59 protein-coding genes and 1 tRNA gene (1 of these 60 only partly in view) are annotated in these 55744 nt (G+C 64.3%); 30 read left to right on the forward strand and 30 right to left on the reverse strand.

Going from position 1 to position 55744, the window contains the following annotated elements; all coding sequences use genetic code 11:
- The 5 genes from tnpA to XI09_RS05855 form a co-directional block, all read left to right on the forward strand.
- Nucleotides 1-435: IS66-like element accessory protein TnpA (gene tnpA / locus XI09_RS05835; protein ID WP_442869535.1), on the forward strand; the 435-nt coding region annotated here is incomplete at its 5' end.
- Complete coding sequence (gene tnpB, locus XI09_RS05840; protein WP_271566023.1) at nt 432-746, forward strand: IS66 family insertion sequence element accessory protein TnpB; 315 nt, start codon at nt 432-434, stop codon at nt 744-746. The genes tnpA and tnpB, both read left to right, overlap by 4 nt.
- Before the next feature lie 122 nt (nt 747-868).
- Nucleotides 869-2347, forward strand: coding sequence for an IS66 family transposase (gene tnpC / locus XI09_RS05845; RefSeq protein WP_271566072.1), 1479 nt, complete (start codon nt 869-871; stop codon nt 2345-2347).
- Between the two features lie 88 nt (nt 2348-2435).
- Nucleotides 2436-2831 carry a hypothetical protein gene (locus XI09_RS05850; RefSeq protein ID WP_271566024.1) on the forward strand — a complete coding sequence of 132 codons (396 nt, stop codon included), beginning with the start codon at nt 2436-2438 and terminating at the stop codon, nt 2829-2831.
- The gene (locus XI09_RS05855) at nt 2828-4087 is read left to right on the forward strand and encodes a DNA-packaging protein (RefSeq protein WP_271566025.1); all 1260 of its coding nucleotides are present in this window, start codon (nt 2828-2830) and stop codon (nt 4085-4087) included. Before XI09_RS05850 ends, XI09_RS05855 begins: the two co-directional genes overlap by 4 nt.
- A 5-nt stretch (nt 4088-4092) precedes the next feature.
- Here the strand turns inward: XI09_RS05855 and XI09_RS05860 are convergent, their stop codons facing one another.
- The 3 genes from XI09_RS05860 to XI09_RS05870 are packed head-to-tail and all read right to left on the reverse strand — an operon-like array spanning nt 4093 to nt 5747.
- Entirely contained in the window at nt 4093-4542 is a 450-nt protein-coding gene (locus XI09_RS05860) for a hypothetical protein (protein WP_271566026.1), read from the reverse strand.
- Nucleotides 4543-4548: 6 nt separating this feature from the next.
- Nucleotides 4549-5001, reverse strand: coding sequence for a hypothetical protein (locus XI09_RS05865; protein ID WP_271566027.1), 453 nt, complete (start codon nt 4999-5001; stop codon nt 4549-4551).
- Nucleotides 4998-5747 (reverse strand): TIGR04255 family protein, encoded by a 750-nt coding sequence (locus XI09_RS05870; protein WP_271566028.1) that lies wholly within the window; start codon nt 5745-5747, stop codon nt 4998-5000. Before XI09_RS05870 ends, XI09_RS05865 begins: the two co-directional genes overlap by 4 nt.
- A 657-nt stretch (nt 5748-6404) precedes the next feature.
- Here XI09_RS05870 and XI09_RS05875 point away from each other — a divergent pair.
- Nucleotides 6405-6494 (forward strand) — tRNA-Ser (locus XI09_RS05875).
- Between the two features lie 904 nt (nt 6495-7398).
- On the opposite strand, the gene XI09_RS05880 is transcribed toward XI09_RS05875, so the two are convergent.
- From XI09_RS05880 to XI09_RS05890, 3 genes are all read right to left on the reverse strand, one after another.
- Nucleotides 7399-7611 (reverse strand): hypothetical protein, encoded by a 213-nt coding sequence (locus tag XI09_RS05880; RefSeq protein ID WP_271566029.1) that lies wholly within the window; start codon nt 7609-7611, stop codon nt 7399-7401.
- Between the two features lie 86 nt (nt 7612-7697).
- The gene (locus XI09_RS05885) at nt 7698-7853 is read right to left on the reverse strand and encodes a hypothetical protein (protein ID WP_442869536.1); all 156 of its coding nucleotides are present in this window, start codon (nt 7851-7853) and stop codon (nt 7698-7700) included.
- A gap of 50 nt (nt 7854-7903) precedes the next feature.
- On the reverse strand, nt 7904-8512 hold the full coding sequence (locus tag XI09_RS05890) for a hypothetical protein (protein ID WP_271566030.1): 609 nt from the start codon (nt 8510-8512) through the stop codon (nt 7904-7906).
- 572 nt (nt 8513-9084) lie between these two features.
- On the opposite strand from XI09_RS05890, the gene XI09_RS05895 reads away from it, so the two are divergent.
- Both XI09_RS05895 and XI09_RS05900 read left to right on the forward strand, forming a co-directional pair.
- The gene (locus XI09_RS05895; RefSeq protein ID WP_028174031.1) at nt 9085-9276 is read left to right on the forward strand and encodes a hypothetical protein; all 192 of its coding nucleotides are present in this window, start codon (nt 9085-9087) and stop codon (nt 9274-9276) included.
- A gap of 439 nt (nt 9277-9715) precedes the next feature.
- On the forward strand, nt 9716-10033 hold the full coding sequence (locus XI09_RS05900; protein ID WP_271566031.1) for a DUF1476 domain-containing protein: 318 nt from the start codon (nt 9716-9718) through the stop codon (nt 10031-10033).
- Nucleotides 10034-10171: 138 nt separating this feature from the next.
- Here XI09_RS05900 and XI09_RS05905 read toward each other — a convergent pair whose 3' ends face one another.
- Nucleotides 10172-10750: a TIGR00645 family protein gene (locus tag XI09_RS05905; RefSeq protein WP_271566032.1), complete on the reverse strand. Its 579-nt coding sequence runs from the start codon at nt 10748-10750 to the stop codon at nt 10172-10174.
- Between the two features lie 215 nt (nt 10751-10965).
- On the opposite strand from XI09_RS05905, the gene XI09_RS05910 reads away from it, so the two are divergent.
- Nucleotides 10966-11196: a hypothetical protein gene (locus XI09_RS05910; RefSeq protein WP_271566074.1), complete on the forward strand. Its 231-nt coding sequence runs from the start codon at nt 10966-10968 to the stop codon at nt 11194-11196.
- A 32-nt stretch (nt 11197-11228) separates the two neighbouring features.
- On the opposite strand, the gene XI09_RS05915 is transcribed toward XI09_RS05910, so the two are convergent.
- Complete coding sequence (locus tag XI09_RS05915; RefSeq protein WP_256374848.1) at nt 11229-11357, reverse strand: hypothetical protein; 129 nt, start codon at nt 11355-11357, stop codon at nt 11229-11231.
- Nucleotides 11358-12161: 804 nt separating this feature from the next.
- Between XI09_RS05915 and XI09_RS05920 the strand changes: the two genes are divergently transcribed.
- The gene (locus XI09_RS05920; RefSeq protein WP_271566033.1) at nt 12162-13088 is read left to right on the forward strand and encodes a septal ring lytic transglycosylase RlpA family protein; all 927 of its coding nucleotides are present in this window, start codon (nt 12162-12164) and stop codon (nt 13086-13088) included.
- A 42-nt stretch (nt 13089-13130) separates the two neighbouring features.
- On the opposite strand, the gene XI09_RS05925 is transcribed toward XI09_RS05920, so the two are convergent.
- Nucleotides 13131-13436: a hypothetical protein gene (locus tag XI09_RS05925; protein ID WP_271566034.1), complete on the reverse strand. Its 306-nt coding sequence runs from the start codon at nt 13434-13436 to the stop codon at nt 13131-13133.
- Here XI09_RS05925 and XI09_RS05930 point away from each other — a divergent pair.
- Nucleotides 13429-13623 (forward strand): GNAT family N-acetyltransferase, encoded by a 195-nt coding sequence (locus XI09_RS05930; protein WP_271566075.1) that lies wholly within the window; start codon nt 13429-13431, stop codon nt 13621-13623. The two genes, XI09_RS05925 and XI09_RS05930, sit on opposite strands and share 8 nt — an antisense overlap.
- On the opposite strand, the gene XI09_RS05935 is transcribed toward XI09_RS05930, so the two are convergent.
- Complete coding sequence (locus XI09_RS05935) at nt 13620-14576, reverse strand: alpha/beta fold hydrolase (protein WP_271566035.1); 957 nt, start codon at nt 14574-14576, stop codon at nt 13620-13622. The two genes, XI09_RS05930 and XI09_RS05935, sit on opposite strands and share 4 nt — an antisense overlap.
- A 152-nt stretch (nt 14577-14728) precedes the next feature.
- Between XI09_RS05935 and XI09_RS05940 the strand changes: the two genes are divergently transcribed.
- From XI09_RS05940 to XI09_RS05980, 9 genes are all read left to right on the forward strand, one after another.
- Nucleotides 14729-15991, forward strand: a complete 1263-nt coding sequence (locus tag XI09_RS05940) for a D-alanyl-D-alanine carboxypeptidase family protein (protein WP_271566036.1) — start codon at nt 14729-14731, stop codon at nt 15989-15991.
- 2 nt (nt 15992-15993) lie between these two features.
- Nucleotides 15994-16680, forward strand: coding sequence for a dTMP kinase (gene tmk / locus XI09_RS05945; RefSeq protein WP_271566037.1), 687 nt, complete (start codon nt 15994-15996; stop codon nt 16678-16680).
- Nucleotides 16677-17723, forward strand: coding sequence for a DNA polymerase III subunit delta' (locus XI09_RS05950; RefSeq protein ID WP_271566038.1), 1047 nt, complete (start codon nt 16677-16679; stop codon nt 17721-17723). Before tmk ends, XI09_RS05950 begins: the two co-directional genes overlap by 4 nt.
- 47 nt (nt 17724-17770) lie before the next feature.
- Entirely contained in the window at nt 17771-19756 is a 1986-nt protein-coding gene (gene metG, locus XI09_RS05955) for a methionine--tRNA ligase (protein WP_271566039.1), read from the forward strand.
- Nucleotides 19757-19768: 12 nt separating this feature from the next.
- On the forward strand, nt 19769-20545 hold the full coding sequence (locus tag XI09_RS05960) for a TatD family hydrolase (RefSeq protein ID WP_271566040.1): 777 nt from the start codon (nt 19769-19771) through the stop codon (nt 20543-20545).
- A gap of 13 nt (nt 20546-20558) precedes the next feature.
- Nucleotides 20559-21356 carry an MBL fold metallo-hydrolase gene (locus XI09_RS05965; RefSeq protein WP_271566041.1) on the forward strand — a complete coding sequence of 266 codons (798 nt, stop codon included), beginning with the start codon at nt 20559-20561 and terminating at the stop codon, nt 21354-21356.
- A 165-nt stretch (nt 21357-21521) separates the two neighbouring features.
- Nucleotides 21522-22109 carry a TRAP transporter small permease gene (locus tag XI09_RS05970; RefSeq protein ID WP_271566042.1) on the forward strand — a complete coding sequence of 196 codons (588 nt, stop codon included), beginning with the start codon at nt 21522-21524 and terminating at the stop codon, nt 22107-22109.
- A 2-nt stretch (nt 22110-22111) separates the two neighbouring features.
- Nucleotides 22112-23425, forward strand: a complete 1314-nt coding sequence (locus XI09_RS05975) for a TRAP transporter large permease (protein WP_271566043.1) — start codon at nt 22112-22114, stop codon at nt 23423-23425.
- A gap of 28 nt (nt 23426-23453) precedes the next feature.
- Nucleotides 23454-24431, forward strand: coding sequence for a TRAP transporter substrate-binding protein (locus XI09_RS05980; RefSeq protein WP_271566044.1), 978 nt, complete (start codon nt 23454-23456; stop codon nt 24429-24431).
- A gap of 67 nt (nt 24432-24498) precedes the next feature.
- Here XI09_RS05980 and XI09_RS05985 read toward each other — a convergent pair whose 3' ends face one another.
- The 4 genes from XI09_RS05985 to XI09_RS06000 all read right to left on the reverse strand — a co-directional run bounded on the left by XI09_RS05985 (nt 24499) and on the right by XI09_RS06000 (nt 30750).
- Complete coding sequence (locus XI09_RS05985) at nt 24499-25908, reverse strand: autotransporter outer membrane beta-barrel domain-containing protein (protein ID WP_271566045.1); 1410 nt, start codon at nt 25906-25908, stop codon at nt 24499-24501.
- 246 nt (nt 25909-26154) lie between these two features.
- Nucleotides 26155-27804: an acyl-CoA synthetase gene (locus XI09_RS05990; RefSeq protein ID WP_271566046.1), complete on the reverse strand. Its 1650-nt coding sequence runs from the start codon at nt 27802-27804 to the stop codon at nt 26155-26157.
- 21 nt (nt 27805-27825) lie between these two features.
- Nucleotides 27826-29715 carry a TRAP transporter large permease gene (locus XI09_RS05995; protein WP_271566047.1) on the reverse strand — a complete coding sequence of 630 codons (1890 nt, stop codon included), beginning with the start codon at nt 29713-29715 and terminating at the stop codon, nt 27826-27828.
- Between the two features lie 15 nt (nt 29716-29730).
- A complete protein-coding gene (locus tag XI09_RS06000) occupies nt 29731-30750 on the reverse strand; it encodes a TRAP transporter substrate-binding protein (RefSeq protein ID WP_271566048.1) in 1020 nt (339 codons plus the stop codon).
- A gap of 478 nt (nt 30751-31228) precedes the next feature.
- On the opposite strand from XI09_RS06000, the gene XI09_RS06005 reads away from it, so the two are divergent.
- Nucleotides 31229-32425, forward strand: a complete 1197-nt coding sequence (locus tag XI09_RS06005) for a M24 family metallopeptidase (RefSeq protein ID WP_271566049.1) — start codon at nt 31229-31231, stop codon at nt 32423-32425.
- A gap of 63 nt (nt 32426-32488) precedes the next feature.
- On the opposite strand, the gene XI09_RS06010 is transcribed toward XI09_RS06005, so the two are convergent.
- From XI09_RS06010 to XI09_RS06040, 7 genes are all read right to left on the reverse strand, one after another.
- A complete protein-coding gene (locus XI09_RS06010; protein ID WP_271566050.1) occupies nt 32489-33727 on the reverse strand; it encodes an efflux RND transporter periplasmic adaptor subunit in 1239 nt (412 codons plus the stop codon).
- A gap of 2 nt (nt 33728-33729) precedes the next feature.
- The gene (locus XI09_RS06015) at nt 33730-36093 is read right to left on the reverse strand and encodes an ABC transporter permease (RefSeq protein ID WP_271566051.1); all 2364 of its coding nucleotides are present in this window, start codon (nt 36091-36093) and stop codon (nt 33730-33732) included.
- Between the two features lie 4 nt (nt 36094-36097).
- Complete coding sequence (locus XI09_RS06020; protein ID WP_271566052.1) at nt 36098-36805, reverse strand: ABC transporter ATP-binding protein; 708 nt, start codon at nt 36803-36805, stop codon at nt 36098-36100.
- Nucleotides 36806-36863: 58 nt separating this feature from the next.
- Nucleotides 36864-37337 carry a hypothetical protein gene (locus XI09_RS06025; RefSeq protein WP_271566053.1) on the reverse strand — a complete coding sequence of 158 codons (474 nt, stop codon included), beginning with the start codon at nt 37335-37337 and terminating at the stop codon, nt 36864-36866.
- Nucleotides 37338-37352: 15 nt separating this feature from the next.
- Nucleotides 37353-38030, reverse strand: coding sequence for a methyltransferase family protein (locus XI09_RS06030; RefSeq protein ID WP_271566054.1), 678 nt, complete (start codon nt 38028-38030; stop codon nt 37353-37355).
- Entirely contained in the window at nt 38030-38284 is a 255-nt protein-coding gene (locus XI09_RS06035) for a DUF2933 domain-containing protein (RefSeq protein ID WP_271566055.1), read from the reverse strand. Before XI09_RS06035 ends, XI09_RS06030 begins: the two co-directional genes overlap by 1 nt.
- An 86-nt stretch (nt 38285-38370) precedes the next feature.
- On the reverse strand, nt 38371-39033 hold the full coding sequence (locus XI09_RS06040; protein WP_271566056.1) for a Spy/CpxP family protein refolding chaperone: 663 nt from the start codon (nt 39031-39033) through the stop codon (nt 38371-38373).
- Nucleotides 39034-39271: 238 nt separating this feature from the next.
- Between XI09_RS06040 and XI09_RS06045 the strand changes: the two genes are divergently transcribed.
- From XI09_RS06045 to XI09_RS06055, 3 genes are all read left to right on the forward strand, one after another.
- Nucleotides 39272-39970 carry a M24 family metallopeptidase gene (locus tag XI09_RS06045; RefSeq protein ID WP_442869537.1) on the forward strand — a complete coding sequence of 233 codons (699 nt, stop codon included), beginning with the start codon at nt 39272-39274 and terminating at the stop codon, nt 39968-39970.
- A 186-nt stretch (nt 39971-40156) separates the two neighbouring features.
- Complete coding sequence (locus tag XI09_RS06050; protein ID WP_271566057.1) at nt 40157-40405, forward strand: hypothetical protein; 249 nt, start codon at nt 40157-40159, stop codon at nt 40403-40405.
- Between the two features lie 206 nt (nt 40406-40611).
- Nucleotides 40612-40977 (forward strand): hypothetical protein, encoded by a 366-nt coding sequence (locus XI09_RS06055; RefSeq protein WP_271566058.1) that lies wholly within the window; start codon nt 40612-40614, stop codon nt 40975-40977.
- A 383-nt stretch (nt 40978-41360) separates the two neighbouring features.
- Here the strand turns inward: XI09_RS06055 and XI09_RS06060 are convergent, their stop codons facing one another.
- Both XI09_RS06060 and XI09_RS06065 read right to left on the reverse strand, forming a co-directional pair.
- Nucleotides 41361-42176, reverse strand: coding sequence for a hypothetical protein (locus XI09_RS06060; RefSeq protein WP_271566059.1), 816 nt, complete (start codon nt 42174-42176; stop codon nt 41361-41363).
- A 124-nt stretch (nt 42177-42300) separates the two neighbouring features.
- On the reverse strand, nt 42301-42519 hold the full coding sequence (locus XI09_RS06065) for a DUF6894 family protein (protein ID WP_271566077.1): 219 nt from the start codon (nt 42517-42519) through the stop codon (nt 42301-42303).
- Between the two features lie 307 nt (nt 42520-42826).
- On the opposite strand from XI09_RS06065, the gene XI09_RS06070 reads away from it, so the two are divergent.
- The gene (locus tag XI09_RS06070; RefSeq protein ID WP_271566078.1) at nt 42827-43348 is read left to right on the forward strand and encodes an Hsp20/alpha crystallin family protein; all 522 of its coding nucleotides are present in this window, start codon (nt 42827-42829) and stop codon (nt 43346-43348) included.
- 164 nt (nt 43349-43512) lie between these two features.
- Here XI09_RS06070 and fsrB read toward each other — a convergent pair whose 3' ends face one another.
- Nucleotides 43513-44802 carry a siderophore utilization protein FsrB gene (gene fsrB / locus XI09_RS06075; RefSeq protein WP_271566060.1) on the reverse strand — a complete coding sequence of 430 codons (1290 nt, stop codon included), beginning with the start codon at nt 44800-44802 and terminating at the stop codon, nt 43513-43515.
- Between the two features lie 179 nt (nt 44803-44981).
- Nucleotides 44982-46967 (reverse strand): TonB-dependent siderophore receptor, encoded by a 1986-nt coding sequence (locus XI09_RS06080; protein WP_271566061.1) that lies wholly within the window; start codon nt 46965-46967, stop codon nt 44982-44984.
- A gap of 694 nt (nt 46968-47661) precedes the next feature.
- Here XI09_RS06080 and XI09_RS06085 point away from each other — a divergent pair.
- On the forward strand, nt 47662-48231 hold the full coding sequence (locus XI09_RS06085; protein ID WP_271566062.1) for a helix-turn-helix domain-containing protein: 570 nt from the start codon (nt 47662-47664) through the stop codon (nt 48229-48231).
- A gap of 104 nt (nt 48232-48335) precedes the next feature.
- Here XI09_RS06085 and XI09_RS06090 read toward each other — a convergent pair whose 3' ends face one another.
- From XI09_RS06090 to XI09_RS06105, 4 genes are all read right to left on the reverse strand, one after another.
- Entirely contained in the window at nt 48336-49001 is a 666-nt protein-coding gene (locus XI09_RS06090) for a methionine ABC transporter permease (protein ID WP_271566063.1), read from the reverse strand.
- The gene (locus XI09_RS06095; protein WP_271566064.1) at nt 48991-50142 is read right to left on the reverse strand and encodes a methionine ABC transporter ATP-binding protein; all 1152 of its coding nucleotides are present in this window, start codon (nt 50140-50142) and stop codon (nt 48991-48993) included. Before XI09_RS06095 ends, XI09_RS06090 begins: the two co-directional genes overlap by 11 nt.
- A 242-nt stretch (nt 50143-50384) precedes the next feature.
- A complete protein-coding gene (locus XI09_RS06100) occupies nt 50385-51860 on the reverse strand; it encodes a DASS family sodium-coupled anion symporter (RefSeq protein ID WP_271566065.1) in 1476 nt (491 codons plus the stop codon).
- A gap of 144 nt (nt 51861-52004) precedes the next feature.
- Nucleotides 52005-52763, reverse strand: a complete 759-nt coding sequence (locus XI09_RS06105; RefSeq protein WP_271566066.1) for a hypothetical protein — start codon at nt 52761-52763, stop codon at nt 52005-52007.
- 62 nt (nt 52764-52825) lie between these two features.
- Between XI09_RS06105 and nthA the strand changes: the two genes are divergently transcribed.
- From nthA to XI09_RS06120, 3 genes are read left to right on the forward strand one after another with little or no spacing between them, the layout of a single operon-like run.
- Complete coding sequence (nthA, locus tag XI09_RS06110; RefSeq protein WP_271566067.1) at nt 52826-53449, forward strand: nitrile hydratase subunit alpha; 624 nt, start codon at nt 52826-52828, stop codon at nt 53447-53449.
- A complete protein-coding gene (gene nthB / locus XI09_RS06115; protein WP_271566068.1) occupies nt 53446-54105 on the forward strand; it encodes a nitrile hydratase subunit beta in 660 nt (219 codons plus the stop codon). Before nthA ends, nthB begins: the two co-directional genes overlap by 4 nt.
- Nucleotides 54105-54482, forward strand: a complete 378-nt coding sequence (locus XI09_RS06120) for a nitrile hydratase accessory protein (RefSeq protein ID WP_027542775.1) — start codon at nt 54105-54107, stop codon at nt 54480-54482. Before nthB ends, XI09_RS06120 begins: the two co-directional genes overlap by 1 nt.
- A 149-nt stretch (nt 54483-54631) precedes the next feature.
- On the opposite strand, the gene queC is transcribed toward XI09_RS06120, so the two are convergent.
- The gene (gene queC / locus XI09_RS06125) at nt 54632-55345 is read right to left on the reverse strand and encodes a 7-cyano-7-deazaguanine synthase QueC (protein ID WP_271566069.1); all 714 of its coding nucleotides are present in this window, start codon (nt 55343-55345) and stop codon (nt 54632-54634) included.
- A 127-nt stretch (nt 55346-55472) separates the two neighbouring features.
- Here queC and mazG point away from each other — a divergent pair, with 127 nt between their 5' ends.
- Nucleotides 55473-55744, forward strand: the 5' portion of a protein-coding gene (gene mazG, locus XI09_RS06130; RefSeq protein WP_271566070.1) for a nucleoside triphosphate pyrophosphohydrolase. The gene runs 589 nt beyond the window's last position; 272 of the gene's 861 nt are visible here — the first part of the coding sequence; it begins with the start codon at nt 55473-55475; its stop codon lies off the right edge, out of view.

The following is a 55744-nucleotide window of genomic DNA, read 5'->3' on the forward strand; positions in this document are numbered from 1 at the left end:
GACACAGTGCATAGTGCTATCACGGAGCCGGTGCGGCGGCTTGAGGTCTTCACCGGAGCCGGCCGTCGGCGGAAGTGGAGCGACGAGGACAAGGCGCGGATCGTTGCGGAGATCGTTGCGAGCGGCGACTCGGTCTGTTCGGTAGCGCGACGGCATGGATTGTCGCCGCAGCAGTTGTTCGGCTGGCGACGTCAGTTGCGAGAAGCAGCAGGCGGTCATTCCGAAATAGAAGAAGTACAGTTTGTGCCGGCGGTGGTGGATGCCGTGGTGCCTGCGCCCGCTCTTGGCTGTGAGCGCAAAGCGGTGCGCTGCAAGGCAAAGGCGGATTCCGGGATTGTCGAGATCGAAGTTGACGGCATCACGATTCGGGCCGGTCGTGGTGCGGACCCAACGATGATTGCGTCGATCGTCCAGGCGCTGAAGGCGCGCCGGTGATCGGTCCGTCGGGTGCGGTCCGGGTGATGGTGGCGACCAAACCGGTAGACTTCCGCAAGGGAATGGAGGGGCTTGCGACCCTGGTGCGCGAGAGCATGGGGGCTGACCCATTCTCGGGAGCTGTCTATGTGTTCAGAGCCAAGCGAGCGGATCGGATCAAGCTGGTGTTCTGGGACGGAACGGGTTTGTGTCTCCTCGCCAAGAGGCTCGAGGATGGAATCTTCCGCTGGCCGAAGATCGAGGACGGCGTCATGCGTCTGCGGCTTGTGCATGAGGCGCGGGAGACGTCGACGCCAACGCAAGCCGGATAGCTGTCGGCGGCACTGCGGCGAAGTGAATCAGGAGCGTCGGACGCGTCGCCAGATGGCGGCGAATATGCTCTGAATTGGGTGTGAGCGACGCCCTGCCTGACGATCCCGAGACGCTGAAAGCGATGCTGCTTGCCGAGCGGTGCGAGAGCGAACGGCTGCGTCAGATCATCAAGGAATTGCAGCGGCATCGGTTTGGCCGGCGGGCAGAGACGCTGCCCGAAGATCAAATGCTGCTGGGCCTGGAAGACGTCGAGCAGGTCGCCGCGTACAGCGAGACGGCACAGGACGTGAGCGCACCTGAAGGCCGTGAGGCGCGGGCCCGTAGGCGCCGCGGCAACCGTGGCGCCTTGCCGGCGCACCTGCCGCGGATCGAGGTCGTCGTCGACATCGAGAACAAGACCTGTCCCTGCTGCCAGGGCGAGTTACACCGGATCGGCGAGGATAGAAGCGAGCGGCTGGACCTGGTCCCGGTGCAGTTCCGGATCATCGTGACCCGGCGTCCCAAATACGCCTGCCGGGCTTGCGAGGACGGCGTCATGCAGGCGCCGGCCCCGGCTAGGCTGATCGAGGGCGGATTGCCGACCGAGGCCACCGTCGCCCAGGTCCTGGTGTCCAAATATGCCGATCACCTGCCGCTCTATCGGCAGGCGCAGATTTACGCCCGCCAAGGCATTGAGCTCGATCGTTCGACGTTGGCGGACTGGGTGGGACAGGCAGCCTTCCACCTGCGTCCGCTGCATGAGCGCCTCCTCGGCAAGCTCAGGCGACGGCCAAAGCTGTTCGCCGACGAGACGACGATGCCGGTGCTCGATCCCGGCCGAGGGCGTACCAAGACCGGTCAGCTCTGGGCCTATGCGGCAGACGACCGGCCATGGGGCGGCGCCGATCCGCCGGGCGTCGCCTATGTCTATGCCCCCGATCGCAAAGCCGACCGACCAATCGCCCATCTGGCAGGCTTCAAGGGGATCCTGCAGGTCGACGGCTATGCTGGCTATGGCAAGCTGGCCGAGCGTGGCGACGTTCAGCTTGCATTCTGCTGGTCGCACATGCGGCGTAACTTCTACGAACTCGCCGCCCCTGGTCCCGCGCCCATTGCGGGCGAGGCGCTCAAGCATATCGCCGAGTTTTATGCCCTCGAGAAGGACATCCGTGGCCGTAGCGCCGAGGAGCGCCGTCTCGTTCGGCAACAGAAAAGCCGACCGCTGGCGGAAGCCTTCGAGCGGTGGCTCCGCGCAAAGCTCGCGTTGATCAGCCAAAAGGGCAAGTTGGCCGACGCCATCCGCTATGCGCTCTCACGTTGGGAAGGTCTGACGCACTTTATCGATGATGGCCGCATCGAGCTCGACAACAACGTTGTCGAACGTTCGATCCGTCCGATCACGCTCAACCGGAAAAATGCGCTGTTCGCAGGATCCGACGGTGGTGCCGAGCACTGGGCCATCATCGCCTCTCTGATCGAAACCTGTAAGCTGAATGACCTCGATCCGCTTGCCTACCTGACCCACGCCCTCACCAGGATCGTCAACGGCCATCCAAACAGCGACATCGATCAGCTGCTGCCGTGGGCCTATTGCCGTCACGACCTCAAAGCCGTGGCCTGAAAAGTAAGCATCCGGTGAGGACCGCGTAGCGGTCACTCAGGCTGCTTGGTTGACTTGCTTATTTCGCTCGCGCCAATTCCAGGGCAGCGTGCTCGACCACTTCCGGGCGGTGCGCACGATGCTCATGTCGCAGCTTGCGGCGACCACCGAGGCGGGCGACGCCCGCGGCGCGGCGATCGTGGCCGCTCAGTTGGTCGGCGTGCTGGAAAAGATCGGCAAGGTAACAGGCGAGATTGCCACGATCGCGCAAGGCACGATCAACATTCAGAACAACGTTGCCATCGTGAACAGCCCGCAGTTCGCCAAGGTGCAGGCAGCCATCCTGCGAGCCCTGGCACCCCACGGAGCGGCGCGCGCGGCCGTGGTCGCGGCCCTGCACGAACTCGACGCTGAGGCTGCTGACGGAGGTCGGGCGCCCTTGGTGATCGATGCTGTAGCGCTGCCGCCGCCCTGTCCCGTACCGCTGCCGGAGCCGTCCGCATGACCAGCATAGCGGGCGCGCTCGCCGACGCATTGGAAGACGGCGGGTGGCGTGCCAAAGCCCGGGCGAGCCAGTTGCCGCCGCCCGGTGACTGGAACGGGTGGATGATCCTCGCCGGGCGTGGCTTCGGAAAGACGCGGGCGGGGGCAGGGTGGGTGCACGAGCTGGTCGAGGCGCGCCGGGCCGGCCGCATCGCCCTGGTCGCCGCTACTGCCGCGGACGCTCGCGATACGCTCGTCGAGGGCGTCTCGGGACTGCTCAACACCGCGCCGCCGTGGAACAGGCCGCAATACGAGTCGAGCAAGCGCCGGCTTACTTGGCCGAACGGAGCGATCGCGACCACCTTTTCGAGTGAGGAAGCGGATCGCCTCCGTGGCCCCGAGCACGACGCCGCGTGGGCTGACGAGTTGGCTGCGTGGACCGATGTGCAGGGCACCTGGGACATGCTCCAATTCGGTCTGCGCCTGGGCAGGCGCCCGCGCTGGTTGGTGACCACTACCCCGAGGCCGATCAAGCTGCTCAAGGAGTTGTTGGCGCGGGAAGGTAAAGACGTCGTGGTGACGCGCGGGTCGACCTTCGAGAACGAAGCCAACCTTGCACCGACCTTCCTGGCGGCTGTCCGCCAACGCTACGAAGGCACGCGCCTTGGCCGGCAAGAGCTGAACGCCGAGCTGCTCAGCGACAACCCGGGCGCGCTCTGGCAACTGGACTGGCTGGACCGCGATCGCGTGTCGGCGGCCCCCGAGCTGCGCCGCATTGTCGTGGCAATCGATCCGGCTGTTTCGAACAACGAAGGATCCGACGAAACCGGCATCATCGTTGCCGGCATCGCGCGCGATGGCACGATCTACGTTTTAGAGGATTGCTCGGGCCGTTACGCGCCGCACGAATGGGCCGCGAAGGCAATCGACGCTTACCGTCGCCACAAGGCCGACCGGATTCTAGCCGAAGTGAACAACGGCGGTGCGATGGTCGAGGCGACAATTCGCGCGCTCGATCCACGCGTCAGGTTCAAAGCTGTGCATGCCAGCCGTGGCAAGGTGGTGCGCGCCGAGCCGATCGCCGCGCTATACGAGCAGCGAAAGGTTCACCACGTTGGCGGGTTTGCGGTGCTGGAAGATCAGATGTGCGCGTTCACGTCGGATTTCGATCGCGTTCGCACCGGCTATTCGCCGGATCGCGTCGACGCGCTGGTGTGGGCGCTAACCGAACTCAGCGGGCCGGTGCATTGGGTGAAGGTCACGGAGCTGCGGATTTAGTGCGCTCAACTTGGTGGAACGATGAAGCTGTGCTTGGTTGCTAAATTGGCTAAGGCAGCCTTTAGCTTTTTAAATCGAGAACCGCTCTCAATGATTGGATTGCACTCGATCTGGCAGTGCGCCAGATTGTCGGGGACATCTTGATCATTCTCGATGGGCCTATGAACTGCGTCCACGGCGTATTCCCCGACGGGAACGCCATTTCTGATGATCGGTATTTTGCAAGAGCGACGTACGTCATCTGCTAGCACCTTCGCGACGCCGTCAGTTATGTTGATGCGAGCATCCGCAGGGTTATGTCGCAACGACGATCTGTCTACGGACGGCTTCATAAACCTGTCGTCAAAGGCGCTGGACGAGAACACCAGCTTTCCATCCTGATAGAAATATTCGTCGGTATTCGCTCGGATGGAGCGGTACAAATCCTCTGCATCATCGACAACAGTAGGATCCATGAGGCGCTACGACTGCAACCACAACCACACGTTCGAGAAAGACCAGTTGTTAAGTGGACCAGATATCATTTCGTTTTCCATATCGGGCCCCCACACCTGAATGTACTCGGCGCCATCTTCCGAAAAATAGAGTGTGAGATTGCGCGTCCCGCGCCACCACTCGAATACAACTTCACCTGCCTCAGTGGATGAGATATGCGGGCGACGCCATCCGCCGAGCTTAGTTGCTCGCTCACAGGAGGCGTAGAGCCATTCAGCGGCAAGTTCAGCGGCTGCTTGAGTCGGGATCCTCGTCGGCCCTCGCATCAATGTCGCAATCTTCGTCAAGCCTTGATCAATATCGGCCAGCGGTAATGCCCGAAGCAGTTGAACTTGCCCCACGTTTGAGAAGGTCGGGCTGCTATTGGCAAAACCTGGCGCGGCCGCATCAGGAGTCAAACGCGGGGAAACGGCATTCATGAAATCAACTCTCTGACTGTATCGGTGATACATGCCTCGAAAACATCGTTCTTGGCGTCACCCAGCCTATTCAGCGTGGAAAATACATCGTCAATCCGGGTAGGCTTCTGAATGATAAAATCGATGTCGAGCATTATCGCATGGGAGCCACCGTTTGCAGGCGGGGCGCCGTACAGCTGCAAAATCACAACCGATGATTCATCGATGTGCTTCATGGGAATTTGAAGCTGCATAGCTAAAGACTGGACGTCAGGTGGCAACGAGTCGGGAATCGTTGGGTACAAGTTTAAGCAGCTATCAAGCCGAAAGTCACCAGAAGGTAGTGGGACCCGGTTGATTATCCGAACACCAAGTCGGACTGCCCGAGTAGGATTGATTGCCCCCTTGTAAAGCTCCCAATACCGTTCGGCTTCCGTGCTGAACGTGGACCATTTCGAATACGGGGCCAAATGACTATAGGAGAGCCCATTGGATCGAAGCTGTAAGACCCGATCAGGTCGATCTAAGCGAAAGCCGAGATTTTCCTGTCGGTTCGAAAACGTGGGCGGGCCCCCGTTCGAACCGACTTCAAATCCCATCTGGAGTTGATGAAGGGGCAATCGCGTCGGAAAGTCCGACTTCAATTCTTCCGAAAGCATCAGAATCTGATCGACGGCGACCGGTTTGTCGGCCTCGATGCCGATATCGATCGTGGCCTCAACGATCGGAGCCCGGCTGTAATGCCGTCGAATCTTGGGAGCTGTCATTTGAGAATCAATCGCCGCGCAGACCAAGAACACGGTGCACAATAGGCATTTACGAGCGCTTAAGGGATATAGGGTCTGGAAGCTCAATTACCACACAGCGTTGATCGGCGGCTCCCGCAACGCGCAATCCAGCTCCTAATTTCACTAGCTGTTTCGTAGTGGCCCCAAAAGTGGCCCCGGGTACGTATGGTAAGAACCGACGCCAGTCGCGTCTTAAAAGTAACTGTAATATCAGAGTGTTACTTGGTGAGCGCGCTGGGGCTCAGGACCCCGTGATTAAAAGTCACAGTTTCGCAGTTGGCGGATATGGGTGCATAGCATTGCCGCTGCCTGGGCCTCGGTCTTGGTGTTTTACTTCAGAGTTCGTAGAACCCTACGCGGGCGCGATCGCCGGCGGAGGGGCCTCTCCATGGCGGTGCCGCCCTTCGAGCATCCACGCGGCCTCGCTGAGGCAGCAGGTGACCATCCCTATGGGGTGCAGTGACGGTTCCGGGGAGATGGATCATCGCCCGCGAGAGGAGCTTTTCCCTAGAGACAAGAAGTGGGGGGCTAGCCCAGGTGAAGAGCTGGGGAATTTTTGCACTCGGGTCCAAATTGGGTCCAGGTTCGCGTTGCGTTCGGAGAAGGCCTCGTCTAAGTGCCTGTTGCAGAAGAGATGGAAGGGTGGCCGAGTGGTTTAAGGCACCGGTCTTGAAAACCGGCGTGCCCGCAAGGGTACCGTGGGTTCGAATCCCACCCCTTCCGCCAGCATATTGCTCGCCCGTGGGAGGAGGGCGCGTGAACTGAGCGCAGCTCGCAGCCGAGCCACGCGCGCTCCTATGCCCGTCACTTTTGGGCTGGCCGCTTTGACAAAGCGAAAATCTCAGCTCTTTGCCTTTCGGCGCGTCCCACGCGGCCTTGTTCGCTTGATCGAACGCCTTCCGGGATTCGGCGAGTGCGGCACTCAGGACTGATCAGGATTCGCTGCCGGCCTGTTTCAGCTTCTGCAGACGCGCTTCTGCTTCGGAAGCATCGGATTTCAATTGCTTGAGCGCAGCCTCTGTCTCAACCGTGACAGCGCCTCGCGCGCGTTAGCGCCCAGGGCGGCGAGCAGAAGCGGCGCCCCGCTGACGGGCCTCCGTGACTAAAATCCGGCAAGGTATATCCTTCCAGAGGGGCGGAGCTTGATTCGCCATGCTGGAAGCCATTCTCCTATTGCTGGGAATTGGGGCCGCAGCTCTCCTGCTGATCGCCTTTTGGGGGCTGCATCGCCAAGTATAGGCACAAAAAACCAGCTCAGTGGGGTCAGGTGAGCTGGTGCTAGCGAGTGCCCTTGGAGAAGGGCATCGGAAAGACTTGGCAATACAACCAACGTTCCTATTCGCCAGAGGGGTTTGGGGGCCCAGCGGTTGGACCTAGCACTCCCGGCGCTCTGATCAGCAATTGAACCGGCAGCCGGGAGTCTTGGGGGCTGGAATGCAAGCCGTGCCATGTTCGCGTTCGGGCAGCAATGCGCGGAACATCGCGCTCCGGTAGTTGTACGGAATCCATTTTCGGAACGGGGTGTTCTATAGAAAGAACACCGGCGAATTTTGAGTACCGATTTTTACTTTGTCCGGGATGGCCGCAGTGGGGGCTGGAACCACCCGGCGGCTTTTCCCGTTGGGCTTAGTTAGCCGTCGCGGCACGGAACGCCGAAGTTGTCGCAGGTGAGAGCGAAGATTTCTTTCGCCTTCGCATCTTCAAAGCAGAAGCGCGTGCCGACATCGGCGTGATCGATCCACCAATCAATTTTATTGTCCTTTGCAATGCGGGAGGCTTCTCCTCGCAGCAGATCCAACTGTCTTCCAGCAACGTGGACGATCAGGCAATTTTCCTTGGTCATGAATGACGTCCTTATAATTGAAGCAACGGCTCAATTTGATTCCGACAAAAAATGAAAATCGTGTGGCGTCTACCAGAGAAAGACGATCATTGATCCCGCTTCAGCTTGCTTCGTCCCCAATGCGGTTCCTTGCTCTTGGGACTGAGCTCCGGGACGTAGGGTCGGTTCAGCGCCCGCATGACGCCGATACGGGCGAACGTGGTCGAGCCGCCGCGCTCGACCACGAGGAGCAAGGCTTCCATCGCTGCGCGCCACTCGGACGCGTCATGCTCTTTCTTCGGAAGCGAAAATGTCAGCTCTTTGGACCTTCGCCTTTCAGCGCGTCCCACGCGGCCTTGTTCGCCTGATCGAACGCCTTCCGGGATTCGGCGAGAGCGGCGCTCAGGACCGACCAGGATTCGCTGCCAGCCTGTTTCAGCTTCTGCAGACGCGCTTCTGCTTCGGAAGCATCGGATTTCATTTGCTTGAGTGCGGCATCGACATCAACGGTGCGGGCTGCGGCCACTTTGCCCGCGGCCTCGCGGAATTTGTCCGCAGCTTCGCGCCAAGCCTCGGTCTGTGCGGCCGCAACGTCCTTGAACGTGGCCTGCTGCTGCTCGAGCTGTTTGCCGGCGCCTTCGAAGTAGGTCTTCACCTGGGCCTCGAATCCAGCCCATTGCTTTTCAAGCTCCGTCTTGGCGCTTGCCCAAGCTGTTTCGCCCGCCTCGGCCTGGGTCTTGAGCAGGGCCTGAAACTCGTCACGGCGCTTCGTCAGATCGGACAGGAACTGATCAGTCTTGACCTTGGACTCAGCCTTGGCCTGGCCGACTTTGACCTCGAACGAGGCCAATGCAGCGTCCATTTCGTCGATCCGCTCCTTGGCCCAACTGAGGTAAAAATGCATGCTGCTCTGCTGTGACATGGCCGTCTCCATCTGCTTGCCAAAGTTAAGATCCCAGAGCTTGGACTTGCTCGTATTGACCTGTCTCAATGACGTCGTGTTCTGAAGCTGTCGCGAACCCTCGACGCGCCTCCTCATCCTGCGAAAGAGGAAAAGCGGTTGACGTTTCGTGCCGGCGATTTGCTTGGCGGCCCACTCGCGCGACGGCGCGCCAAGCGTCTGGTGTCGATCGCCGCGCGAATTCTTGCGGAGCTTTCAGCGGTGGACAGCAAGCCTGTCCGCGAAAGGCATTTTCGCGCTGGGGCGGTTGCGGCTGCTCCGCTGGCTGCCGCGACGCGTCGAACGCCAACCGATCCGGCTGCGGCGTGCCACGATCCGGTGCCGAAGCTCGTGGTCAACGGATTTTCCGAAGGTGGCAGGATGCCACTGTTTTGCCCGACGCGTCAAAGGGCTTTTCGTGGATTCTAAAAGTCATTGCGCCAGCAGGACTTAGCTACTGTGCATGGGGTTGTTTTTCGAGATTCTGTTTTGGGCGGCCTTTCAGGCAGGTCGGAGGGGGTGGAACCCTTGCCCCGCGTTCGCGTTGTCTTGCCATGACCGAAGACCTTTCCTTCCGACGCAAACCCCTGACCCCCGAACAGCGCCAGGCGCGCGATGCGGCACGCCGGATCGAGGCTGAAAAGGCCATGCGCGACCACGAGGAGGCGCAGAAGCAGTTCTACGCCAACAAGGAACGGCTGAGGGCCGAGCGGCTTGCACGCGAAGCGGCGACGGCAAAGGACTGATCGAACGCGGTCGTCGCACCAAGATCTCCTGGATTGATCTTCCGACGGGGCCTGACCTGGTGCCGTTGCGTCGTGCTTGAGGCGAGCTTGAGCGCCTGGACGGGTGCCTGCCATTGCGTGGCGGGCGAATGGGCTCAGGCGGACCCGTTCAATCCGTCGAAACTCCCGCAGCTCTCTGTTCACGCGTCAGCTCTCGATGTCTCCGGGCCGTGCGGCGCTGAGTCTGCCGCGGAGCTGCGGCGCTGAGTCTGCCGCGGAGCTGGTGGCTGCCGCGGAGCTGGTGGCTGCCGCGAAGGCGCCGGGCCTGCCACGAGCGGCAGGCTTGACGGCGGTTGCCTTCCGCCCGAAGATTCAAATGATCCTCAACTGGCGTGAATGACGGAGACGTTCGCTCCCAGCCAGTCCGATCCTCATCAGCGAAAACGCAATGGAGCTGACCATGACCACGTTCGACAAGCGCGAGCAGGGCTTTGAGGCCAAATTCGTCCACGACGAGGAGCTCATGTTCAGGGCCACGGCCCGGTCCAACAGGCTGCTCGGGCTCTGGGCCGCGGGCCAGCTCGGGCTCAGCGGCGATGCCGCGACGAGCTATGCGACGGCGCTGGCGACGGACCATCTGGAGAGCCGGACGATGGATGAGGTCCTGGACAAGGTGTCGGGCGATCTCGCCGCAAAGGGTGTGGCGCGCGAGCAGGTCGCCGCGAAGTTCCAGGAATGCCTGCATCAGGCGGTTCAGCAACTCGAAGCCAAAGAATGAGCGCCGAATGAGCGCCGCGCGGTCAGGTGCTCACAGCTCCATGTGAACGATCTCGATGGGCACACCGCGGAGACCGTGGGAGAACCGTGAGAGAATTGCCCTCTGCCAGGCAGGGGGCGCAGGGTGAGCGGGCGGTCCTCACTCAGCATGTCTGCGCATTCCGGAGTCGCTGAGCTTGTCGACGTAGGCGATGCCGAGCGCCGAGACGATGAAGGTGATGTGGATCAGCACCTGCCACATCACACCGGTCTCGGTGTAGCCGGCGCGGTTCGAGCCGAGATTGCTGGCCTCGATGAAGGTGCGGAGCAGCGCGATCGAGGAGATGCCGATGATGGCCATGGCGAGCTTGATCTTCAGGACGCTCGCATTGACGTGGCCGAGCCATTCCGGCTCGTCGGGATGGCCCTGGAGCTCGAGCCGCGACACGAACGTCTCGTAGCCGCCGACGATGACCATCACCAGCAGATTGGAGATCATCACGACGTCGATCAGCGCCAGCACGCTCATCATGATCTGCTGTTCGGTGAGATCGAGGGCGTGCCAGGACAGATGCCAGAGCTCCTTGAGGAACAGCACGATGTAGACGCATTGCGCCACGATCAGTCCGAGATAGAGCGGCAGTTGCAGCCAGCGCGAGCCGAAGATGATCGTCGGCAGCAGGCCGAGGCGCGGCGATGGCGGGCGGGCTTCGGTCGCGGGGGCAGGCTCAACCGACATTCAGGCAGCATCCTCGCATCGAGATGAATCTCGCTTTCATGTAGCCCGACAAGATGGCCGGCGGAAGACGGCGAGGTGTGCTTGCAGCCTTCCAGGGATCACGCCGTTTCGTGCTACCATGCCGGGCGGCCGTCGCGCGACGGCCTGGATCGCGGGAGGCGGACGTGCGGAGTGGCTTTGGCAACGGGCCAGAGAGGATCGCGCTTGTTGCGGCGATGATGCTTGGCGCCGGCGAGGTGTCGGCTACGCCGCTGACGCCGTTTCGCTACGAGGCGCAAGCGCAGCGCCATTGTCCGCGCGATCAGGTGGTCTGGCTGGATTTCAGGAAGGGCGTCTACTACGCGAGAGGCCAGAGGCGTTACGGCCAGGGTTTTGACGGCAGCTTCGTCTGCCTCGGCGAGGCCCGCGGCAGCTTCTATCGTCGCTCGCTGCTCGGCCTGCGCTGAGTGGCGCGCGACGGGAAGCGAAACGATCCAGTCTATTTCCGGTCGGGCAGCTTCACCGGGACGTGCGGTGAGGTGCTGATGACCCGGGGACTTCCGTCCGGATAGGTCCGGTCGCCGCGGATCAGCGATTCCAGGACCAGGAAGAATTTCTCGGCAAGCATGTGCGTCACCTTCGTTGGTGATGGCCTCTTGAAATAAGTCGAGGCGCCGAACGCAGAAATTCAATCAACTAAACGGGAGCAGGGCGTTTCCGGACAAACACCTGTGTTGCGGCGCAGTACGGTCGTGGTTGGAAAACGAGGAAAGGGTGTCTGCGATCAGCCGAAGGCCAGCGCGACCAGGCTCGAGCACAACAGCACCAGACCGCCCGCGGTCAATGCCAGGAAGCCATCCGATACGAGGTCATGGTTGCGCATGGGACACCTGCCGCTCTCGTCTGCGATGCTCGGTCGGATCGATTAAAATTGTCCGAACGTGCCGTCTTGAAAGAGGTGATGCTTGCCGCCCGTGCGAGTGCCCTCAGCCCCTCGTACGGTAACCTTCAAACGCATGGGCCAGGAAGATCCCCGCGCTTACCAGACCCATCAGTGCCGAAACCGTCTCGATCATCGTTAAATTCCAAATCCCGCCCTTGCGTCCGAGAGAACGCGTGCGGCCTTGCACAGTCAAAAGAATTCCAGTGAGTGGCGCGACAATGGGGGTGGAGTGAGGATTTGGCGCAACAGAATGTCCAGGAGTGGCACAGAGCAGGGGCCTGCGTTCCGTAGATCAACGGGGGAAAGCGAACGCGCCGTTTACCATCTCCGCGCGATCGCCGCAGGCTCCCCATTTCCGCCGTGTTCGGGTTGCGATATCGTCACGACGTCCGAAGCGGTGGTGGGCCGCCTCGGTGCAAAGGACCGGACAGCGCTCCCCGTCGCCAAAGCGGGTTGGGCACGCCTCCGGCAGAATGGTATTTGGGGCGAATGGGGATCCGACGGTCAGATTCGGTTTTGCGGGCCGCGCGTGGTGTTGCGGCGGCCGCGACCTGCCTCGCGCTCGCCAATTGCGCGTCCTCCAACAAATTCGCGAGCCGCGTCGATCCGAAATACGGCGTGTCATCGAGCCCCCGGGTGGTGGCTTTGGGTGATCCGGTCCCCAAGGGCGGCGGCACCTACCGCGTCGGCAAGCCCTACATCGTCGCCGGCCGGACCTACGTGCCGGAGGAGGACGTCAACTACCGCGCCGAGGGCATGGCGTCCTGGTATGGCGACGATTTCCATGGCCGCCTGACCGCCAATGGCGAGGTGTTCGACATGACCTCGCTGACGGCGGCGCATCCGACCCTGCCGATGCCGTCCTATGCGCGGGTGACCAACATCTCGAACGGCAAGTCGCTTATCGTCCGCGTCAATGACCGCGGTCCCTATCACGGCAACCGGCTCATCGACGTCTCGAACAAAGCCGCCGAACTCCTTGAATTCAAAGGCAATGGCGTCGCCAAGGTCCGCGTCGAATATGTCGGCCGGGCGCCGCTTGAAGGCTCCGATGACCGCCAGCTGATGGCGACCCTGCGCACCGGGATCCCGGCGCCGTCGCCCTCGATGGTCCGGGTCGCCTCGGCGAGGCCGTTCGTGCCGGAGCTGCCCTCGTCGAACCGCGGCGCCATCCGCGGCGAGGTTCCGATGCCGGAGGGGCGGCCCTACAATCTCGGCAATACCTCGGCCGACATGGCTTCACTCAATGCGACCTCGGAAATGTCGGCCTCGAGCCGCAGCCGGGGCCGGGCGCTCCAGAACGCGCGCGCCGTGTCCTATGACGAGGACGGCCGCTACGCCACTGAGACCGCTCCGTCGGCCTCCGACGGGGCCGCCGAGGCCCGCAGCATCCTGAGCGGCCGCGGCCTCTATTAAGCAGGTAATCTGGTCAGTGGCGCCTCGGCGCCGCGTGGCGCATCAGAACGGGATGCGCGCGCGTCCCGTGAACGTCCAGATCTGCGTGTTGCCGCCGATGCCACCGAGCTCGGCACCGAAGCCGATCGTGGTGCCGCTCGCCAGCCGCGCACCGATGCCGCCGGTGACGCGCGCCGACCAACCCTGGAGCAGTGGTGTCGAAGCCAGCGGCACGCCGCCCGCGGCGATGATCGCGGCCGCGTCGTCCCGGGTGAAGTAGTAGTCGGCATAGACGCCGGCATAGGGGGCCAGCAGCACGCTATCGAGCCACGGTATGGGATAGGAGACCCTGTTGCCGGCTGTGCGCAATCGCGGCGTCGGCTCGGAGATATTCGACGCTATCGAGGCGAGCGCACGCCGGCGGAGTGTCGGAGCGCTGACGCTCACGGTGCTCACGGGCAATCTGGCCGCGCGCCGGTTTTACCTGCGGCACCGATTTGCCGAGACGGGGCAGGCGGGCGCTGCGCACATCACGATGAGAAAGGATATCGGCTAGCGCGCCGACGCTTCGCGCAGGAATTTCAGGAGCGCCGCGTTGACCTCGTCGGGTCGTTCCTGCTGCACCCAATGGCCAGCGCCTTCGATGATCAGTTTTCGTGTGAGATTTGGCAGCACGCGCTCGAGTTCGTTGACGCGCTTGGCGCCGATCAGGCCGGTGATGACGGCGTCTTTCGAGCCGGCAATGAAGAGGGACGGCTGGTGGATCTGCGCATCCTGCCAGGGCGCCGTCAGCTCCCAGTTGCGGTCGAGGTTGCGATACCAGTTCAGCCCGCCGCGGAAGCCGGATTTGCGGAAGGTCTCGGTGAAGTAGGCGAGGTCGGCCTCGCTCAGCCAGTCCGGCAACGGCTCATCGGAAATCGCGTGGCCGAGAAATCCCTTGCCCTCCTGCACGAACATGGCCGCGGAGGGATCGGCAAGGCCGCGTCCGCCGAGCACGATGCGCATGGTGCGGGCGACATCGCGCTCGAGCTCGGCTTCGGCAACGCCTGGCGGCTGGAAATACTGCCAGTAGAAGTTGGTCACGCCGCCCTGACGCAGCAGGTCGAGCGGCTTGCCGCGGCCGCGGAATGGCGGCGGCACGCTCAGGCCCGCCACCGCCGTGAAGATGTCGGGGCGGAACAGCGCCGCGTGCCAGGCGACCGGCGCCCCCCAATCGTGGCCGACCACCATCGCCTTGCTCTCGCCAAGCGCCTGCACGAGGCCGACGACGTCACCGACCGTGTCGAAGATCGAATAGGCGCTCACGTCTGCCGGCGCCGCGCTCTGGCCGTAGCCGCGCATGTCGGGAGCGACGACGTGAAACCCGGCGGCCGCCAGCGCCGGGATCTGGTGGCGCCACGAATAGGACAATTCCGGCCAGCCGTGGCACAGCACCACCAGCGGTCCCTGGCCGGCCTCGCGGATGAACAGATCGATCCCATTGGCCTTGATCACGCGGGTGGAAGACATCGCTTTTCCGCCTTGTTTCAGGGGTTTGGTCGAGAAATATAAGGTGCCACGATAGGGGCGTGACGAGAATCGTGCAATCTCGGGTTCCGGCACCAGCCTCATGTTGTTCGCGCCGGTTCCAACTGTTAGAACGCCGCTCTCAGGGCTTGGCCATGGCATTTCGTCTCATTTCGCTCCGTCGCAGCCGCTTCACCTCCGGCATGCTGGTGCGCGCGCTTGTCGCCGGGCTGCTGCTCGCGAGCCTCGGTTGGTGCGGAGTGCTCTACGCTGCCAACCAGAGCGTCCAGGGCGCCAAGAAGGCGGAAGATTCCGGCTTTGACGGCGATGCCCCCACCGCGATCCTGATCGAGGCCTCCAGCGGCAGCGTGCTGTTCGAGAAGAACGCCGACGAGCTGCGCGCCCCCTCCAGCATGATGAAGCTGATGACGGTGGAAGTCGTCTTCAACGCCATCAAGAAGGGCGACATGAAGCTGACCGACGAATACCGGATCAGCGAGAACGCCTGGCGCAGGGGCGGGGCGCCGTCGGGCGGCTCGACCATGTTCGCCGCCATCAACAGCAAGGTCTCGGTCGACGATCTCCTGCACGGCGCGATCATCCAGAGCGGCAACGACGCCTGTATCGCGCTGGCCGAAGGCATCGCCGGCAACGAGAAGATCTTTGCCGCCGACTTCATGACCAAGCGTGCCAGCGAGCTCGGCATGACCAAGTCGACCTTCGGCAACTCCAACGGTCTGCCCGACCCGGGCAACAAGATGACGGTGCGCGAGCTCGGCATCCTCGCCCGCCACATCATCCTCGACTTTCCGGAGTTCTACAAACTGTTCGGCGAGAAGGAGTACACTTGGAACAAGATCCGACAGCCCAACCGCAATCCGCTGCTCAATTCGTTGGAAGGCGCTGACGGCCTGAAGACCGGCTACACCAAGGAGGGCGGTTATGGCATGGTCGGCTCGGCCGTGCAGAATGGCACGCGGCTGATCGTCGTCGTCAACGGGCTCGAAGACCCCGAGGATCGCGCCACGGAAGCCAAGAAGATGCTGGAATGGGGTTTTCGCAATTTCGAGACCCGCACGCTGATCGCGGCCGACCAGCAGGTCGGCTACGCCAAGGTGTTCGGCGGCGAGAGCCGTTCGGTGAAGCTGGTCGCCAAGACGCCCGTGAAGGTGATGGTGCACAAGAACGGCAGCGACAAGCTGATCGCGCGCGTCGTGTATAGTGGTCCGGTGCGGGCTCCGGTCGAAGCCGGCCAGAAGGTCGGTGTGGTCAAGGTCTGGCGCAGCGGCAACATCGCTGTGGAGACGCCGGTCTATGCCGCCGAGGCAGTCGGCACCGGCTCGACCATGCGCCGCGCGATCGACGGCGCCAGCGAGCTCGTGATCGGCATGTTCCGCGCGGGCGCCGAGAAGCTCTGATCATGAGTGAAAGCGCGGTACAGCGGCCGTCCGGACGCGGACGCTTCATCACCTTTGAAGGCGGCGAGGGGACTGGCAAGTCCACCCAGATCAAGAAGCTCGCCGACCGCCTCAAGGCAGCAAGGATGCGCACCCTTGTGACGCGCGAGCCGGGCGGCTCGCCGGGCGCCGAGATCATGCGCCATCTGGTGCTGTCGGGGATGGGCAAGCTGCTCGGCCCCGAAGCCGAGACGCTGCTGTTCGCGGCCGCGCGCGATGACCATGTCCACACCGTGATCGAGCCCACGCTCAAGCAGGGCATTTGGGTGCTGTGCGACCGCTTCGCCGACTCGACGCGCGCCTATCAGGGCAGCCTCGGCAGCGTTTCGCCCGGTCTGATCAACGCGATGCAGCGCGTCACGATCGGTGATCTCAAGCCGGACCTCACCATCATCCTCGACCTGCCGGTCGAGATCGGCCTCCAGCGCGCCGCCGCCCGCCGCGGCAGCGGCACGCCTGACAGGTTCGAGGGCGAGCAGCTCAGCTTCCACCAGGGCCTGCGCGAGGCCTATCGCAAGATCGCCGCGGACGAGCCTGCGCGCTGCGTGCTGATCGATGCCAATTCCGATCCGGATACGGTCGCAGGCCGCGTCTGGAACGCACTGCGCGATCGTCTCCTTCCGACGCCAGCCTCGGTGGTGTCGGCGTGAGCCCGCGTCAGGCCGAGCGCGAGACCGCCATTCCGCATCCGCGCGAGACGAGCCGTCTGTTTGGCCATCGCGAGGCCGAGACGGCGCTGCTGTCGGCCTATCGCAGCGGGCGCATTCCGCATGCCTGGCTGATCGGCGGGCCGCAGGGGATCGGCAAGGCGACGCTGGCCTACCGCATGGCGCGCTTCGTGCTGGCGCACGGCCAGCCGCTGGCGCCGACCGTGCAGCGCGCCGAAAGCCTGGCAGTCGACCCTGATGACGCCGTGGCGCGCCAGGTCGCCGCAGAGTCCCATGGCGGGCTGCTGACACTGGAGCGCACGGCGAACGACCGCGGCGTGATGCGCACCGTGATCACCGTGGACGAGACGCGCGAGACGATCTCGTTCTTCGGCTCGACGGCAGCAGCCGAAGGCTGGCGCGTCTGCATCGTCGACACCGTGGACGAGCTCAATCCGAATGCGGCCAACGCGCTTCTGAAGATTTTGGAGGAACCGCCGCAGCAATCGCTGTTCCTATTGGTCAGCCACGCGCCGGCGCGCGTGCTCGCCACAATTCAGTCACGCTGTCGCAAGCTGCGCCTGCGGCCACTCGGAACGGACGAGGTGATCAGTGCAGCTGCCGCAGCGGCCGGCCTCGCTCCAACCGATCTGGCGTTGCGCGAAGCGGCGGAGGCCTCGGAGGGCAGCGTCGCGCGGGCGCTGACGCTGCTCGGCGGCGATGCGCTGAAACTTCAGCAGCGCACGGCGGCGCTTTTGGCGCGACTTCCACAGGTCGATCCGCGCGAATTGCACACGCTCGGCGATTCGCTCGGCACCAGCGACCGCGTCGCGCTTGCGGCCTTCATCGACGGCATCGACCGCTGGATCGCGGAACGGCTGCACGCGGATGAGGCCAATGCCAACCTGAACCTGCCGCGCCTTGCGCGCCTAGCTGAGGTATGGGAAAAGATCGTCCGCGCCGCGCGCGACACCGAAACCTACAATCTGGAGCGAAAGCCCTTGGTTTTCTCGGTGTTCGGCTGGCTGGCGGACGCAACGCGCTAAGCGCAGGTTCGTTTCCAAATTTTGAGAAGCCGGTAAAGGAATTCGTCGTGGCAACGCGAGCAAAAAAATCCGTCAAGCGCAAGAGCGGCAAGAAGGCTGCGAAGAAGGCCACCAAAAAGGCCGTGAAGACGCTCGCGCGCAAAGCTGCCAAGAAGGTCAAGAAAAGCAAGAAGGCCGCCGCCAAGAAGGGCGTGAAGAAGAGCGCTGCGAAGACGGCAAGGAAGGCCGGCAAGAAGACTGCGAAGAAGCAGGTCGTCGCGAAGAAGGCTTCAAAGAAAAAGGCCGCCAAGAAAACGGCCAAGGCACCTGCGAACAAGGCACCTACGAACAAGGCACCTGCGAAGAAGGTGGCCAGGAAGGCGAGGGCAATTGCGCCGCCCGCGGCGCCGGCTGCTGTCGTCGCTCCGCCAAAGGCCGCCAGGCCGAAGGCGCCACGCGCGCCGAAGCCGGTTGCAGCTCCGCAAGCCGCAGCGCCCGCCGCGGCGCCTGCGCGCGACAACGTCTTCTACATCACGACCGCGATCGCCTATCCCAACGGTAACCCGCATATCGGCCACGCCTATGAGGCGATCGCCACCGATACGCTGGCACGCTTTGCTCGGCTCGACGGCAAGGACGTGTTCTTCCTGACCGGCACCGACGAGCATGGCCTGAAGATGATTCAGACCGCGCAGAACGAGGGCCTGACTCCGTCCGCGCTGGCGGCCCGCAACGCGGCCCGCTTCAAGGCGATGGACGAGCGGCTCAACGTGTCGTTCGATCGTTTCATCCGCACCACCGAAGAGCAGCACCACCGCTCCACCCAGGAGATCTGGCGGCGCATGGAAGCGAACGGCGACATCTATGCCGACACCTATGCGGGTTGGTACTCGGTGCGCGACGAAGCCTACTATGCCGAGGATGAGACGCGCCTGAACGACGACGGCGTGCGCCTCGGGCCGCAAGGCACGCCGGTCGAATGGGTCGAGGAGAAGAGCTACTTCTTCCGCCTGTCCGCCTATCAGGACAAGCTGCTCAAGCTGTACGCCGATAATCCCGATTTCATCGGCCCGGACTCGCGCCGCAACGAGGTGGTGAGCTTCGTCAAGGGCGGACTGCGCGATCTCTCGATCTCGCGCACCACCTTCGACTGGGGCGTCAAGGTGCCCGGCGACGAAGAGCACGTGATGTATGTCTGGGTCGACGCGCTCACCAACTACATCACCGGGGTCGGCTTCCCCGACGAAAGCGACAAGAACTGGCGCTATTGGCCGGCCGATGTGCACATCATCGGCAAGGACATCATCCGCTTCCATGCGGTGTACTGGCCGGCCTTCCTGATGTCGGCCGGCATTCCCGTGCAGAAGCGGGTCTATGCCCACGGCTTCCTGTTCAACAGGGGTGAGAAGATGTCGAAGTCGGTCGGCAATGTCGTCGATCCCTTCAACCTTGCCGACCAGTATGGTGTCGACCAGATGCGCTATTTCTTCCTGCGCGAGGTGCCGTTCGGCCAGGACGGCAACTACAACCACGAGGCCATCGTCGCGCGAATCAATGCCGATCTCGCCAACGATCTCGGCAACCTTGCGCAGCGCTCGCTGTCGATGATCGCCAAGCAACTCGGCGGCGTGCTGCCGGAGCCGGGTGAGTTCAGCGACAACGACAAGGCCATCCTGGCGATGGCCGACGGCATGATCGCAGCAAGCCGTGAGGCGATGGCGACGCAGCAGATCCATCACTGGCTCAACGCCGTATGGGCCGTGGTCGCGGAAGCCAACCGCTATTTCGCGGGCGAGGCGCCGTGGGCGCTCGCCAAGACCGATCCTGCCAGGCAGAAGACGGTGCTCTATGTCACCGCCGAGGTCGTGCGCCAGATCGCGATCCTGGCCCAGCCGGCGATGCCGACCGCTTCAGGATTGCTGCTCGGCAGCCTCGGGGTCCCCGAAGGCGAGCGCAATTTTGCGACGCTCGGCGGCGCCAAGCGCATCGCGCCCGGCTCGACGCTGCCTGCGCCGGCGCCGGCCTTCCCGCGCTACATCGAGCCGGCGGCCTAAGGCGTTCGCACGATGCTGGTGGACAGTCATTGTCATCTGGATTTTCCCGACTTTGCGGAAGATCTCGACGGGATCGTGTCGCGTGCGCGTGCCGCCGGAATCGGGCGCATGGTCACGATCTCGACACGGGTGCGTAAGCTCAATCAGCTTCTGGCCATCGCCGAGCGCTACGACGACGTCTACTGCTCGGTCGGCACCCATCCGCACAACGCGGATGAGGAGGACGGCATCGCGCCGGACGAGCTGATCGCATTGACGCAGCATCCCAAGGTCGTGGCGCTCGGCGAGGCCGGGCTCGACTATTTCTACGACAACGGCTCGCCGGAAGCGCAGGCGAGGGGCTTTCGCGCCCACATCGCGGCTGCACGCGCGACCGGCCTGCCGCTGGTGATCCACACCCGCGAGGCGGACGAGGATTGCGGCCGCATCCTGCAAGAGGAGGCGGCACGCGGATCGTTTCGCGCCGTGCTGCATTGCTACACCGGCGGGCGCGAGCTGGCGCTGAAGGCGGTATCGCTCGGCCTGTACATCGGCTTCACGGGCATCCTGACCTTCAAGAAGTCGGAGGCCCTGCGCGCGCTCGCGACCGAGTTGCCGGCTGACCGTATTCTGGTTGAAACAGACTCGCCCTATCTTGCGCCCGGCAAGTTCCGCGGCAAGCGCAACGAGCCGGCCTATGTGGTCGAGGTCGCAAAAGTGCTGGCTGAGGCGCGCGGCGTGTCGTTTGATGAGATCTCGCGCCAGACCACCGAAAACTTCTTCCGCCTGTTCTCCAAGGTGCCAGCTTGAATCCGGGAGCCGCATGACGCTGACGCTGACGATCCTGGGCTGCGGCTCCTCCGCCGGCGTGCCGCGCCCGGCGCTCGGCTGGGGCTCCTGCGATCCGAGCAATCCGAAGAACCGCCGCCGGCGCTGCTCGCTGCTGGTCGAACGGACGTCCGAGCACGGCACCACACGGATCGTGATCGACACCTCGCCAGACCTGCGCGAGCAACTGCTCTCGACCAATGTGGACCACATCGACGCGGTGTTCCTGACCCACGAGCACGCCGACCAGACCCACGGCATGGACGATCTGCGCTCGGTCGTCATGCACATGCGGCGGCGTATCCCGACCTACTTCAACCTGTCGACCGCCAAGGACATCATGGCGCGGTTCTCCTATTGCTTCATCTCGCCGGAGGGCAGCGACTATCCACCGATCTTGACCCGGCATTCGATCGAGGCCGGCGAAAGCCGGACCATCCTGGGGAAGGGTGGTGCCGTGACGATGACGGCCTTCCTGGTGCAGCACGGCGCCATTCCCGCGCTCGGCTATCGCATCGGGGACGCCGCCTACACGCCCGACCTCAACGACATCCCGCGCGAGAGTTGGGGAGCGCTGGAAAATCTCGATCTCTGGATCGTCGACGGGCTGCGCTACACCAGCCATGTCAGCCATTTCAGCATCAACGACGCGCTGTCCTGGATCGAACGTTTCAGGCCGAAGCGCGCGGTCATCACCAACATGACGGCCGATGTCGATTACGAAGCCATCCGGCAGTCGCTGCCATCGGGCGTGGTGCCGGCTTACGACGGCCTGCGGCTGGAGACGCACTGAGCGTATCCAGTGGAAATCTGCCGCGAGACGGCATGCTCCTTGCTTTCGCGAGCCGCATCGTGTTGGTCTAACGTCTCAAAGACAGACGTTGGCGGGAGGCGATAATCAGGCAAGGCCAGCATATCGCCGGGCTTGATTGCGCCGCAGTGTGAGGATGGGGGCCGCGTGGCAGGACACGGCGACGACGTAACGGCTGTCGGACTGCTCCGACGCGCTCTGGATCTGCTTTATCTTGGCGCGGGCTTTGCCGCCGGCGCCTTCCTGGTTGCGATCTTCGCCATCATGATGGTGATGTCGGTCGGGCGGCAGTTTGCGCTCAACATCCCGGCCGGAGACGATTTCGCATCCTGGTGCATGGCGGCGATGGCGTTTCTTGGCCTCGCCCACACCTTCAAACGCGGCGAGATGATCCGCGTGGGCCTGCTGCTGGAGCGCCTGCACGGGCGGACCAAGCAGGTCGCGGAGATCGTGGCGCTTGGGATTGCGACCGCCTTCATTCTGTATTTCACCCGACATGCGTTGCAGATGACGTACGACTCCTGGCGCTTCAACGACGTGGCGCAAGGCGTCGTCGCACTTCCACTCTGGATTCCCCAGCTCGGCTTTGCCGGCGGCCTCGTGATCCTGTCGATCGCGCTGATCGACGAGATGGTCAATGTCATCGCAGGCAATCGGCCGAGCTACGAGAAAGGTTCGCCCGACGAGACGCCGGACGAATTCATCGAACGCATCTCGCAGGGCGGCGGAGGTTGACCATGGCCAATCTCGGCATGATCGAGCTCTCGTTCATCCTGCTCGGCGTCATGATCCTGCTGCTCGCAAGCGGGGTCTGGATCGCGGTCTCGCTCGGGCTCGTCGGCTTCGTGGCGATGGCGCTGACCACGAGCCTGCCGCTTGGCTCGGTGCTTGCGACCACCACCTGGAGCGCAAGCTCGTCCTGGACGCTGGCCGCGCTGCCGCTGTTCATCTGGATGGGCGAGATCCTCTTCCGCACCAAATTGTCCGAGGAGATGTTCCGCGGCCTGTCGCCCTGGGTCCAGTGGCTGCCGGGACGGCTGACGCATGTGAACGTGATCGGCTGCGGCATCTTCGCGGCGGTGTCGGGCTCTTCGGCGGCGACCTGCGCGACCATCGGCAAGATCGCGCTGCCCGAGCTCGACAAGCGCGGCTACGACAAGGGCCTGAGCCTCGGCTCGCTCGCGGGCTCCGGCACGCTCGGCCTCCTGATCCCGCCCTCCATCCCGATGGTGGTCTACGCGGTCACGGCGAACGTCTCCGTGCTCCAGGTATTCCTCGGCGGCTTCCTGCCGGGCGCGCTCGTGATGGCGCTCTATTCCGGCTACATCATCATCTGGTCGCTCTTGAACCCGGACAAGATTCCGCCGCGCGATCCGCCAATGCCGTTCCGGCAGAAGCTGCGCGAGTCGGCGAGGCTTGCGCCCTGCCTGTTGCTGATCCTGGCGGTCTTCCTCTCGCTCGTGCTCGGCTTTGCGACCGCGACCGAATGCGCGGCATGGGGCGTCGCCGGCGCGCTGCTGCTGGCGTGGTGGAGCGGCACACTCACGCGCAAGAACTTCCTCGAGAGCATCATGAGCGCGACGCGTCTGACCTGCATGATCATGCTGATCCTGGCCGGCGCGGCCTATACCACGGCGGCGATGGCCTATACCGGCATTCCGGCGGCGCTCGCCACCTGGGTTCAGGGGCAGCAGCTCACACCGGGCATGCTCGCGCTCTATCTGAGCATCATGTACATCATCCTCGGCTGCCTGATCGACGGCATCTCGATGATCGTGCTGACCGCCGTGATCGTGCTGCCGATGGTCAAGCAGGCCGGTCTCGATCTGGTCTGGTTCGGCGTCTATCTCATCATCCATGTCGAGATGGCGCAGATCACGCCGCCGGTCGGCTTCAATCTGTTCGTGCTCCAGAACATGAGCGGCCGCGATACGTTCACCGTCGCGCGGGCGGCATTCCCGTTCTTTATCCTCCTGCTGGGCGCCGTGTTCATCATCACGGAGTATCCGCAGATCGTATTGCTGTTGCCTAAGCTCGCTTTCCCCGATTGATCTCAATTCGACCGTGAGGAGAAGTCCGATGAAGTCTCGTTTCGTCCGCGCAGGCCTGATCGCCGGCGCCATGCTGGTCGCAACGCCGGCCTTGGCCCAGACCAAATGGAATCTGCCGGCGGCATATCCCGCCGACAATCCGCACTCGGAGAATCTGGTCGCTTTCGCCAAGGACGTCGACGCAGCCACGTCCGGCAAGCTTCAGATCACGGTCCATCCGGGGGCCTCGCTGTTCAAGGCGCCCGACATCAAGCGCGCAGTCATGACCGGACAGGCGCAAATCGGCGAGGTACTGCTGTCGATCCACGAGAACGAGGACCCGGTGTTCGGTGTCGACGTCGTGCCGTTCCTTGCGACGAGCTTCCCGGACGCGATGAAGCTCTATCAGGCCTCCAAGCCGCTGATCACAAAGAAGCTCGATGCGCAGGGTCTCAAGCTCCTGTTCGCGGTGCCGTGGGCGCCGCAAGGCGTCTACGTCAACAAGCCGCTGGCCACGATCGAGGATATGAAGGGCCTGAAATGGCGCGCCTACAATGTCGGGACCGCGCGCATCGGCGAACTGGTCGGTGCGCAGTCGGTCACCATCCAGGCGGCCGAGCTGCCGCAGGCGCTGGCGACCGGCGTCGTGAACTCGTTCATGTCGTCGGGCGGCACGGGCTACGATGCGAAGGCCTGGGAGTCGCTGAAATATTTCTATGACGTGCAGGCCTGGATCCCGAAGGACTACACCTTTGTCAACAAGGCCGCGTTCGAGGCGCTCGACAAGCCGACCCAGGAGGCGATCCTCAAGGCCGCCGCCACCGCGGAGACGCGCGGCTGGAAGGCCTGGGAAGAGAAGGCCAATTGGTACATCGATCAGCTCAAGGCCAAGGGCATGACTGTCGCGCCGCCCAGCCCGGCGCTCAAGGCCGGTTTCCAGAAGATCGGCGAGCAACTCACGGCCGACTGGCTCAAGAAGGCCGGCGCCGACGGCCAGGCCCTGGTCGACGCCTACAGGAAGATGTGAGAGCGAGGAGAATCGCAGCGCGAGCCGGTGACGGGCCCCTTGCGCCGTCACCGATCGATGCGCCTGGTCACCAGGCGTAGCGCAGCACGGCCTTGCCGGTATAGGAGCGCATCAGGCTCGACATTTCGCTGTCGAAGTTCGCCGCGGCGGACCAGCCGTTCACGGCGCGCACCTCGATTGCGACGCCTGTCAGCATGGCGTTCGGCGCCAACGCCGTGCCGCCTGCGATAAATCCTTGGCCGGGCAGGGATTGGAACGCCGCCGGGATCGATTGGCCGGCGCTGAAGTCATGCGCCCAGGCGAGCCGTCCGCGCAGGTTCACCACGCTTCCCGGCAAGGCAAGCGATGTGCTCGTGCGCAGGCCGAGCTCGGTGCGGCTGTCGGTGAAGCTGTCGCTGCCGGGCGCGGCCGAAAACGCATTGGCGGCGCCAGGTGGCCCAGGTGGCTGCGGCGCATTGGAGGAGGAGGGCAGGCGGAAGGTGGTGACCTGCGCCGCCGCATAGGGCGTGATGCCAACCCACGGCGTGGCAAAACGATAGCCGCCTTCGAGGCGGCCAGAATAGGCGTTGGCGTTGATCGCCGCGGCGAACTGGCCGGAGCCGGCCGGCGTCACCGGGTGATCGTTGCTGATCGCCTGCCAACCGTAAGCCAGACCGGTCGAAACATAGGCTGATTCGACCGTGTGCCTGACGAAGGCGCCGGCCTGGAACAGATCGGAGCGGCCGCTCGAAAAATTGTTGGCGAAGCCGGTGCCGCCGCCGGCCAGCGCAAAGCCCATCCGGGTCTGCGGCGAGAGCGAATAATCGGCTCCGGCCACGGTACCAAAGCTGCGGCTGGCCGAGCCGGTGCCGCCGGTCGACATCTGCGAGCCGCCGAAGCCGGCCGCCCAGACGTTCCAGTGCGGACTCGCGAGCGAGGGCCGGCCGTAGATCGCTCCATAGGCCTCGCGGCCGATGCCGCCATGCGTCGGGTCGTTGCCGATATCGGCGTAGGCGGCGAGCTCTGCGTCGAGCTCGGCCGAGCCGATGCCGCGGCCGTCGATGGCGGGATCGAGCAGGGTCTGCGTGAACTGTGTCATCGCCAGGAACGTGGCCTGCGCCGTCCCGCCCTGCGAAGCGGCGTCAGAACCGCCGCCGAAGGCCTGCCGCATGCCGAACCGTGCCGCAAATCCCGGCGGCTCTGCGTTCCAGCCATAGTTCGGCTGCATGCCGCCGGCGCCGCCATTGCCAGGCGGTGCTCCGCCAAGGCCGGATGGCTGCGGGCCGCCGAACATAGGGCCGCCCATGGCGCCAAAATTGTTGCCGCCGCCAAAATTATTAAAACCGTTGCCCGGCGCGTTCGGACCTGGAGGGCCAAGATTCTCGGCGCCCCCGAACGCGCCGAACTCGCGCATAACCTGCGCGTCGGCCGCGCGCGGCAGCAGCAATCCGGCCGTCAATAGCAGCAGCGCCAGACGCGCACGTACGTCTGCGCTCAAGACACAAACCGCATGAAGCGCCCCAACCGCGCCGGACGCCGGCCGCGCAGCCCGCGCGGCGAATCAGGTGGAAGCAGCGAATCCGACGAGGCGGAATCGTAAATGTGTCTCTAATGTTTTCCAATCTTTTCCTGTCATGTCCCGATGTCGTCGAACATGCATGATCGGTTTCAGCGCGAATCGCGATGACCGCAGAGACACAACGTCAATCCGCGTCTTTACGTGATTGCGGGATATCGGCGCGGCTCAGGCCGAGATTGCCTTTGCCGAGCCGACCTCGTTGCGCAGCAGGAATTTCTGGATCTTGCCCGTGGACGTCTTCGGGATCGGCCCGAACACGACCGCCTTCGGCGTCTTGAAGCCCGACATGTGACTGCGGCAGAAGGCGATGATCTCGGCTTCGGTTGCACTGGCGCCGTCCTTCAGCTCGACGAAGGCACAGGGCACCTCGCCCCATTTCGGATCGGGCTTGGCGACGACGGCGGCGAACAGCACGGCCGGGTGCTTGTAGAGGATGTCCTCGACTTCGACCGACGAAATGTTCTCGCCGCCGGAGATGATGATGTCCTTGGCGCGGTCCTTGATGATGACATAGCCGTGCTCGTCGAGCACGCCGAGATCGCCGGTGTGAAACCAGCCGCCCTCGAAGGCTTCCTTCGTGGCCTTGTCGTTCTTGAGATAGCCCTTCATCACGATGTTGCCGCGGAACATGACCTCGCCGATGGTCTCGCCGTCGCGCGGCACCTCCTGCATGGTCTGCGGATTGATCACGGTGACGCCTTCCTCGAGCGGGTAGGGCACACCCTGCCGCCGCTTCATGCGTGCGCGTTCGGCCGGCGGAAGCTCGTCCCAGCCGGGTTGCTCGGCGCAGACGGAAGCGGGGCCATAGACTTCGGTCAGGCCGTAGACATGCGTCAGCTTGATGCCGATGTTTTCCGCGCCTTCGAGCACCGCAACCGGTGGCGCCGCGCCTGCGATCAGGCCGACGACGCGGCGGGCGACATTGCCCTTTGGCGCGTCGGGCGCATTGATCAGCGTGTTGTAGACGATCGGCGCGCCGCACATGTGGGTGACGCCGTGCTGCTTGATCAGCTCGAAGATCTTGGTCGGCTCGACCTTGCGCAGGCAGACATTGATGCCGGCTGAGGCCGCGATGGTCCAGGGGAAGCACCAGCCGTTGCAATGGAACATCGGCAACGTCCAGAGATAGACCGGATGCTGGCCGAGATTGCCGGCAAGGATGTTGCTGACGGCGTTGAGATAAGCGCCGCGATGATGGGTGACGACGCCCTTGGGATTGCCGGTCGTGCCCGAGGTGTAGCTCAGCGCGATCGCGTCCCATTCGTCCTTGGGCGGGATCGCGGCGAAGCCGGGATCGCCCTGCGCGACGGCGGCCTCATATTCCATCTCGCCGATGCGCTTGCCGCCCTTGAAGGCGGCATCGTCGACGTCGATCACGAACGGCTTCGGTCCGCTCATCTGCGCCAGCGCATCGGTAATGACGCCCGAAAACTCGGGATCGACCAGGATGATCTTGGCCCCGCCATGATCGAGCTGGAACGCGATCGAAGGTGCATCGAGGCGGATGTTGAGCGCGTTGAGCACGGCGCCGGTCATCGGCACCGCGAAGTGCACCTCGTTCATCGCCGGGATGTTCGGCAGCATTGCCGCGACGGTGTCGCCAACGCCGATGCCCTTGCCTGCGAGGTAAGACGCAAAGCGCCGGCAGCGTTCGTAGGTCTGCGCCCAGGTGAAGCTGCGGCCTTCATAGACCGTGCTGACGTGATCGGGATAGACCGCGGCGCTGCGCGCGAGGAAGCTCAGCGGACTCAGCGGCACGTAATTGGCGGGCGTCTTGTCGAGGCCGATATTGTACGGGTTCTGCCGCTTGCTCATCGACACCCTCCTCAAAGCGCTTCAAAGAAATCCGATCGAGATCCAGGGGAAGATCGCGACGATGATCAATCCCACCAGCAGCGCCAGCAGATAGCCCCAGATCGGCCTGATGCCTTCGGCCGGGTCGACGCGTCCGATGGCGCAGGCGGCATAATAGCCGACGCCGAAGGGCGGGGCGAATAGCCCGATACCCATGGCCAGAATGATCACCATCGCATAGTGCACCTCATGCACACCGACGGCGCGGGCGATCGGAAACAGCAGCGGCCCGAACAGCACGATCGCCGGGATGCCCTCCAGCACGCTGCCGAGGATGGTGAAGGCCAGGATGGACACGGCGATGAAGGTCGCCGAGCCGCCCGGCAATCCCGTCATGGCCGCCGCCAGCGAGCGCGAGAAGCCGGATTGGGTCAGGCCCCAGGCCATACCGGTGGCGGTGCCGATGATCAGGAGGATGGCGCCGGACAGCGCCGCGGTCTCGACCAGCATCGGAAACAGCCGCCGCCAGTCGAAGCGGCGGTAGACCAGGAGGCCGACCAGCGCGCCGTAGACGATGCCGATGGTGGAGACCTCGGTGGCCGTGGCGATGCCCTCGACCACGGCGTAGCGGATCACGAAGGGCAGCGCGAGCGCGGGCAGGGCGACGACGAAGGTCTTGCCGATCTCGCTGCCCGTGGCACGCCGGACATGGCTCATGTCCTCGTGGCGGTAGCGCCACCACACCAGCATGCAGAGCGTGATCGCGAGCACGACGCCGGGCAGCAGGCCGCCAGTGAACAGCGCCGCGATCGAGACGCCGGTGACCGAGCCGATCGTGATCAGCACGAGGCTCGGCGGGATGGTCTCGGTCTGGGCCCCCGTGGCCGCAAGAAGCGCGACGAGGTCGCCGGGGCGGGCGCCACGCTGTTTCATCTCCGGGAACAGCACGGGCGCAACCGCGGCCATGTCCGCGGCCTTGGCGCCGGATATGCCGGAGACCAGGTACATGGCGCCGACCAGCACGTAATGCAGGCCGCCGCGGACATGCCCCAGCAGGCTCGCCAGGAACGCCACCATGGCCCGCGCCATGCCGGTCATCTCGATCAGCAGGCCCAAAAACACGAATAGCGGCACCGAGAGCAGGATGAGATGGCTCATGCCCTCGTCCATCCGCCCGATCAGCACCATGACCGGCGTGCGCGTGGTCAGCGCCAGATAGCCGAAGATCGCGAGGCCAAAGCCGAACGCAATGGGAACGCCGGCAAAGACGCAGAAGCCGGCGACGCCGACGAAGAAGATCACCAGGTTGAGATTGCCGAGCGGCCGCAGATAAGGCTGCGCCAGCCAGAACAGACCGACGACGACGGCAACGGAGATCACGGCCGTCAGCACCATGCGGTAGTCGGCGGCGCGCAGCAGCCGCAGCAGCGCGAACGCCGCCATCAGGCAGATGCCCGCCGGCAGCGCCGCGGCACGCCAGATGTTCGAGATCTGGAGCGCCGGCGTGGTGATGAAGCTTTCCTCATAGGCGTAGTCGCAGGACGGCCAGACGATCAGCGCCAGAAACGCCAGCGCCGCAGCGGTCGCGACCAGATCGAGATAGGCCCGCATCGCAGGCTTGGCACTCGCGACGATTGCGGTCATGCGCATGTGCTCGGAGCGGCGGAATGCGACCGCCGCGCCCAGCATGGCCAGCCACAGGAACAGGATCGAGGCGAGCTCGTCCGACCAGATCAGCGGCCGATGCAGGCCGTAGCGCGCGACCACGCCGGCAAACAGGATCACGATCTCGGCGACCACCAGCGTCGCGGCCGGGATTTCGACGGCGAGGCCGAGGACGCGCTCGAGCGATGCCAGCAGTGAGGATCGGCGAGGGGACTGAACAGCCACCTCGCCCGCCACTTCGGTCACCTCAACCTCGATATGAGCCATGACGGCCCCAACGCGTTACGAGAGCTTGCCGACGGCCTTCTCCAGGAGGTCCCAGGCCTGATCGCCATATTTGCCTTTCCACTCGGCATAGAAGCCGGCGGTCCGCAGCTTGTCGCGGAACGGGCCGACCGTGGGCTGGTTGAAGGTCAGGCCCTTGGCCGCGAGCTCCTGCTGGAGGTTGGCATTGAGCTTGGCGGTATCCTCGCGCTCCTTGACCGCGGCGGCATTGATGTTCTTGGCGACGATGGTGCGCACATCCTCCGGCAGCGCGCTCCAGGCGCGGCGATTGGCCAGGAACCAGAAGCCGTCCCACATGTGGTTGGTCAGCGAGCAGTATTTCTGCACCTCGTAGAGCTTTGCGGTCGAGATGATCGCCAGCGGGTTTTCCTGGCCCTCGACGATCTTGGTCTGGAGCGCGGAATAGACCTCGCTGAAATTGATCGAGGCGGGCGCTGCATCGAACGCCTTGAACATCGAGGTCCACAGCGGCGACACCGGCACGCGGATCTTGAAGCCCTTGAGGTCGTCGGGACCGGTGATCGGCTTGGACGACGACGTGGTCTGGCGGAAGCCGTTGTCCCAGATCTTGTCCATGACCTCCAGGCCGGCCTTCTTGATCTCGCCGCGGACGAAGCCGCCGAGATCGCCGTCCATGGCCTTCCAGACCGTGTCGTAGTCCGGGAACGCGAAGCCGATGCCGTTGATGGAGGCCGCCGGTACCAGGGTCGACAGGATCAGGCCCGACAGCGTGAAGAACTCGACGCCGCCGGAGCGGATCTGGCTCAGCATGTCGGTGTCGGAGCCAAGCTGGTTGTTCGGGAATATCTGGAGATCGAACTTGCCGTTCGTCTCGCTCTTGATCGCCGCCGCCATCTCCTTGGCGCGCACGTTCAGCGGATGGGTGTCCGGCAGGTTATTGGCGTATTTGTAGCTGAACTCGGCGCTCTGGGCGCGGGCTACATGGGGCGCACCGAGGCCGCCCAGGACCGCGGTCGCGGCGGAGGCCTTGAGAAGCGTGCGTCGGGAAAAGCTCATGGGTCTGCTTCCTCGGAAGGTTTGTTGTTGTTCTGAGATGCAGACCTATACGGAGGTCACGTCGGAAGGTCATCTGCGATCTCGCGAAGCCTCGCTTATTGCAGCCGGACCACGTCACGGCAATCGGCTTTCGGTACATGGAGCCGGATTCAAAAACGCGAAAAACAACCCCATGCACAGTAGCCGTCAAGAGCTGGCATGACGTTCGAGGGCCGGACCGAAAATGGCGCTGGAGCGAAGGTGCGGTGGCAGGAATTCTGCCTAAATAACTGATCTATTTGTATATAAATATATTCCATAATATACCTTATGCGAATCATGGATATGGTCGTGCAGGTCAGGCCAGCCAAATCCGCAGCTACCCAGAACCCCGCTCCCGGCGGACAATCCCGGCGCGCTGCGACGATCCGACGGTCGCTCGGATGGTCGCCGGCAAGAACTCCGGCGGTCCAAACCGTCGCCTATTGGGAGGTTCGTCATGCAGTCGAACGTCGCCCGCGGAGCCAGCTCGCGCGCCATTCCATTCGATGCCGCCAAGCTCGACCGCCTGATGGAAGCAGCCGGCCTCGACGTCCTGGTCGCGACCTCCAAGCATAATGTGCAGTACCTGCTCGGGGCCGAGCGCGCGATCTTCTTCGACTACATGGATGCCATGGGTGTCAGCCGCTATCTGCCCGTCCTGGTCTATCCCAAGGGCGCGCCGGAAAAGTCCGTCTATGTCGGCCACCGCCTGGAGACCCATCAGCGCGCCGTGGCGCCGCCCTGGGTGCCGCAGGTCCGGACCGAGTCGAGCGGCTCGGTCGACGCGATCACGCGGGCCGTCGCGGCCTTGAACGACGCCGGCGTGCCGATGAAGCGGGTCGGGGTCGAGATGGCGTTCCTGCCGATGGATGCGGGCCAGGCGCTGGCCGACGCCCTGCCCGCGGCCGACCTCAAGGACGCGCTGCTGGTGCTGGAGCGTCTGCGCGCGGTCAAGTCCGCCGACGAGCTGGCCAAGCTGAAGACGGCGTCTGAACTGGTGATCGCCTCGATGCTGGAGGTGATCGCCGGGCACGGTCCCGGCACGACCAAGCAGCAATTGTCGGACAGCTTGCGCGTCGCCGAGGTCAACCGCGGGCTCACCTTCGAATACTGCCTGCTGGCCTGCGGCAACAGCCACAACCGCGCGCCGTCGGCGCAGCGCTGGGAGCAAGGCGAGGTGCTGTCGCTCGACTCCGGCGGCAATTATCACGGCTATATCGGCGACCTCGCCCGCATGGCCGTGCTGGGCGATCCGGATGCAGAGTTGAAGGACTGTCTGGCCGAGATCGAGGCGGTGCAGCGCGCCGCCTTCGCCGCAGTCCGTCCGGGCGCCATGGGCGGCGACATCTATGTCGCGGCCGAACGGCAGCTCGCCCAGATCACCCAGCGCGACTGCACGGATTTCCTGGCCCACGGCATGGGCCTCGTCAGCCACGAGGCCCCTCGCCTGACCGCCAAGGGTCCGGTTCCCTACGACGATATCGACGCTCGCCACCCGCTCGAGCCCGGCATGGTGGTGTCGATCGAGACCACGATGAAGCATCCCAAGCGCGGCTTCATCAAGCTCGAGGACACGGTCGCGGTGACGGCGACGGGATACGAGATCTTTGGCGAGGGCGGCCGCGGGTGGAATCTCGGCGGGAGTGCGCGCTGACGCTGTCTCGCATTGTCCTTGCGGTGCGGATCGGCTGCCACGAGCGGGACTTGCGTGTAACGGTCACCGCGCTTCCCGCTGCGCGATCCTGGTCCCCTCGGCAATTCGGTCGCTGGGATGCAGGACTACCCGATCGCCTGCCGCCAGTCCGGAGAGCACCTCAGCCAGCCGGCTGTTCCGGTGGCCTATCTGTACCGAAGTGCTCCGAGCGCGGCCGTTCTCGTCGGCAAAACCAGCCCACTGGTCACCTTTCCGGAACAGAGCGCTCACCGGCACGGTCAGGGCGTCCGGAGTGCTCCAGGTGGTAACGTGGACGACGACGCGATAGTCGTGTCCAAGCGAAGCCCACGTCTCGGGCGGGTCGCTGAAATCGATGGTCACCCGGACCCGCTGCTCCTCGATGCCGAGCGCCGAGACCTTCAGGAAGCCGGCCGGGTCCACCCGGACAACCTTGCCCCTGACGGGCTGCCCGCCCCAGCCGTCGATCCGGACGGGCGCACCCACCTTGATCTGGACGGCATCGGTCGAGAGCAGGTCAGCTACGACCTCCAGATCGAGAGGGTTGCCGATGTCGACCAGCGGTGTCCCAGGCAGGACCGTTGCCTCGCTGTCCTGGATGATCTTCAGCACTCTTCCGCTTGCAGGCGCGAGCACCCGCACACAGCAGGTCGGCTCCGCCGACGGGGCAGCATTGGCCGGGTCCATCAGCCGGGCCGCCAGGCTGGTCCGCACCGCGCGACGCATGTCGACCTGGGCCTTCGCGCTCGCCAGGGCGGCCTCGTTGGTGGCCACGTCGAACTTGGCCTTGTCGAAGGCCTGCGCGGAGATGGTCTGCGTCCGCGCGAGTGTCTGGGCCCGCTGGAATTCGGTCTTGGCAAAGCCCAAGGCAGCTTCGATCCGCTGCACCTCGGCCTCCTGCTGCTGGATGGCGGCATCCGCAGCCAAGACCTCGGCCTGAAGCTGGTCGCGCGAGCGCACGTCGATGAATCCCGGCAGCGTCGGCTGCATCAGGGCGATGACCGTCTGGTTGGCGACGACTTCGTCGCCGACATGAAGCGAAGGCCCCTGCTCGCCGAGCGGATGCGAAATCCTCAGGACCTTGCCTGCGATGGGCGCCGAGACGGTGTAGACGTGGCGGACGCGCGTCTTGCCGTCGTCGTCCGCCGTTACTTCGATGGGGCCTTTCGCGACGGTCGCAAGATCGACCAGAACCGGGCGGGGCCAGGCAAACCACGCCAGTCCGCCCGCGATCCCGGCCAGGGCCGCAGCTCCGATGATACGTTTGGTCCAGTTTGCCGACATGGCTAGTCTCGCGTCTTGAGGACCGCGACGAGGTCCAGTTTATCGATGCGCTCACGGATGACGACCGCGGAAGCGAGGGCGGCCAGCACCACCACGGAGGTGGCGAGGACGTAGGTCGAATGCTCGACGACGAGGCGGACGCGCATCAACTCGCCGGCCAGGTTCGTCTTCATGACCCAGGCGAGCCCGTAACCCATAGCCCACCCGGGCGGCTGCGCGATCAGCGTCAGGATGGCGAGCTCTAGCAGCAGGATGCGCAGAACCTCACCGCGCGTGAAGCCCAGCACGCGCAGACTCGCCAATTCACGCGCCCGTTCGGACAAGGAGATCCGGGCGTTGTTGTAGACCACTCCGAACGCGATCACGGCAGCAAGGCCCGTGTAGATGCTGGCCATCGTGGTGACGAGCAGTGCGACGGTCTTGCGGAAGTTCGCCAGAGAGACACGCTGCAGCGCCACGCCGCCGACCGTCGGCATGGACTTCACCGCGGCGTAGAAATCCTCCTTGCGATTCTCGTCGAGGCTGAGGTTGACGCTGCTCACCACAGGCGCTTCGCGCATCAGCTTACGGAGCGCCTCGATGTCCATCATTCCCCTGATGCCGAAAAAGTCCTCGACGGTCGCCACGATCGGCATCGTCACCGTGCGACGGGCACCCTCCAGCAAATCGAGCTCGACGGTGTCGCCGGCCCCTGCCCCGAGGATGTGACCGAGCATGCCGGAAATCGCGAGGCCGGTCTCCGGAACCACGACCGGTCGAAGGTCGGAGTCGATGATGCGCCTCAGATCAGCGTCGGCTGGCCGGCCGTTGATCGTGATCCGGCGTTCGACGTTGCCGTGGCGGATGCGGACGGGCACCTCTCGGAACGGCTCGGCGGCGAAAACGCCCGGCAGCCGGTTCACCTGCTCCACGACGTTCTCGATCCGCTTCTCCGCGAAACCGATGGTCGCGTCCTGCCGATCGGCGAGGAAGTAGGTCACGTCGATGAGCTGCTCCATCGTGTCCCGGGTGAACAGCGAGACGACCAGGATCGCGGTGGCCAGCGCCATCCCAAGCGCCGTGAAAGCCGCCCGGACCGGGTGCCTCGCGATGTTGCGGACCATCATCAGCGTCGGCTGCGACACGACCTGGTCCAATTGGATGCTTGCCGGGAGCAGCCGCCTATAGACCGGAGGGGCCGGCGGTTGCATGGCGACGGCCGGCGGAAGCTTCACCACTTCCCGCAGCGCCCGCAGCGCACCGATAGCGGCAGCGGCCGCGCTGAGCGCGCCGGCGATGAGGTACAGGTCAGGCGCCTTCGCGAAAACCAGGAATGGGAAGTGAAAGAAGTCCCCGAACAGCGCGGTGATCCGCAATCCGAGCCAAGTCCCGGTGACGCTGCCCAAAACGATCCCCGTCGCGACAATGAGGGCGACGAACTTGAAATAGTGCAGAACGATGCTGCTGTCGGCGTAGCCTATCGCCTTAAGAAGACCGATCTGCTCGCGCTCGAGCGCGACCAGTCGGCTCAAGGTAAGATTGACCAGGAAGGCGGAGACCAGAAGGAAGATCGGCGGCAGCGTTCGGCTCATGTTGTTGAGCATGTCGAGTTCATGATCGAGCCACGCGTGCGAGGTCTGGTCCTTCCGGCCGTGGGCCGCCTGCCCGCCGTAGGGATCGAGCAAGACGTCGAGCTGTGAGATCACCGCGCGCTCGGAGGCGCCGGGCTGCAGCTTGACCGACACCGCCGAGAAGGCGCCGTCGAGATCGTAGACGCCGGCGAGTGCCTTTTCCGACATCCAGACGATCGCGAAGCGGCGGTCGTCCGGCATCAGGTCTCCCGGGCCGACCGTATAGACGAACTCGGGGGACAGGGCCGTGCCGACGATGACGAGTTCGCGCTTCTTACCGTTCAGGATTGCCGAGAACCGCGCCCCCTCCGAGAAGCCGTGAGCACGCGCGAACGGCTCGTTGACGACGACCTCCTCGGTCTTTCCTGATTCCGGAAGCCGCCCGGAGCGCATGTAGAGCCGATTGAGATGCGCCTCGCCGTTGTCGGCCAACGAAACGAACTGCCCGCTGGCGGGCTCGGAGAAGCCGGGGATGTCCAGCAGCGCCAGCTTGGCGATGCGCACGTCGACGGCGGCAACGCCGGGGATCTCGCCTATCCTGTCGGCGAGCGCTTTGGGCGCCCGCTTTGCCTGGGCGAACACGTCGCCGAAGCCGTAACGTTCGTAATACGCGACCCGCGTCTCTTCGAGCGAGCGATGCGATCCGACCGCGAGCACCAGGGTCGCGACGCCCCCGCCGACGACCAGCGCGACGGCGAGCACCTGCGCCCAGAGCCGTCTGACGTCCCGAAACAGCTTGATGTCGAGCGCCGTCATATCGTCACCAGGTGAGTTCGGCGGCTTCCCGCCGGGTCTCGTTCTTCTGGATGCGGGAGATCCGGCCGTCGGCGAAGAACAGCACGCGGTCGGCGACCTGCTGGATGCTGGCGTTGTGCGTGATGATGACCGTCGTGGTACCTAGCTGCCGGTTGACCCCGAGCAGCGCTTCGATCACTCGAATGCCGGTCTTCGAATCCAGCGCCCCGGTCGGCTCGTCGCAGAGCAGCACCGCCGGGCGTTTGGCGATCGCACGGGCGATGGCCACGCGCTGCTGTTCGCCGCCGGATAGCTGCGCGGGAAAGTGATGCATCCGCTCCGCGAGCCCGACCAGAGCGAGGGCGTCGGCCGGCCGCATCGGATTCCTGGCCACCTCGGTGACCAACGCCACGTTTTCATAGGCGGTGAGGCTCGGAACGAGATTGTAGAACTGGAAGACGAAACCGACGTGGTCGCGGCGATACTTTGTGAGCTCGCGGTCTTCGAGATCGGTCAGGTCGATATCGCGGAAGAACAGCCTGCCGCTGGTCGGCCGGTCGAGACCGCCCATGATGTTGAGCAGCGTGGTCTTGCCGCTGCCGGAGGGGCCGAGCAGCACGACCACTTCCTTCTCGGCGATTTCGAGGTCGACCTCGTTGAGGGCATGCACCATCACCTCGCCCGAGACGTAGGTCTTCGTCAGTCCCTCCGCTGTGAACACGGCTTCGCGCATGGCTGCCCTTTCGGGACGTGATTGTCGGCCGGATCCGCCGTTCCGGTATTGACGTAGGTCAGGGTCTCGCGCCTGGCTCGACCGCCGCCCGCGGAGAAGTCGTGGATTCACGGACGAACATTGCGATGCTCGCCGCCCAGACGAGCGCCATGCCGAGCAGGACCCATTTGAAATCGGAATGGATCATGAAGTTGACGGCGGCCATTAACCCGATCGAGAGCGCGCCGGCCACCCCGGCACCGGCCACCGCCACAACGTGACGGTCGCGGAAGGACGTCGAGGCCAGGGTGAGCGCGAGCACTCCGGTAGCCGCCACGTAACCGCCCATGACGCGAAACACCTGGGTGAGCCACGATGTCAGCCGAGGCCCGATCGACTGCATCTCCGCCGGGGTAAGGCTCATGTACCGGATATCCTCCGGCAACAACGGCGTCCGAAGGACAAGGAAGTAGATGCCGACCCCGATCAGCAGGATGCCGGAGGCCGCCAGCAGCATCGAGGATAGGCGCCAGCGATACGGTATGTCGCGCATCGTCAGCGCCCCGGATCAGCCGTGACGATAGGTGCCGCCGGTCGAGCCCCGGCCGAGAATTCCGCTCAGGCGCGGTATGAAGCCCGGAACTTCCGCGGCGTACTTTGCATAGGCATCGCCGAATTCCGACCTGGCGTCCCGCTCCTCGTCGCGCGCGAGCTTCAAGTACATGATCGTCAGCACCGGAAACATCGCCAGGGTGAGGATCGTCGGCCACTGCAGCAGGAAGCCGAACATCACCAGGACGAAACCGACGTACTGCGGGTGCCGGACGTAGCCGTAGGGCCCGGTGGTCGCGAGGCTCCGGGTCTGCTGCGCGTCGTACAGCACCCTCCATGCGGCAGAGATCAGGACGAAACCCGCGCCGATGAAGATGAAGCTCAGGATGTGGAACGGTCCGGCGTGCGGATTGGTCTTCCAGCCAAACATCATCTCGAGCAGGTGGCCGGCGTCATGGGAGAACCAGTCGACGTTCGGGTAGTGCGACTGCAGCCAGCCCGAAAGGAAGTAGATGGTGAGCGGAAAGCCGTACATCTCCACGAACAGCGCCACCAGAAACGCGCTGAAGGCGCCGAACGAGCGCCAGTCGCGGGCGGTCTGCGGCTTGAAGAAGCTGTAGGCGAACAGGATGAAGACCGCCGAATTGACGATGACGAGGCTCCAGAGACCGTAGGCGGGCCCGGTGTCGTGCATCACACGCTCCTTGGATCGTTCGGTCGGCCACCGCCGTGATTGTGGCCGTGTCCGCCATGCATGCAGAAGTGCATCAGGGGACAGGCGAGAAGCGGAAGCCAGATCAACAATCCGAGCACGTGCGCCCTATGCTCGGTGAACAAGAGCGCGCCGGCGATAATCAGGAATCCTACAAGGACCAAACCGGCCTTGGCTTTGGTGGACATGGCCTTTTGAGGGCGCTCCATATACCCGGAATGATCCTCCACCGACATCAGCACGCTCCTGTAGCTGTCGGCAGCTTAGAGGCGCGGCTGCCATCATTGTTGACGCAGATCAACGGCGCCAGGCCCGCAGGGCCTCACTGCATCGGCTTGCCGGGCTGCATTCCCGTGCCCATCATGCCTCCGCCCCGCATCGGCGACATCATCGGCATCATGCCCATCTGCGGCGCGAGCAACTCGTCCGCGGTCTTCTTCTGCTCTTCGGAAAACATCGCGACCATGTTCGTCAGCGCCGACTTCATCGCGCGGGTGCCTTCGAACCGCGCCGCGAGCCACTTCTCCTGGAACACGAGCTTTTCGACCAGGCCCGGAGCGCCGGCGCCTTGCTGCGACATCATCGAACCGCGCATCTCTCCCAACGTCCTGGCGTTCGTCCGCAAGGCATCGGCGAACGTGTTCCAGGCGGGCTGCTGCGCGTCGGTGATCTTAAGCTCGGTGCGGAGGAACGCGATCCGGCCCTCGATGTGATCGATGGTATCGATGCCCATTCCGTCCCCGGACTGCCGCATCATCTCCATCATTTTCGCCATGTCCACCATGGGCATCCTCCCGCCCATCATTCCGCCGCCATTCATGCTCTGAGAGCCGGCCGGACCCGGCGGGACCGCCTTGGGCTTGGGCTGCTCCTGCGCCTCCTTCTGGTCGGGGTGGTGCCCCTGGTGCTCCGCGGCTGATTGGGCCCAGGCGGCATGCCCGAGCGTCGTGACGAGTAGCGCGGCGGCAAAGGTCAAAGCGCGCATGACAAGCTCCTGGTTGTGGATTGCAAGCACTCAGGATGACTCGTTTTCGTCTCCGACCAATTGAGGCACGTCAATGGGTCCGGACGGCCCGGCGCACGGACGATGTAGGTCGGGCTCGACGATCGCCACGACCGATTTCGACCTTGGGGCGCATCAAGTATGAGCTCCGCCGTTTCTGCTTTGATGTGTCATTCACCGGGAGAACGGACATGATTCACTAGAACACTGATTGCCATCGTTGCCGCCGCCGCGCCTGCCGTGCCCGCGATGGCACAGAGCACGGACAAGGAAGAGAACGGTCACCACTATAGCGGCGGCCCGAAGACCGAAGTCCCTCATCACATGGGCAAGAAGGAAACGGTCGGCTCCTCTAAGGTCGCGCCGTTCACGGCGGCGGCAACACCGTTGCGAACGGGACTCTCTGCCGGCATCCGCTCGCCTGCCCGCCCGTCAGCGACACCTGCTGTCGCTCGACTCCGGCGGCAATTATCACGGCTATATCGGCGACCTCGCCCGCATGGCCGTGCTGGGCGATCCGGATGCCGAGCTGAAGGATTGTCTGGCCGAGATCGAGGCGGTGCAGCGCGCCGCCTTCGCCGCAGTCCGTCCGGGCGCCATGGGCGGCGGCATCTATGTCGCGGCCGAGCGGCAGCTCGCCCAGATCACCCGGCGCGACTGCACGGATTTCCTGGCCCACGGCATGGGCCTCGTCAGCCACGAGGCCCCTCGCCTGACCGCCAAGGGTCCGGTTCCCTATGACGATATCGACGCTCGCCACCCGCTCGAGCCCGGCATGGTGGTCTCGATCGAGACCACGATGAAGCATCCCAGGCGCGGCTTCATCAAGCTCGAGGACACGGTCGCGGTGACGGCGACGGGATACGAGATCTTTGGCGAGGGCGGCCGCGGGTGGAATCTCGGCGGGAGTGCGCTTTGATCTGACTGCGTCGCAAGCCGGCTGGGGCACTCTGCGTGATTTTTTGCGCACGGCTTCCGCCCAAGCACATCGTTTTTCGCTCCATCAATCCACGCGCAAAAAACAAATCGGCGATCGCAGGAACCCTTGTCGGCCCGCCCTGTTCATTCTTTGTCCGATCCGGACGCGTAACAATTGGTGGATACTATGAAAAGAACTCTATTGGCGGCAGTCGCCGTTCTCGCATTCGCTTCTCCGTCAGTCGCAGCTGAGACGGGCAAGACCGTTGGCCAATCGCCCTCCTCGTTCTACCTGGCTCAGGATACCGCGACCATGAAGTGTCAGATCGTCGAGAGTCAGCCTGCCGGCGGCAGCATGAAGGTTATCGGCACCGCTCACACGACAAAGGCTTCGGCAGAAGCGGCTTTGAAGGCGGACAAGACTTGCGCCAAGTAAACTTGCGCCAAGTAACTTGCACCAAGTAATCGGCCAAGTCGGAGCGTGAGTACGGAGGCGGGTCTGTGAGTTCGCTAGAACCACGAATCCTCAAATCCGCCGCCACCAGCGCCCCTCAAGAGTGCCCCGCGTCGAGGTTCTTTCTCGGCCAGTGGCACGCAAGTGACTTGCCGCTTGAGATGCTCCAAATTCGAGAGGATACGATCATGAACCAGCAGACAATGAAATGCGTGGTTGCCGTCTCGCTCTTCGGCGCGGCGATCCTCGGCTCAGTGCTGCCCTCGGAGGCAGCTCCGATCTCGCCTAGCACGAGTCTTCCGAAACAAGCGGTTTCTTCGTCCGGGGTGACAGAGGTCTACTACCGACGCCACTACCGCGGTCGCGGCTACTACCGCGCCGCTCCGGGGGCCGCAATCGGCCTTGGCATCTTGGGTGCCGCGGCTGGAGCCGCCGCCTATGGGGCCTACGGGTCCGGCTATGGCGGGCCCGGGTACTACGAGCGAGGGTACTCTGCGCCAGGGTACTACGGCGACCCCTATCCCTATCGCCGGCAATACTACTCGCCGTACTGAGGGCACGAATGACGCTGTTTGGGCGTGACAGTCTCTGTCACTGACCCTTCCCAATCAGCGTGCCATCGAGCGCGCCTGATCGCGCGTTGCGGCTACGTGCTGAGGCGTTCGGAAAGCCGCTCGACGAGGTAGAGCGCTCGAAAATTTCGATCGAAGATGCGAGAAAGGCAGCGCAGATCGCGCTTCCTATGTCTATCGACGTCAGACGGGTCTTCTGCACGGGCAGACCGACCTCAGACACTCTTCAGAGCGTCAGCAAACTCGGCCACGATCGCGACACGGACCTTGTCGTCTTTCTCGTCGACCGAACCGCGAGATTTTCGCGCGGGGGAACGATAAGCGGTTGAAGTTGGCCGCGGGTGGAATCTCGGCGGCAGCGCGCTCTAGCGCAGCGGCAGCAACTCGAGCTGGCCCTGCGCCTTCTTGACGGCCGCAGCGAACCAGCTCTGGCTTGGCGCTTCCTTGGCGAAGCATTTTGTGTAGGCGTCCATCGCCTGGTCTTCCTTGGCCATGCTGTCCTGCGGGGTTTTCCTGGCCATCATCTGCTTCCAGACCTTCTCGCAAGCTGGGATCTCGGTCGTCTTCACGGCGTCGGTCACGGCGAGGAAGTAGACCTTCTCGCCCCGGATCGCGACGACGTCGATCTCACGCGGCGACCCCTTCAGATCACCATTGCCGCGCACGCCGAGAACGGCGACCGCGGCGCTGGCCGCCGCAGGCTTCGTGATCGGCAACTCGGCATATTTGGCGAAGGCGGAATCCTGGATCGCGTAATAGTAGAAGCGGTCCGACCTGAACGCCGCGTCGATCTCCTGCGGCATGCCGTCCTCGCGGTGCTCGCGCAGCCAGTGCTTGAGCAGCGCGGTCGTGGTCGCCACGGCTTGCATCTTGTCGCCCTCGGAGGCGAAGCCGAGCCCGTCGAGATGGCCGAATCCGGAGTCGCCCTTGAAGAGCGTATCGGCGTTCGACTTGCCCTCTGCGGGCAGCCCCTTGATCGTGACCTGTCCCACGAGGTCGCGCAGCACGCCTGTCAGTTCCTTCAGCGCCGCATCATGCTGCCTGGAGGTCTCGTCGTTTTCCGGCGCCTTGGAGAACTTTGCAATGTAACGATCGCGCAGGTCGAGATAGCGCTGCTCGGGAGTGGCGGCATTTGCGCTCGTGGCCAGGACAAGCAGGCAGAGTAAGGCAAGGCACTTCATAGCGATCCCACGAAGCAAGGGCTGTCTTCAGTCTTTGTGCGTCAGTTTCGTGGGAGGGTTCATTCGCGGTGGGCAGGTGGGCCGTCGTGGGCTCTGCTCCGCCGGCGCAAGCGGACAGCGATGGTCAATTGTTCTTCGAATACACCGGTTCGCGATGAACTTCCCGACCGTTCTCGTCGATGACAACGATCCGGAGATCTGGATGGCCTCCCGGCCTTTTCGTGCGAACGTCTTCCGCCAGGCTCTTGCTGTGGGCAATGGCGGCGCCATCGCTTCCAAACTCCAAGCCTGACTTGTCCCGAGCCGGAACGCCATCCTTCATGTCGAAATAGTATGTGCGCATCAGCATCCTCTCGCGTCCACCTGTCCTGGAGTGCTTGGCCATCTTGTCGGAGAGGCAAGCAAACATGGGCCACCCGGCACCGGCGGACGCAACTGCAAATCGAGTTAAATACGCAGCGAAGCTAGCGAAGGTTCCCAGGAGCGGATTTGATTCCGATCAAATGCGTAAGCCGTGGCGATCACCGGCGGGGCTCCCGGAGAGCGGGCAGAGATCGGAAGATCGATTGACCGAGGTCAAATCCGAGCCGCTGGTGGGCACATATTCTTTTCTCCGATCGGTGCCGGTCAAACAGGAAAGGAGATTGAACATGCCAACCGAGACCAAACTGCCCGTCACAAAGTCGTCCGGCGCGCCGACAGTTGCGGGAGAAACCTGGCACCCCTTCGAGGCGCTGAGAGGCGAGATCGACCGACTCTTCGAGGATTTCGGCGAGGGCCTTTGGAATCGCCCATTCCGCTCACTTGCGCGGCTTGAGCGCGATGTCTCGAAAAAGCTGTCCGCGCCGGCCGTCGACGTCACCGAAAGTGACAAGGCGTACGAAATTACAGCCGAGCTGCCTGGGCTTGACGAGAAGAATATCGACGTCAAGGTTGCCAACGGCGGTCTCACCATCAAGGGCGAGAAAAAGGAAGAGACCGAGGAGAAGAAGAAGGACTACTACGTTTCGGAGCGCCGCTATGGCAGCTTCGAGCGGTACTTTGCCCTTCCCGACAGCGTCAACTCCGACAAGATCGAGGCGACGTTCAAGAACGGCGTGCTCAAGGTCGTTCTTCCAAAGACGGAAGAAGCACAGAAGCCTGCCAAGACCATCAGCGTGAAGGCGGTCTAGGACTTTCTGGAGGCGAGGCGGCGATGAACCAGCCTCGCCTCGACCTTCTCGCTTCGACCATGGCGCCAAGCGACGTCTCGTGTCGTGGCCAAGGCCTCGACACGAAGTCGTGCCCATGTATCTGACACGCGATAATTCAGGTCGAGCGAACCTGCGTGCGTGCCCTACTCCGCCGGCGTCAGTTGCCGGCTCAGCCGCATCGCAGCCGTCTCGCGCACGCGGACGCGGGCGCGGCGCTTGCGCCACCAGATCACGACGCCGGTGACGGAGAGCGCGGCCACCACCAGCCCCATGATCGAGATCAGGATGCGGCCGAACAGCCCGACAATCCGTCCCGAATGCAGCGGAAACTGCGCCTGCACGAAGATGTCGGCGGCAGTGCCGACCCAGGGCAGCCGTTCGCCGAGCGGACGGCCGTCCTCGCTGTCGTAATAGAGCTGCGCCGGCCCGACGCCGCCGGCGCCGTGGTCGTCGCCGGGATGGAAGAAGGCGGCGGCATAGACGCCATGGGCAGGGCCGTAATTGATCGAGCCGACCGGAGTGGACCACCCTCGCCCCTTGCCGTCGGCCGCCGCGCGCGCAGCGATGTCGGCAAACGTCACCTTGGGCTCGATGGGATCGTCGAGATCGCGGTACGGCCGCTGCTCATAGGGCGTCGGGGTGTAGTTCGACACCATCTTCATCAGCGGCGAGAACACCTCGAAATAGAGGTTCAGCGAGAACGCCGTGAAGGCGATGACGAACAGCAGCCCCCAGGTCCACAGGCTGAAGGCGCGGTGGATGTCGAAATTGATCCGGTAGGCGCTGCCCGACGTCTTGATGGTCCAGGCCGGCGCCCAGCGCGCCCAGAAGCCGCGTTCGAGCTGGCGCGTGACCTGCGGAGCCCGCGCGGCCTTCGCGCCTCGTCGTGACGGCAGGGTCAGATAGAAGCCGACGAAGCAGTCGATGGTCCAGATGATGGCGATGATGCCGAGCAGGCGCATGCCCCAGCGGTCGCTGCCCCAGAATTCCGGGATGTGCATGGTGTAGTGCAGCTTGTAGAGGAACGAGACGAAGTTCTCCCGCGTCACCGGCCATACCGCGCCCCAGTAGCGCCGCCCCAGCTCGACGCCCGTGTTGGGATCGAGGAAGACCTGATTGTAGTCGAGCGGATAGCGCTTGCCGGTTGCCGGATCGATCCGCGGCATGACGAAGAACCACAGCGAGTGGCCCTCCTCCGGCGTCATGAAGAGGTAGACGACGCGTGCGCGGGGATCGCGCTGCTCGATCAGCCTGGCGAGCTCGATCGAGGGAATGGCCGGGCCCTTGCTGGTGACGTCGAACAGATGGCTGTTCAGGACGTCGTCGATCTCGTGATCCCAGGAGATGATCGCCCCGGTGATGCCGGAGAAGAACAGGAATCCGGCCGTGAGCAGGCCCGCCCAGCGATGCAACCGACCGAATATGGCTCTCATCGTTCGCCTCTCATGAAGCGGTCTGTCGGAAACTGGGCCGCTAAGGTCTCCACAGCGTCATGGCCGGGCTTGTCCCGGCCATCCACGCCTTTCCCGCGGAACAGAAAAACGTGGATGCCCGGGACAAGCCCGGGCATGACGACCTCCAGTGGGAGTCTATATGCCTGTGCCATCAAAGCTCACCAGCGGTACGTCAGCTTGCCGATGGCTTTGCGCCCCTCGGCGTAGAAGCAGCCCGACAGGCTGTAGCAGGCAGCGACATAGCGCGTGTCGGCGAGATTGGTGACGTTCAGCGACAGGCGCCAATTGTCCCTGGTGTAGGCCACAAGCGCGTCCAGCATGGTCGAGGCTCCCACCTTGAACGTGTTGGCATCATCACCCCAGGTCGCGCCGACATAGCGGACGCCGCCGCCGAACTGGAGGCCGGCGAGCGGCCCGCCCTGAAGCGTATAGTCGCTCCACAGCGAGGCGCGGTTGAGCGGCACGGTGACCGGCGCCTTGCCGACATTCACCGGATCCTGCGTGACCATGGCATCGACATAGGCATAGGCGGCGCGCAGGTTCCAGCCGTCGGCGAGCGACATCGTGCCTTCGAGCTCGATGCCGCGCGATTTCACCTGACCGGTCTGTTCGGCAAAGGTGGCCCCAGGCGCGTAGGTGACGACGTTGTCGCGCGTCAGGTCGAAGGCGGCGAAGGTGAACAGCGCGTTCCAGCCGAACGGCTGGTACTTGACGCCGACCTCGTACTGAACGCCGGTTTCAGGGGTGAGCATCTGGCCGCCCGGTCCCGTCGCGAGCACCGGCAGGAACGATTCCGAGTAGCTGAAATACGGCGCGCCGTTGTCGAAATTGTACATCACGGCGGCGCGGCCGGTGAAAGCCGAAGCATCTTTCGAGACCGATGTGTTGCTGATACCGCTGTCGAGCTGCGTCGTCACGAAATCCTGGCGGCCGCCGAGCTGGAACGAGAGCCGGCCGAGCTTGATCTGATCCTGCGCATAGAGGCCGACCTGCGACTGCTTGACGCCGGTGTTGTCGCTCATGGCGCCGACGGTCCAGTCGTAGCTGTAGACCGGATTGAAGACGTTGATCTCGGGGGCCGAGGTCGTGACGCCAAAGGCGGTGTCGCGGAAGGAGGTGTTGCGATAGTCGATCCCGACCAGCGTGGTATGGCTGAGGATGCCGGTGGTGAACTTGCCCTGGAGCTGGTTGTCCACCGCGAAGGAGTTGATGTAGGAGTTGCTGTAGCTGCCGAAGCGCGCGAGCTGCCCCGCGGCCTCGTCAGTATAGCCTCCGCCGTAAAACACCTTCTCCTCGTTGTGCTGATAGGCGTAGCGCAGGTTCTGCCGGAACGTGATGTTGTCGGTGAAATTGTGCGAGAGCTGGTAGCCGGCGGTTGCGATCTCGGTGTTGAACGCGTTGAAGCTCGGCACGCCCGCGAAGAACGAGACCGGGATGGTGCGGCCGTTGTTCGGCCACACGGTGCCTGAAGCCGGCAGGAACTGAAGGCCCCACCCTGCCCGGTCCCTCTGGTAGTTGGCGAGGATCGTGATCGTCGTGTCCTCGTTCGGCTTGAAGGTGACGGCCGGCGCGATGAAGACGCGGTTGTCCTTGGTGAAGTCGACCTGGGTCTCGCCGTCGCGCACCACGCCGGTCAGGCGCCACAGCACGGTGCCTTCCTTGTTGGCGGGGCCGCCCATGTCGAACTGGCCCTGGTAGCGATTGAAGCTGCCGCCGGAGACCGAGACCTCGCCGAACTGCTGCGCCGTCGGCAGCTTGGTCACGTAGTTGAGGATGCCGCCGGTGCCGCTGCCGCCGTACATCGCCGAGGACGGCCCCTTGAGAACCTCGAGGCGCTCGGCGCCGTAGGGATCGAGGCCGTTGAAATGCACGTAGTTACTCGACGGGATCCGCAGGCCGTCGACGTAGAGGCCCGACATGGTCGTGTCGAAGCCGCGGATCTGGAGGGCGCCGAAGCGGGTGTCCGAGCCGCCATTGACGTCGCCGCTGACGCCCGCGGTGTAGCGCAGGGCCTCGCCGATCGAGACCGCGCCCTGATTTCTGACCTGGTCGGTGGTGACGACAGACACCGACTGCGGCGTTTCGATCAGCGGCGTGTCGGTCTTGGTGGCGGTGCCGCTTCGCGTGGCGACGAAACCGCGCACCGGACCATTGGCGCGCTCACCGGTGGCGCCGTTCGAAGCCGGCTGAGTTGGCGCGGCTTGCTGCGCGGGAGCGCGCCGATTGGTGCGGGAGTTGCGCGTCGTTGCCGACCGTCGCGACGAAGCAACCGCCGCAGGACGGGCCCGCTGAGCCGGTGCTTCAACGGAGACCGCGGGAATTTGCGTCTGCGCCCGTACGGCGCCGAAGGGGACGACGAGAGAAAATGTGCTGACGGCGCCGAAGAAAAGCACCTGAAGCTGTCGAAGACGCGTGTCGGAACGCGAATGAAGTTGGAAGTCTGTCACGTCTTGCGAGGCCCCACGCACTGCCGGCTTTGCCGGTATCGTTCTTGATGCCCCGCCCTAACGCAGGCGATTTCGGAGTGCGATAGGAACAGCGTTAGAATCTCTCCAGAGCTGTGCGCAGGAACTGCGGCGAATGCGCTCATGCGCGACCCAACGTGCAGGCGCCGCCGATTTGGAATCCTTCTAGACGAACGCGATCGATCGACCGGACGGGGCATCGGGCGACATCGAATGCGAGCGCGGAGAACGAATCCTTTACCATGCCCGCCAGGCTCGATTGAGCCTGAGGAACCCCGGAGGTAAATTCAGCTGCGGGATACTTCCTTCATTCTGCGGCACGCACCGCAACGTTCTGTGCCGGCGCGTGCTGGGCACCCGGGGTTCGACATCCATGAGCGAATTGCGCGCAGCGACCAGGCAATCCACGGCGAGGACCGGGATCATCGAGTTTGACGGCGCCAGCGGCACCGTCAGCATCCCCTGCACGATCTCGGACGTATCAGGCACGGGCGCAAGGCTGAAGCTCGACTGGTCGCTGTCGTTTCCGAAACAGGCCACGCTGATCTTTGCTGACGGGCTGCGAAAGCCCTGTCGTGTGGCATGGCAGAAGCGGAGACTGCTCGGCGTCGCATTCGCGGACGGTGTTGCGAGCCTGGACGAACAGGCCCTCATGATGACCGAGGAAGAGCAGGTTCTGCACCGGCAACAGATTGGCGCGCAGGTCAGAGGCGCGCGCGAGGCGCGTGGCTATACCGAGAGCCAGATCGCGAACCATCTCGGCGTCTCGCCCGAGTTCGTGTCGCGCGCCGAGCGCGGAGAGCTGAGCATCCCCCTGCACCAGCTCACCCACATTGCCGATCTGCTGCTGGTCGACCTCGACAGCCTGGTTGCCGGCCCGGCGTCGATCGGATTGCCACCCGGCGAGGCGCGCGCGAGCGACGTCGAACTGGCGGCGGAGTGAATTCGCGCTGACGAAGGCGCGACCTCGCTCGCTATGGTCCTGCACGCTTCGGCTGTTCACGCCACGTCTGCCGGTGCCGCCTGACGCGCCCCGTCGCTACCAGGTCAGCGATGCCGCAGCCGGCGGTTGACCCGGCGCGCCAGATAGTCGCCGGCACTCTGGACGAGCTGGACCAGTGCGATCAGCACGACGACGACCGCCAGCATCATCTCCGGCATGAAGCGCTGGTAGCCGTAGCGGATGCCGAGATCCCCCAAGCCCCCGCCGCCGACGGCGCCGACCATGGCGGAGTAGCCGAGCAGGCTCACCACCGCGAGCGTCAGCGCCAGCAACAGGCCGGGCAATGCCTCGGGGATCAGCACCTTGAACACGATCTGCATCGGCGAAGCCCCGAACGAGGACGCGGTCTCGATCAGGCCGCCATCGACCTCGCGGATCGCAGCCTCCACGAGACGCGCGATGAACGGCGTCGACGCGATGGTCAGCGGCACGATCGCCGCAGTCGAGCCGATCGATGTGCCGGCCACGAGCCGCGTGAACGGGATGATAGCCACGACCAGGATGATGAAGGGCGTGGAGCGCGTCGCATTGACGACGATGCCGAGCACCCGATTGACGACGGGCGCCGCGAACAGCTCCCCTTTCCGGCTGGTCGCCAGGAACACGCCGAGCGGCAGGCCGAAGGCGGTGCCGAGCAGCGCCGCGATGCCGACCATGTACAGGCTTTCGAAGGTGGCCTGGATGATCAGGTTGATGAGTTCAGGCGACATAGCCGAGACGCTCCGCCGGGAATTGATATTGAGACAGCCAGGCGAGCGTCCGCGTCACCGCGTCTTCGCCGCTGGAAATGCCGAGAGGGATAGCGAGGGTGAGCGAGCCCACATGCTGGCCGCCGATCTCGTCGATACGGGCCGCAAGCAGCGCAACGTCGAGGCCGAGCTCGCGCGCGAGCCGTGCGACCAGGGTGTCGCCGGCCCCTGCCCCGCGCACCTGGACGCGGATCACGGCCTGCCCGCCGGCAGGCGGCTCCGGCACGATCCGGCTCGCCAGCGACACCGGCAGGCTGTCGCCGATCACCTCGGCCAGGAAGGACTGCGTGATCGGATGTTTGGGATGGGTGAAGATATCGGCGACATGACCGCTCTCGACGACGTGGCCGGCGTCGAGCACCACGACCTCCCTGGCGAGCTGGCGCACCACGGACATCTCGTGGGTGATCAGCACGATGGTCACTCCGAGTTCACGGTTGATGTTGGCGAGCAGGTCGAGGATCGCGCGCGTGGTCTGCGGATCGAGCGCGGACGTCGCCTCGTCCGACAGCAGCACGCTCGGCCGCGTCGCCAGCGCCCGCGCAATGCCGACGCGCTGCTTCTGGCCGCCGGACAGCTCCGACGGATAGCGGTCGTGCTTGTCGGCGATGCCGACGAGGGCAAGCAACTCGGCGACGCGGGCCTTGATGTCGGACTTGGCCCAGCCGGCGATCTCGAGCGGCAGCGCGATGTTGTCGGCCGCGGTGCGCGACGACAGCAGGTTGAAATGCTGGAAGATCATGCCGATCGAGCGCTGCGCCAGCCGCAACCCGCGGCCCGCCAGCGCCGAGATATCCCTGTTATCGACGATCACGCGTCCCGTGGTCGGCTTCTCCAGCCCGTTGATCAACCGGACCAGGCTCGACTTGCCGGCGCCGGAGCGGCCGATCACGCCGGTGATGGAGCCGCGCGGGATCGTGAAGTCGATGTCTTGCAGGGCGTTGACGCCGGGCTTGCCGCGATAGGCCGGATAGGTCTTCGAAATGCGTTCGAAACGGACCATCGCGTCCGGTTCGGTCGCGGCAGGTGAAATCGCATCGAGCGTCTCGATCCTCTGTCCGATCGCGAGCGATTGGTGGGCGTTCATGGCGGAGGCCTTCATGTACGATAGTTCGCTTGCCCGCATGCCCCCAGGGGCGCACGGGAACCAGGTCGCATCGAGCGACGGGGAGTGAAATTGCGACCGAGCGCTCGGGTGGAACGCGCTGCACCGCAGCACGCACCATCACGCGAACGGGTCTTTCTTGCAATGTCAGATATTTGCGGGGAGTTGGACGAAGTTTTCCAAATCCCTCCCCGGCGAAGAAAATTCATCTGCAGGGGGCTGTCGGCGTTCGGCCCGGCTTACCTGGCAACCTGCAACCAGGGCAGCACGATCAGCAGGAGCCCGGCGAAATAGAGCAGCCCGAAGATCAGCCCAAAGCCCCAGAACTGGCCCTTCCCGATATAGCCGCTGCCGAAATACATCGGCGCCGGCCCCGTGGCGTAAGGCGAGATCACCCCCATCAGGCCGAGCGAATACATGCAGAGCATGGCGAGCGTCGTGACCGGCAGGTCGGCGATGCCCGAGCCGACCGCGAGCACCACCGGCAACACCGCTGCGGCGTGTGAGGTGATGCTGGAGAAGAAATAGTGGATCCAGAAGAACAGTGCGACCAGCAGGAGCATCGCGGTTGACGGCGACAGCCCGGCGAGCGGCTTTGCGTATTCGGTCGCGAACCATTTGATGAAGCCGATCTCGTTGAGGCCCGAGGCGAGCGTCAGCAGCGAGGTGAAATAGAAGAACACCTCCCATGCGCTCTTCTCGCTGACGATGTCGGCAAACTCGATCACGCCCGTGACCAGCATCAGCGAGATCACGATGAAGACGACGGTGGTGGCGTTGACGAAATTCGAGCCGAGCAGCGGCACGTGGATGTCCGGGCTGGAGCCGGCGATCCACAGGAACATCGCGAGCACGATCAGCGCCAGCATGATCCACTCGTTGCGCGACATCGGGCCCATCTCCGCGAGCTCCTTGGCCGCCCATTCGGAGATCTCGGGGCTGCGCTTCACTTCGGGCCGGCACACCAGATAGCTGAGCAGCGGGACGAGGATCATCAGGAGGATGCCGAGCGGCGCAAAGCCGATGAACCACTGGCCCCAGCTCACCTCGACCCCGACGGTCTTCTTGGCGATCGCCAGCGCCGCGGCATTGGGTGCGAGCGCGGTGAAGAACAGCGAGCTGGTGACCGCGGTCGCCGCGAACGCGGTCCACATCACATAGGTGCCGATCCTGCCGGCGGTTGGTCCCGGCTCGGAGCCGTAGATGCGCGGGATGTTGCTGATGATGGGATAGACGATGCCGCCGCTGCGCGCGGTGTTGGAGGGCGTTGCCGGCGCGAGCAGAAAGTCCGACATCGCGACCGCATAGCCGAGGCCGAGCGTGTTGCTGCCGAGCTTTTGCACCAGCACCAGCGCGATGCGCCGGCCAAGCTGGCTCTTGCGATAGCCGATCGAGAACACGAAGGCGCCGACGATCAGCCACACCGTGCTCTCGGCAAAGCCCGCCAGCATCCAGCGCAGCGACTTGGTCGGATCGGGATCGATATAGCCACCGACGCCGGCGACCGTGAGCCCGATCAGGCCGACCGCGCCGACCGGCATCGACTCCAGGATGAGCCCGGTGATGACGGCCGCGAACACGGCAAAGTAGTGCCACTGATTGACGTTGAGCCCTGATGGCACCGGCCACAGATAGATCGCCAGCCACACCACGAGCGGTGCGACCAGCTTCCAGCGAAACCCTTTCGCCTCAGGCGCCTGCGAGCTAGCGGCCATGGGTCCTCCCCCTCGATTGTCGTTGCGTTGTGCCGCCCGTTGGCCGGGCCGCTTTTGTCCCTGCGCGGCGTATACGGACTGTCCGCGGCGCGATCAATGGCTTGACGCCGGTTCTGCCGCCCGGTGCCTGATTTTCCCTGGTGCTCACAAATGCCCGGTGCGCCGATGCTCCGGCTCGCTGCCGCGGACCGGAAAGCGGATCGTGGTGCCGATGGTGATCCAGTTGGCGTTTTCGCCGGTGATGTTGCGGCCGTAGATCAGGTCGACGGAGAAGATCTCGTTCGGCCGGTAGCGGACGCCGGTCTGGAAACGCGGCTGCACGACGCTTGCGATCTCGGATGCGCCCGCCTGGCCGTACGCCTCGATCGTCCATTGCAAGGTGTCGGTGAATTTCCAGTCGAAGCCGATGCCATAGGTCAGGTAGTGGCGATCCACGGTGCGATCCCAGAGCCAGCCGCCGTTGACGTTGATGCGCATGGTTTCGGACAGGCGGAAGGTTGCGGGGATGACCGCAAAGGCGGATAGCGCCTCCCCGGTCGCCGCATCGAATGATCCCCCGCCATAGGCCGACAATCCCCACCGGCCGACGCCGGTCGGGATGAAATTCGTCTTGGCTTTCGGAGCCACCGTCGTGCTCCAGTCGCCATCGCTGCGGGCCCGGATGGTCTGCAAGCTCAGCTCGATCGGCCTGAACGGATCGATGACACAGGAGGGATTGGCGACTGCGGAGAAATCCGTGTTGGAAGCAGCCGACAGCCAGCTTTCAACCTTGCAGGAGCCGACCTCGGAGATGTCGGCGGCATCCACCGCATAGGCGCCATTCGCGGCGCGCGCATCCTGCGCCGCGAATGCGACAAGAGCCGCGATTGCGGCGGTTATTCCAGCTCGTGCAGCCCATCCCATGGCCCGATGTTAGCAGAGTCTTCGCCTCGACAACGCCCGGATTCTGGGACTATCTTCCGTCCATGAGCGACCATCACCACCACGATCACGACCATTCCGAACTGTCCGAGACCGAGCTGCGCGTGCGCGCGCTCGAGACGATTTTGACCGAAAAGGGCTATGTCGAGCCGGCCGCGCTCGATGCCATCATCCAGGCCTACGAGACAAGGATCGGTCCGCACAACGGCGCGCGCGTCGTCGCCAAGGCCTGGACCGATCCGGCCTTCAAGCAGGCGCTGCTCGAGGACGGCAGCAAGGCGATCGGCACGCTCGGCCATGTCAGCCGCGTCGGCGACCATCTCGTCGTGGTCGAGAACACGCCGCAGCGGCACAACATGGTCGTGTGCACGCTGTGCTCCTGCTACCCCTGGGAAATGCTGGGGCTGCCGCCGGTCTGGTACAAGGCCGCGCCCTACCGCTCGCGCGCCGTGAAAGACCCGCGCGGCGTGCTCGCCGATTTCGACGTTACGCTGCCCAAGGACATGGAGATCCGGGTGTGGGACTCGACCGCCGAGACGCGCTTTCTGGTGCTGCCGATGCGGCCCGAGGGCACGGAGGGCTGGAGCGAGGAGCAGCTCGCCGGGCTCGTCACGCGCGACTCCATGATCGGCACCGGCTTTCCCAAAACGCCCGGAGCGCCGTCGTGAACGGCGTGCACGACATGGGCGGCATGGACGGGTTCGGCAAGGTCGAGCCCGAACCCAACGAGCCGGTGTTCCACGCGGCGTGGGAATCCCGCGTGCTGGCGATGGTGCGCGCGATGGGCGCCGCCGGCGCCTTCAACATCGATACCTCGCGCTTCTATCGCGAGACATTGCCGCCGCACGTATACCTGTCGAGCTCCTATTATCAGAAGTGGTTCCTCGGGCTCGAGGAGATGCTGATCGCCAAGGGCTATCTCACCCGGGAGGAGGTCGCTGCGGGCCACGCCATGCAGCCGGCCAAGGCGCTCAAGCACGGCAAGCTGGAGCTCGGCGACGTCGAGCGCACCATGGTGCGTGGCAAGTTTGCCCGCCCTGCGCCGGCGCCGGCCAGGTTCAACATCGGCGACCGCGTGCGCGCGAAGAACATTCATCCGGCGACGCACACCCGCCTGCCGCGCTATGTGCGCGGTCATGTCGGTGTGGTCGAGCTGAACCATGGCTGCCACGTGTTTCCGGATTCGGCGGCGATGGAGCGCGGCGAGAATCCGCAATGGCTCTACACCGTCGTGTTCGAGGGCAGCGATCTCTGGGGTGCGGATGGCGATCCGACCTCGAAGGTCTCGATCGACGCGTTCGAGCCATATCTGGACCCGGCGTGATGAGCAGCACGCTTGCTGCCGCCGCGACCGCGGCGATCCCGAGCATTCCCCGCGATGACGACGGCCCGGTGTTCCGCGCACCCTGGGAGGCGCACGCGTTTGCGATGGCCTTGAGCCTGCACGAGCGCGGCGTGTTCACCTGGCCGGAATGGGCCGCAGCCCTGGCCTCCGAGATCAAGCGTGCGCAGGCCGCCGGCGATCCTGATACGGGCGAGACGTACTACCTGCACTGGCTCGCCACGCTGGAGGGACTGGTTGCGCGCAAGGGCGTTGCATCCACCGAGACGCTGCACCGCTATCGCGACGCCTGGGACCACGCGGCGGATCGCACGCCGCACGGCAAGCCGATTGAGCTGAAGCCGGAGGATTTTGGCTAGCTCGGTAATTGGCACGCTCGTGCCAAGCCCTACGCTGTCATTCCCCGCGAAGGCGGGGAATCCAGTACGCCGCGGCCTCTCGGCTCAAGCACAGTCTCTGGAATACTGGATCGCCCGCCTGCGCGGGCGATGACACTGACCGTGTTGCGTCAGCGTCCCGCCACATACTCCCGCCACCCCTTCGCCCGCAGGCTGCACGCCGGGCACTCGCCGCAGCCGTATCCCCACTCATGCTGCGCGCCGCGTTCGCCGAGATAGCAGGTGTGCGACTGCTCGCGGATGAGATCGACCAGCCCGTCGCCGCCGAGGTCATGGGCCAGCTGCCAGGTCGCCGCCTTGTCGATCCACATCAGCGGCGTATGCAGCTCGAAGGGCCGCGCCATGCCGAGCGAGAGCGCGGCCTGCATGGCGCGGATGGTGTCGTCACGGCAGTCGGGATAGCCGGAATAGTCGGTCTCGCACATGCCGCCGACGATATGGGTGATGCCGCGCCGGTAGGCCAGCGCCGCGGCAAAGGTCAGGAACACCAGATTGCGGCCGGGCACGAACGTGTTCGGCAGCCCATCGGCGCCCATCGCGATCGCGACGTCGCGCGTCAGCGCCGTGTCCGAGATTGCGGCCAAGGTCGGGATCGACAGCGTGTGGCTCTCGCCGAGTTTTGCCGCCCAATCCGCGCGCAGGCCCTTGAGGCCGTCGAACAGACGGTCGCGGCAAGCGAGCTCAACAGCATGGCGCTGGCCGTAGTCGAACCCCAGCGTCTCCACACGCGCAAAGCGGCTCAGCGCCCAGGCAAGGCAGGTGGTGGAATCCTGTCCGCCGGAGAACAGCACCAGCGCGGTTTCGGTCGAAAAAGCGTCACTCATGGCCCCGCGCTTTAGCACCGCGGAACGTATCAGCCAATCGGTGGAAATCGGCTCGTTCCGCGTGCCGGCGCTGGGATCGGCGGGCCTCTTTTGGCATAAGGTTGGAGACCCAGGAGAACGGCCCGCAATGACCCCTTCCCGCGACATTTCCCGCCTGATCGAGATCATGGCGGCGCTGCGCACGCCGGTGACCGGCTGCCCCTGGGACCTCGAGCAGGATTTTGCGACCATCGCGCCCTATACGATCGAGGAAGCCTATGAGGTGGTGGACGCCATCACCCGCGGCGATCTCGACGATTTGCGCGAGGAGCTAGGCGACCTCCTGCTCCAGGTCGTGTTCCACGCCCAGATGGCTTCGGAGCAGAACGCGTTCGCCTTCGGCGACGTCGTCGAGGCCAT

This window comes from Bradyrhizobium sp. CCBAU 11386, from assembly GCF_028128955.1.
In the GTDB taxonomy this organism is placed as follows: Bacteria; Pseudomonadota; Alphaproteobacteria; order Rhizobiales; family Xanthobacteraceae; genus Bradyrhizobium.

Coding starts and splice junctions, on each gene's coding strand:
- tnpC (WP_271566072.1), top strand. CDS start 869: ATGCTGCTTGCCGAGCGGTGCGAGAGCGAACGGCTGCGTCAGATCATC.
- XI09_RS05855 (WP_271566025.1), top strand. CDS start 2,828: ATGACCAGCATAGCGGGCGCGCTCGCCGACGCATTGGAAGACGGCGGG.
- XI09_RS05860 (WP_271566026.1), bottom strand. CDS start 4,542: ATGGATCCTACTGTTGTCGATGATGCAGAGGATTTGTACCGCTCCATC.
- XI09_RS05865 (WP_271566027.1), bottom strand. CDS start 5,001: ATGAATGCCGTTTCCCCGCGTTTGACTCCTGATGCGGCCGCGCCAGGT.
- XI09_RS05870 (WP_271566028.1), bottom strand. CDS start 5,747: ATGACAGCTCCCAAGATTCGACGGCATTACAGCCGGGCTCCGATCGTT.
- XI09_RS05880 (WP_271566029.1), bottom strand. CDS start 7,611: ATGACCAAGGAAAATTGCCTGATCGTCCACGTTGCTGGAAGACAGTTG.
- XI09_RS05885 (WP_442869536.1), bottom strand. CDS start 7,853: ATGGAAGCCTTGCTCCTCGTGGTCGAGCGCGGCGGCTCGACCACGTTC.
- XI09_RS05890 (WP_271566030.1), bottom strand. CDS start 8,512: ATGTCACAGCAGAGCAGCATGCATTTTTACCTCAGTTGGGCCAAGGAG.
- XI09_RS05895 (WP_028174031.1), top strand. CDS start 9,085: ATGACCGAAGACCTTTCCTTCCGACGCAAACCCCTGACCCCCGAACAG.
- XI09_RS05900 (WP_271566031.1), top strand. CDS start 9,716: ATGACCACGTTCGACAAGCGCGAGCAGGGCTTTGAGGCCAAATTCGTC.
- XI09_RS05905 (WP_271566032.1), bottom strand. CDS start 10,750: ATGTCGGTTGAGCCTGCCCCCGCGACCGAAGCCCGCCCGCCATCGCCG.
- XI09_RS05910 (WP_271566074.1), top strand. CDS start 10,966: ATGATGCTTGGCGCCGGCGAGGTGTCGGCTACGCCGCTGACGCCGTTT.
- XI09_RS05915 (WP_256374848.1), bottom strand. CDS start 11,357: ATGCTTGCCGAGAAATTCTTCCTGGTCCTGGAATCGCTGATCCGCGGC.
- XI09_RS05920 (WP_271566033.1), top strand. CDS start 12,162: ATGGGGATCCGACGGTCAGATTCGGTTTTGCGGGCCGCGCGTGGTGTT.
- XI09_RS05935 (WP_271566035.1), bottom strand. CDS start 14,576: ATGTCTTCCACCCGCGTGATCAAGGCCAATGGGATCGATCTGTTCATC.
- XI09_RS05940 (WP_271566036.1), top strand. CDS start 14,729: ATGGCATTTCGTCTCATTTCGCTCCGTCGCAGCCGCTTCACCTCCGGC.
- tmk (WP_271566037.1), top strand. CDS start 15,994: ATGAGTGAAAGCGCGGTACAGCGGCCGTCCGGACGCGGACGCTTCATC.
- XI09_RS05960 (WP_271566040.1), top strand. CDS start 19,769: ATGCTGGTGGACAGTCATTGTCATCTGGATTTTCCCGACTTTGCGGAA.
- XI09_RS05965 (WP_271566041.1), top strand. CDS start 20,559: ATGACGCTGACGCTGACGATCCTGGGCTGCGGCTCCTCCGCCGGCGTG.
- XI09_RS05975 (WP_271566043.1), top strand. CDS start 22,112: ATGGCCAATCTCGGCATGATCGAGCTCTCGTTCATCCTGCTCGGCGTC.
- XI09_RS05980 (WP_271566044.1), top strand. CDS start 23,454: ATGAAGTCTCGTTTCGTCCGCGCAGGCCTGATCGCCGGCGCCATGCTG.
- XI09_RS05990 (WP_271566046.1), bottom strand. CDS start 27,804: ATGAGCAAGCGGCAGAACCCGTACAATATCGGCCTCGACAAGACGCCC.
- XI09_RS05995 (WP_271566047.1), bottom strand. CDS start 29,715: ATGGCTCATATCGAGGTTGAGGTGACCGAAGTGGCGGGCGAGGTGGCT.
- XI09_RS06000 (WP_271566048.1), bottom strand. CDS start 30,750: ATGAGCTTTTCCCGACGCACGCTTCTCAAGGCCTCCGCCGCGACCGCG.
- XI09_RS06005 (WP_271566049.1), top strand. CDS start 31,229: ATGCAGTCGAACGTCGCCCGCGGAGCCAGCTCGCGCGCCATTCCATTC.
- XI09_RS06010 (WP_271566050.1), bottom strand. CDS start 33,727: ATGTCGGCAAACTGGACCAAACGTATCATCGGAGCTGCGGCCCTGGCC.
- XI09_RS06015 (WP_271566051.1), bottom strand. CDS start 36,093: ATGACGGCGCTCGACATCAAGCTGTTTCGGGACGTCAGACGGCTCTGG.
- XI09_RS06020 (WP_271566052.1), bottom strand. CDS start 36,805: ATGCGCGAAGCCGTGTTCACAGCGGAGGGACTGACGAAGACCTACGTC.
- XI09_RS06025 (WP_271566053.1), bottom strand. CDS start 37,337: ATGCGCGACATACCGTATCGCTGGCGCCTATCCTCGATGCTGCTGGCG.
- XI09_RS06030 (WP_271566054.1), bottom strand. CDS start 38,030: ATGCACGACACCGGGCCCGCCTACGGTCTCTGGAGCCTCGTCATCGTC.
- XI09_RS06035 (WP_271566055.1), bottom strand. CDS start 38,284: ATGTCGGTGGAGGATCATTCCGGGTATATGGAGCGCCCTCAAAAGGCC.
- XI09_RS06040 (WP_271566056.1), bottom strand. CDS start 39,033: ATGCGCGCTTTGACCTTTGCCGCCGCGCTACTCGTCACGACGCTCGGG.
- XI09_RS06050 (WP_271566057.1), top strand. CDS start 40,157: ATGAAAAGAACTCTATTGGCGGCAGTCGCCGTTCTCGCATTCGCTTCT.
- XI09_RS06055 (WP_271566058.1), top strand. CDS start 40,612: ATGAACCAGCAGACAATGAAATGCGTGGTTGCCGTCTCGCTCTTCGGC.
- XI09_RS06060 (WP_271566059.1), bottom strand. CDS start 42,176: ATGAAGTGCCTTGCCTTACTCTGCCTGCTTGTCCTGGCCACGAGCGCA.
- XI09_RS06065 (WP_271566077.1), bottom strand. CDS start 42,519: ATGCGCACATACTATTTCGACATGAAGGATGGCGTTCCGGCTCGGGAC.
- XI09_RS06070 (WP_271566078.1), top strand. CDS start 42,827: ATGCCAACCGAGACCAAACTGCCCGTCACAAAGTCGTCCGGCGCGCCG.
- fsrB (WP_271566060.1), bottom strand. CDS start 44,802: ATGAGAGCCATATTCGGTCGGTTGCATCGCTGGGCGGGCCTGCTCACG.
- XI09_RS06085 (WP_271566062.1), top strand. CDS start 47,662: ATGAGCGAATTGCGCGCAGCGACCAGGCAATCCACGGCGAGGACCGGG.
- XI09_RS06090 (WP_271566063.1), bottom strand. CDS start 49,001: ATGTCGCCTGAACTCATCAACCTGATCATCCAGGCCACCTTCGAAAGC.
- XI09_RS06095 (WP_271566064.1), bottom strand. CDS start 50,142: ATGAAGGCCTCCGCCATGAACGCCCACCAATCGCTCGCGATCGGACAG.
- XI09_RS06100 (WP_271566065.1), bottom strand. CDS start 51,860: ATGGCCGCTAGCTCGCAGGCGCCTGAGGCGAAAGGGTTTCGCTGGAAG.
- XI09_RS06105 (WP_271566066.1), bottom strand. CDS start 52,763: ATGGGATGGGCTGCACGAGCTGGAATAACCGCCGCAATCGCGGCTCTT.
- nthA (WP_271566067.1), top strand. CDS start 52,826: ATGAGCGACCATCACCACCACGATCACGACCATTCCGAACTGTCCGAG.
- XI09_RS06120 (WP_027542775.1), top strand. CDS start 54,105: ATGAGCAGCACGCTTGCTGCCGCCGCGACCGCGGCGATCCCGAGCATT.
- queC (WP_271566069.1), bottom strand. CDS start 55,345: ATGAGTGACGCTTTTTCGACCGAAACCGCGCTGGTGCTGTTCTCCGGC.